Source organism: Arenimonas sp., assembly GCF_041919775.1.
Lineage (GTDB): Bacteria > Pseudomonadota > Gammaproteobacteria > Xanthomonadales > Xanthomonadaceae > Arenimonas.
In genome coordinates, this window is sequence record NZ_JAYRTE010000011.1 from 1 (window position 1) to 44,062 (window position 44,062).

Annotated in this window: 44 protein-coding genes; 23 read left to right on the forward strand and 21 right to left on the reverse strand. The window is 69.8% G+C overall.

The genetic code is table 11. The annotated features are described in order from the left end of the window. Positions 1–65: 65 nt before the first annotated feature. Together ACE3TE_RS07855 and ACE3TE_RS07860 are read right to left on the reverse strand one after the other, a co-directional pair. A complete protein-coding gene (locus ACE3TE_RS07855; RefSeq protein WP_374603803.1) occupies positions 66–485 on the reverse strand; it encodes a CopD family protein in 420 nt (139 codons plus the stop codon). Positions 486–506: 21 nt separating this feature from the next. After that, positions 507–1,304: a M48 family metallopeptidase gene (locus ACE3TE_RS07860; RefSeq protein WP_374603805.1), complete on the reverse strand. Its 798-nt coding sequence runs from the start codon at positions 1,302–1,304 to the stop codon at positions 507–509. A 168-nt stretch (positions 1,305–1,472) separates the two neighbouring features. Between ACE3TE_RS07860 and ACE3TE_RS07865 the strand changes: the two genes are divergently transcribed. Further along, positions 1,473–3,350 (forward strand): DEAD/DEAH box helicase, encoded by a 1,878-nt coding sequence (locus ACE3TE_RS07865; protein ID WP_374603807.1) that lies wholly within the window; start codon positions 1,473–1,475, stop codon positions 3,348–3,350. Between the two features lie 6 nt (positions 3,351–3,356). Here ACE3TE_RS07865 and ACE3TE_RS07870 read toward each other — a convergent pair whose 3' ends face one another. Beyond that, positions 3,357–4,025: a hypothetical protein gene (locus ACE3TE_RS07870; RefSeq protein WP_374603809.1), complete on the reverse strand. Its 669-nt coding sequence runs from the start codon at positions 4,023–4,025 to the stop codon at positions 3,357–3,359. A gap of 81 nt (positions 4,026–4,106) precedes the next feature. Between ACE3TE_RS07870 and ACE3TE_RS07875 the strand changes: the two genes are divergently transcribed. The 5 genes from ACE3TE_RS07875 (at position 4,107) to ACE3TE_RS07895 (ending at position 11,187) form a co-directional block, all read left to right on the forward strand. Beyond that, positions 4,107–5,285 carry an NAD(P)/FAD-dependent oxidoreductase gene (locus ACE3TE_RS07875; protein WP_374603811.1) on the forward strand — a complete coding sequence of 393 codons (1,179 nt, stop codon included), beginning with the start codon at positions 4,107–4,109 and terminating at the stop codon, positions 5,283–5,285. Positions 5,286–5,350: 65 nt separating this feature from the next. Further along, positions 5,351–7,435, forward strand: coding sequence for a VWA domain-containing protein (locus ACE3TE_RS07880; RefSeq protein WP_374603813.1), 2,085 nt, complete (start codon positions 5,351–5,353; stop codon positions 7,433–7,435). Between the two features lie 3 nt (positions 7,436–7,438). Beyond that, entirely contained in the window at positions 7,439–7,966 is a 528-nt protein-coding gene (locus ACE3TE_RS07885) for a hypothetical protein (protein WP_374603815.1), read from the forward strand. After that, complete coding sequence (locus ACE3TE_RS07890) at positions 7,951–9,339, forward strand: hypothetical protein (protein WP_374603816.1); 1,389 nt, start codon at positions 7,951–7,953, stop codon at positions 9,337–9,339. The genes ACE3TE_RS07885 and ACE3TE_RS07890 overlap by 16 nt, the downstream gene beginning before the upstream one ends. Positions 9,340–9,408: 69 nt before the next feature. Further along, positions 9,409–11,187 carry an acyl-CoA dehydrogenase C-terminal domain-containing protein gene (locus tag ACE3TE_RS07895; RefSeq protein ID WP_374603818.1) on the forward strand — a complete coding sequence of 593 codons (1,779 nt, stop codon included), beginning with the start codon at positions 9,409–9,411 and terminating at the stop codon, positions 11,185–11,187. 4 nt (positions 11,188–11,191) lie between these two features. Here the strand turns inward: ACE3TE_RS07895 and ACE3TE_RS07900 are convergent, their stop codons facing one another. Next, positions 11,192–11,764 (reverse strand): DUF1415 domain-containing protein, encoded by a 573-nt coding sequence (locus ACE3TE_RS07900; RefSeq protein ID WP_374603820.1) that lies wholly within the window; start codon positions 11,762–11,764, stop codon positions 11,192–11,194. 4 nt (positions 11,765–11,768) lie between these two features. Then, positions 11,769–13,076 carry an NADH:flavin oxidoreductase/NADH oxidase family protein gene (locus ACE3TE_RS07905; protein WP_374603822.1) on the reverse strand — a complete coding sequence of 436 codons (1,308 nt, stop codon included), beginning with the start codon at positions 13,074–13,076 and terminating at the stop codon, positions 11,769–11,771. Positions 13,077–13,191: 115 nt separating this feature from the next. On the opposite strand from ACE3TE_RS07905, the gene ACE3TE_RS07910 reads away from it, so the two are divergent. After that, on the forward strand, positions 13,192–13,584 hold the full coding sequence (locus tag ACE3TE_RS07910) for an MAPEG family protein (protein WP_374603824.1): 393 nt from the start codon (positions 13,192–13,194) through the stop codon (positions 13,582–13,584). A 16-nt stretch (positions 13,585–13,600) separates the two neighbouring features. On the opposite strand, the gene ACE3TE_RS07915 is transcribed toward ACE3TE_RS07910, so the two are convergent. After that, entirely contained in the window at positions 13,601–14,512 is a 912-nt protein-coding gene (locus ACE3TE_RS07915) for a sensor domain-containing protein (protein ID WP_374603826.1), read from the reverse strand. Then, a complete protein-coding gene (locus ACE3TE_RS07920; RefSeq protein ID WP_374603828.1) occupies positions 14,509–14,874 on the reverse strand; it encodes a PadR family transcriptional regulator in 366 nt (121 codons plus the stop codon). Before ACE3TE_RS07920 ends, ACE3TE_RS07915 begins: the two co-directional genes overlap by 4 nt. A 210-nt stretch (positions 14,875–15,084) precedes the next feature. On the opposite strand from ACE3TE_RS07920, the gene ygiD reads away from it, so the two are divergent. From ygiD to ACE3TE_RS07945, 5 genes are read left to right on the forward strand one after another with little or no spacing between them, the layout of a single operon-like run. Then, on the forward strand, positions 15,085–15,852 hold the full coding sequence (gene ygiD, locus ACE3TE_RS07925; protein WP_374603830.1) for a 4,5-DOPA dioxygenase extradiol: 768 nt from the start codon (positions 15,085–15,087) through the stop codon (positions 15,850–15,852). Continuing rightward, a complete protein-coding gene (locus ACE3TE_RS07930; protein ID WP_374603832.1) occupies positions 15,852–16,721 on the forward strand; it encodes a bile acid:sodium symporter family protein in 870 nt (289 codons plus the stop codon). Before ygiD ends, ACE3TE_RS07930 begins: the two co-directional genes overlap by 1 nt. Beyond that, complete coding sequence (locus ACE3TE_RS07935; protein WP_374603834.1) at positions 16,718–17,311, forward strand: trans-aconitate 2-methyltransferase; 594 nt, start codon at positions 16,718–16,720, stop codon at positions 17,309–17,311. The genes ACE3TE_RS07930 and ACE3TE_RS07935 overlap by 4 nt, the downstream gene beginning before the upstream one ends. After that, on the forward strand, positions 17,311–18,291 hold the full coding sequence (locus ACE3TE_RS07940) for a serine/threonine protein kinase (RefSeq protein ID WP_374603836.1): 981 nt from the start codon (positions 17,311–17,313) through the stop codon (positions 18,289–18,291). Before ACE3TE_RS07935 ends, ACE3TE_RS07940 begins: the two co-directional genes overlap by 1 nt. 46 nt (positions 18,292–18,337) lie before the next feature. After that, a complete protein-coding gene (locus ACE3TE_RS07945) occupies positions 18,338–19,276 on the forward strand; it encodes a peptidylprolyl isomerase (RefSeq protein ID WP_374603838.1) in 939 nt (312 codons plus the stop codon). 6 nt (positions 19,277–19,282) lie between these two features. On the opposite strand, the gene ACE3TE_RS07950 is transcribed toward ACE3TE_RS07945, so the two are convergent. Beyond that, positions 19,283–20,176 (reverse strand): DUF2785 domain-containing protein, encoded by an 894-nt coding sequence (locus ACE3TE_RS07950; protein ID WP_374603840.1) that lies wholly within the window; start codon positions 20,174–20,176, stop codon positions 19,283–19,285. 65 nt (positions 20,177–20,241) lie between these two features. On the opposite strand from ACE3TE_RS07950, the gene ACE3TE_RS07955 reads away from it, so the two are divergent. Both ACE3TE_RS07955 and ACE3TE_RS07960 read left to right on the forward strand, forming a co-directional pair. Continuing rightward, entirely contained in the window at positions 20,242–20,493 is a 252-nt protein-coding gene (locus ACE3TE_RS07955; protein WP_374603842.1) for a GIY-YIG nuclease family protein, read from the forward strand. Then, a complete protein-coding gene (locus ACE3TE_RS07960) occupies positions 20,490–21,416 on the forward strand; it encodes a DMT family transporter (protein WP_374603844.1) in 927 nt (308 codons plus the stop codon). Before ACE3TE_RS07955 ends, ACE3TE_RS07960 begins: the two co-directional genes overlap by 4 nt. On the opposite strand, the gene ACE3TE_RS07965 is transcribed toward ACE3TE_RS07960, so the two are convergent. Further along, complete coding sequence (locus tag ACE3TE_RS07965) at positions 21,413–21,958, reverse strand: YaeQ family protein (RefSeq protein ID WP_374603846.1); 546 nt, start codon at positions 21,956–21,958, stop codon at positions 21,413–21,415. The genes ACE3TE_RS07960 and ACE3TE_RS07965 overlap by 4 nt on opposite strands. A gap of 129 nt (positions 21,959–22,087) precedes the next feature. Here ACE3TE_RS07965 and ACE3TE_RS07970 point away from each other — a divergent pair, with 129 nt between their 5' ends. Beyond that, positions 22,088–22,684, forward strand: coding sequence for a PleD family two-component system response regulator (locus ACE3TE_RS07970; protein ID WP_374603848.1), 597 nt, complete (start codon positions 22,088–22,090; stop codon positions 22,682–22,684). A 6-nt stretch (positions 22,685–22,690) separates the two neighbouring features. Here the strand turns inward: ACE3TE_RS07970 and ACE3TE_RS07975 are convergent, their stop codons facing one another. Continuing rightward, positions 22,691–23,941 carry a putative bifunctional diguanylate cyclase/phosphodiesterase gene (locus tag ACE3TE_RS07975; protein WP_374603850.1) on the reverse strand — a complete coding sequence of 417 codons (1,251 nt, stop codon included), beginning with the start codon at positions 23,939–23,941 and terminating at the stop codon, positions 22,691–22,693. A gap of 16 nt (positions 23,942–23,957) precedes the next feature. After that, entirely contained in the window at positions 23,958–25,172 is a 1,215-nt protein-coding gene (locus ACE3TE_RS07980; RefSeq protein ID WP_374603851.1) for an HD-GYP domain-containing protein, read from the reverse strand. Between the two features lie 68 nt (positions 25,173–25,240). On the opposite strand from ACE3TE_RS07980, the gene ACE3TE_RS07985 reads away from it, so the two are divergent. The 5 genes from ACE3TE_RS07985 to ACE3TE_RS08005 all read left to right on the forward strand — a co-directional run bounded on the left by ACE3TE_RS07985 (position 25,241) and on the right by ACE3TE_RS08005 (position 30,120). Further along, a complete protein-coding gene (locus ACE3TE_RS07985; RefSeq protein WP_374603853.1) occupies positions 25,241–26,755 on the forward strand; it encodes an esterase/lipase family protein in 1,515 nt (504 codons plus the stop codon). A 91-nt stretch (positions 26,756–26,846) separates the two neighbouring features. Further along, complete coding sequence (locus tag ACE3TE_RS07990; RefSeq protein WP_374603855.1) at positions 26,847–27,758, forward strand: aldo/keto reductase; 912 nt, start codon at positions 26,847–26,849, stop codon at positions 27,756–27,758. Between the two features lies 1 nt (position 27,759). After that, on the forward strand, positions 27,760–29,073 hold the full coding sequence (locus ACE3TE_RS07995) for an NTP/NDP exchange transporter (protein WP_374603857.1): 1,314 nt from the start codon (positions 27,760–27,762) through the stop codon (positions 29,071–29,073). A gap of 352 nt (positions 29,074–29,425) precedes the next feature. Further along, positions 29,426–29,902: a YaiI/YqxD family protein gene (locus tag ACE3TE_RS08000; protein WP_374603858.1), complete on the forward strand. Its 477-nt coding sequence runs from the start codon at positions 29,426–29,428 to the stop codon at positions 29,900–29,902. Then, positions 29,899–30,120, forward strand: a complete 222-nt coding sequence (locus ACE3TE_RS08005) for an RNA-binding S4 domain-containing protein (RefSeq protein WP_374603860.1) — start codon at positions 29,899–29,901, stop codon at positions 30,118–30,120. The genes ACE3TE_RS08000 and ACE3TE_RS08005 overlap by 4 nt, the downstream gene beginning before the upstream one ends. Positions 30,121–30,124: 4 nt before the next feature. Here the strand turns inward: ACE3TE_RS08005 and ACE3TE_RS08010 are convergent, their stop codons facing one another. The 6 genes from ACE3TE_RS08010 to ACE3TE_RS08035 form a co-directional block, all read right to left on the reverse strand. Continuing rightward, positions 30,125–31,807: an ABC1 kinase family protein gene (locus ACE3TE_RS08010; protein ID WP_374603862.1), complete on the reverse strand. Its 1,683-nt coding sequence runs from the start codon at positions 31,805–31,807 to the stop codon at positions 30,125–30,127. A gap of 6 nt (positions 31,808–31,813) precedes the next feature. After that, positions 31,814–32,185, reverse strand: coding sequence for a VOC family protein (locus tag ACE3TE_RS08015; protein ID WP_374603863.1), 372 nt, complete (start codon positions 32,183–32,185; stop codon positions 31,814–31,816). Positions 32,186–32,283: 98 nt separating this feature from the next. Then, on the reverse strand, positions 32,284–33,966 hold the full coding sequence (gene hutU / locus ACE3TE_RS08020) for a urocanate hydratase (protein ID WP_374603865.1): 1,683 nt from the start codon (positions 33,964–33,966) through the stop codon (positions 32,284–32,286). A 54-nt stretch (positions 33,967–34,020) separates the two neighbouring features. Beyond that, positions 34,021–34,710 (reverse strand): molybdate ABC transporter permease subunit, encoded by a 690-nt coding sequence (modB, locus tag ACE3TE_RS08025; RefSeq protein ID WP_374603955.1) that lies wholly within the window; start codon positions 34,708–34,710, stop codon positions 34,021–34,023. Continuing rightward, on the reverse strand, positions 34,710–35,471 hold the full coding sequence (gene modA / locus ACE3TE_RS08030; protein WP_374603867.1) for a molybdate ABC transporter substrate-binding protein: 762 nt from the start codon (positions 35,469–35,471) through the stop codon (positions 34,710–34,712). The genes modB and modA overlap by 1 nt, the downstream gene beginning before the upstream one ends. A gap of 33 nt (positions 35,472–35,504) precedes the next feature. Then, positions 35,505–36,773, reverse strand: coding sequence for a formimidoylglutamate deiminase (locus ACE3TE_RS08035; RefSeq protein ID WP_374603869.1), 1,269 nt, complete (start codon positions 36,771–36,773; stop codon positions 35,505–35,507). Positions 36,774–36,821: 48 nt separating this feature from the next. Between ACE3TE_RS08035 and ACE3TE_RS08040 the strand changes: the two genes are divergently transcribed. Beyond that, entirely contained in the window at positions 36,822–37,982 is a 1,161-nt protein-coding gene (locus tag ACE3TE_RS08040; protein WP_374603871.1) for a CaiB/BaiF CoA transferase family protein, read from the forward strand. Further along, entirely contained in the window at positions 37,979–39,211 is a 1,233-nt protein-coding gene (gene hutI / locus ACE3TE_RS08045; protein WP_374603873.1) for an imidazolonepropionase, read from the forward strand. The genes ACE3TE_RS08040 and hutI overlap by 4 nt, the downstream gene beginning before the upstream one ends. Positions 39,212–39,285: 74 nt before the next feature. Here the strand turns inward: hutI and ACE3TE_RS08050 are convergent, their stop codons facing one another. Together ACE3TE_RS08050 and ACE3TE_RS08055 are read right to left on the reverse strand one after the other, a co-directional pair. Next, positions 39,286–39,459 carry a 30S ribosomal protein THX gene (locus ACE3TE_RS08050; RefSeq protein ID WP_188660901.1) on the reverse strand — a complete coding sequence of 58 codons (174 nt, stop codon included), beginning with the start codon at positions 39,457–39,459 and terminating at the stop codon, positions 39,286–39,288. A gap of 80 nt (positions 39,460–39,539) precedes the next feature. Next, the gene (locus ACE3TE_RS08055; protein WP_374603875.1) at positions 39,540–39,986 is read right to left on the reverse strand and encodes a MerC domain-containing protein; all 447 of its coding nucleotides are present in this window, start codon (positions 39,984–39,986) and stop codon (positions 39,540–39,542) included. Between the two features lie 73 nt (positions 39,987–40,059). Here ACE3TE_RS08055 and ACE3TE_RS08060 point away from each other — a divergent pair, with 73 nt between their 5' ends. Further along, on the forward strand, positions 40,060–42,156 hold the full coding sequence (locus ACE3TE_RS08060; protein WP_374603877.1) for a TonB-dependent receptor: 2,097 nt from the start codon (positions 40,060–40,062) through the stop codon (positions 42,154–42,156). An 18-nt stretch (positions 42,157–42,174) separates the two neighbouring features. Here the strand turns inward: ACE3TE_RS08060 and ACE3TE_RS08065 are convergent, their stop codons facing one another. Together ACE3TE_RS08065 and ACE3TE_RS08070 are read right to left on the reverse strand one after the other, a co-directional pair. Then, positions 42,175–43,446 carry a succinylglutamate desuccinylase/aspartoacylase family protein gene (locus ACE3TE_RS08065; protein WP_374603879.1) on the reverse strand — a complete coding sequence of 424 codons (1,272 nt, stop codon included), beginning with the start codon at positions 43,444–43,446 and terminating at the stop codon, positions 42,175–42,177. Beyond that, positions 43,431–43,925, reverse strand: a complete 495-nt coding sequence (locus tag ACE3TE_RS08070; RefSeq protein ID WP_374603881.1) for a transcriptional repressor — start codon at positions 43,923–43,925, stop codon at positions 43,431–43,433. The genes ACE3TE_RS08065 and ACE3TE_RS08070 overlap by 16 nt, the downstream gene beginning before the upstream one ends. Positions 43,926–44,062 lie beyond the last annotated feature (137 nt).

Below are 44,062 nucleotides of genomic sequence, written 5' to 3' on the forward strand. Positions count from 1 at the left end.
CTCTTTACCCAACCACCTTGGTCTGTTTTTTCGCGCGTGAAGGCGCTCCTACAGGAACCACGGCATCAGAAGGGTTTGAAGTAGACGAGCCAGAGGATGGCGATGGCCAGCAGCAGCGGGATCTCGTTGAACCAGCGCAGGGTCGTCGGCGACGGCAGCTTGCCGCCGGCCGCGGCGCGCTTGATCCAGCGGCCGGTGACAATGAAGTGCGCCAGCACCAGCAGCACCACCGTCAGCTTCGCGTGCAGCCACGGGCCGACCATGCCGAAGTGGAACCACAGCGTCAGGCCCAGCACGAACGCGATGCCGAACATCACGTGCCCGAAGCCGTACAGCCGCTTGCCCATCAGCGCCAGCCGCTCGCGCACCGCCGGCTGTTCGCCCACCTCGGCCAGGTTCACCAGGATGCGCGGCAGGTAGAACACCGTCGCCATCCAGGCGATCACGAAAAGCACGTGGAAGAGCTTGGTCCAGAGGTAGGCCATCTTTTTCGGTTCCTCGCCGCGTCAGCGGCAGTTGGGGGCGCGGCCCGCGGCACGGGCCTGCTGGTAGGTCGGCATCAGGCCCGGCGCCGACGCACGCAGGGCCTGCACGCGCGACGCCGGGTCCGGGTGGGTCGACAGCCACGCCGGCGGCCGGTTGCCGCCGGTCGCACGGATCATGTTTTCCCACACGGCCGGCGCACCCTCGGGATTGAAGCCCGCCAGGGCCATGTAACGCTGGCCCAGCACGTCTGCTTCGACCTCGTGCTGGCGCGAGAACGGCAGCAGCACGCCCGCCTGGGCGCCCACGCCCAGCAGGCCCAGGAGCTGCTGGCGCTCGCCGCCGGTCGCGGCGTTCACCGCCTGCATCGCAGCCTCGGCCGCAAACCGCTGCGAGACGCGCTCGGCCGCGTGGCGCGACACCATGTGGCCCATTTCGTGACCGATCACGGCCGCCAGCTGGTCCTGGCTGGTCGCGACCTTGAACAGGCCCGTGTGCACGCCGACCTTGCCGCCGGGCAGCGCGAAAGCATTGGGCGAGTCGTCCTGGATCACGACGACCTCCCAGGCCTGCTGCCGCTCGTGGGTGGGCAACACCCGCACCAGCGCGTCGGCCACGCAGCGCACGTAGCGCGAGGCGGCGGGGTCGTTGGCCAGCCGGCCGCTGGTCTTGATCTGGTCGAAGGCGGTGGCACCCATGCGGTCCATGGCGGCATCGTCGACCAGGATCAGCTGGTTTCGGCCGGTCGGCGTGGTGGCGCAGCCGGCAAGCAGGGCGGACAGCAACAGGACGATCGGCAGGCTCGGGCGGATGGCGCGCATGCTCGTTCTCCGGGGGGTGCGGGAGGCCCATGATTCCGTTTACGCGACTGGGTCGCAATACCGAAGCGGTTCAGGTGCTTGCATGGTGTTTGAGGTACAATCCGCGCGCCTTCTTCGTGTCCGTGGTGTGCCGGAATGCGAAGCACCCCGAATTCCAACGGACCTCCCATGACCGACCCCACGAACGTGGCGCCGACCGCGCCCCTGCTTTTCAGCGATCTCGACCTCGGCGAGCCCCTGCTCAAGGCCCTGGCCGACGTCGGCTACGAGTCGCCCTCGCCCATCCAGGCCGCGACCATTCCCCACCTGCTCGCCGGCAAGGACGTGCTGGGCCAGGCCCAGACCGGCACCGGCAAGACCGCCGCCTTCGCCCTGCCCCTGCTGGCAGGCCTCGACCCGGCCGTGAACTCGCCCCAGGCCCTGGTCCTGTGCCCCACCCGCGAACTGGGCATCCAGGTCGCCGAGGCCTTCCAGAAATACGCCGCCCACCTGCCCGGCTTCAGGGTGCTGCCGATCTACGGCGGCCAGGGCTATGGCCCGCAGCTGCAGGCCCTGCGCCGCGGCGTGCACGTCGTGGTCGGCACCCCCGGCCGCATCATCGACCACCTGGACAAGGGCTCGCTGGATCTTTCGCACCTGCGCACCCTGGTGCTGGACGAAGCCGACGAAATGCTGCGCATGGGCTTCATCGACGACGTCGAGGCCATCCTCAAGAAGATGCCGGCGGTGCGCCAGACCGCGCTGTTCTCGGCGACCATGCCGCACGCCATCCGTCGCATCGCCCAGACCTACCTCAAGGAACCGGTCGAGGTCACGATCGAGGCCAAGACCCGCACCGCCGACAACATCCGCCAGCGCAGCTGGGAAGTCAGCGGCATGCACAAGCTCGACGCGCTCACCCGGATCCTGGAAGCCGAACCCTTCGACGCCATGATCGTCTTCGCCCGCACCAAGCAGGCCACCGACGAACTGGCCGAGAAGCTGCAGGCGCGTGGTTTCTCCGCCGCCGCGATCAACGGCGACGTGGTGCAGGCGCAGCGTGAGCGCACGATCCAGCAGCTCAAGGACGGCAAGATCGACATCCTGGTCGCCACCGACGTGGCGGCGCGTGGCCTCGACGTCGACCGCATCAGCCACGTCGTCAACTACGACGTGCCCTACGACACCGAAAGCTACGTGCACCGCATCGGCCGCACCGGCCGCGCCGGCCGCAGCGGCGAGGCGATCCTGTTCATCGCGCCGCGCGAGCGCAGCATGCTGCGCGCGATCGAACGCGCCACACGCCAGCCGATCACGCCGATGGAGCTGCCGACCGTGGCCGCCGTCAACGACGTGCGCATCGCCAAGTTCAAGCAGCAGATCACCGACACGCTCGCCGCCGGCGAACTGGCCGAGTTCCGCAAGCTGATCGAGGACTACGAGCGCGAGATGAACGTGCCGGCGATCGAGATCGCCACCGCGCTGGCCAAGCTGGCCCGCGGCGACGTGCCGCTGCTGATGCAGCCGCCGAAGTTCGAAGCCAAGAAGCGCGCCTTCGACCGCGATGTGCAGGACGCCACCGACCGCTACGCCAAGCCGGCGCGCTTCGAGCGCGGCGATCGGCCGGAACGCCCGGCCTTCGCCAAGAAGGTGCGCGAGCCGCGTACGCCCGACGAGGGCAAGGCGACCTTCCGCATCGAAGTCGGTTACGACCACGGCGTGAAGCCCGGCAACATCGTCGGTGCCATCGCCAACGAAGCCGGCCTGGACGCCAAGCACATCGGCCGCATCGAGATCTTCGAGGACCACACCCTGCTCGACCTGCCCGACGGCATGCCGCCCGACGTGATGACCCACCTCAAGACCGTCTGGTGCGCCGGCCAGCAGCTGCGCATCACCCGCGACGGCGAGACGCCGGACACCGCCGGCAAGGTGCCGGGCAAGAAGCCGTTCGGCAAGAAGCCCTTTGGCGGCCCGAAGAAGGACTTCGGCGAGCGCAAGTCCTTCGGCCCGAAGAAGTCCTTCGGCCCGAAGAAGCCGCACCGCAAGGGTCCTTCGCAGGACTGACGCCCGTCAGGGCAAGGCCGGCATCGCGCCCAGCGTCTTTTCCAGCAGGGGAAGGTGCGGGCGCAGCAGCGCGGCGTTGTGGCGGGCCGCGGCCATCGCGGCTTCGTCGTCCGGGTCCGGCCCGGTGAACGACGGCAGGGCCGGCAGGCCGGCCATGCCGGCGACGGTGCCCGCATCGGGCACCGGCACCAACTCGGACATCGCCGCCAGCGACTGGCGGCGCACCCAGGCGTATTCCTGACGCGACAGCCCGGTCTGGTTCACACCCCTGGCCTGGGCGGCACGCAGCCGCGACAGCAGGGACGAGGTTTCACCAAACACGGTGCCCAGGTCCTGCAGCGAAGGCTGGCGGGCACCGCTGGCGCGTTCGCTGGCGGCGGCCTGGCCTTCGCGGGCAAGGCGCGCCAGGTCGGGGCCCATCTCGGCGGCCACCACCTTCTGCACGGCGACGAAGGCGGCGACCTGTTCCGGCGTCATGCGCCCGTCGGCGGGGGCGTCGAACGGCGCCTGGTTGCGGATGTCGTCGCCCAGGTCGACGGCGCTGGCCCAGGTCTTGGCGCCTTCGATGCCGGCATGCCACATCGGCCGCAGCACGAACCACCAGGCGGCCACGGCGCCGACCGCGAAGACCAGCATCACCACCAGGCATCCCACCAGGAATTTTTTCGCCGCCATGTCCCGCTCCCCACGGCCCGCGGATGCCGGCCCGGGCCCGAGGATAGTCGCGGGCGTGCGTGAAGGGCTAGAGTCCGCGCCATGGAACACGACGTACTGATCATCGGCGGTGGCGCCGCGGGGCTGATGTGTGCGCTGACCGCCGGCAGGCGCGGGCGCCGCGTGCGCGTCATCGAACACGCCAACCGCTGCGGCAAGAAAATCCTGATGTCCGGCGGCGGCCGCTGCAACTTCACCAATACCGGCACCACGCCGGCCAATTTCCTCTCGGCCAATCCGCATTTCTGCAAGTCGGCACTGGCGCGCTTCCGGCCCGAACACTTCATCGCGATGGTGGACGCGCACGGCATCGCCTGGCACGAGAAGGAGCTGGGCCAGCTGTTCTGCGACGACTCGTCCAAGCAGATCGTCGCGATGCTGCTGGCCGAATGCGCCGACGCCGGCGTGGCCATCGACACCTCCTGCAGCGTTGAAAGCGTGGCCGCCTCGCCGGGCGGAGGCTTCGCGCTGCGCACCAGCCAGGGCGCGATGGCTGCGGATTCGCTGGTGGTGGCCACCGGCGGCCTGTCGATCCCGAAGATGGGCGCCACCGGCTTCGGCTACGAACTGGCGCGGCAGTTCGGCCACGCCGTGCTGCCCACGCGCGCCGGCCTGGTGCCGCTGACGCTCAGCGGCAAGCACCTGGAGCACTACGCCGACCTCGCGGGCGTCTCCGTGCACGTGTCCGCGCGCTGCGGCAAGGCGCGCTTCGACAACGCGATGCTGTGCACCCACCGGGGTCTCAGCGGTCCGGCGATCCTGCAGGTGTCCTCCTACTGGGAACCGGGCAAGGAGCTGCTGCTCGACCTGCTGCCGGAACACGACATCGAAGCCTGGCTGCTCGAGCGCCAGCGCGAACAGCCGGCGGCCGAGCTGCGCACCGTGCTGGCCGATGCCTTCCCGAAACGTTTCGCGCAGCGGCTTTGCGAGGTGTGGTTCACCAGCAAGCCGATGCGCCAGTACAGCCATGCCGAACTGCCGGCGATCGCCCGCCAGCTGGCGCACTGGCCAATCGTCGCCAGCGGCACCGAGGGCTATCGCACCGCCGAAGTCACGCTGGGGGGCGTCGATACGGATGGCGTGTCGTCAAGCAGCATGGAATCAAAGACCGTGCCTGGGCTGTTTTTCGTCGGCGAGGTGCTCGACGTCACCGGCTGGCTGGGCGGCTACAACTTCCAGTGGGCCTGGGCCAGCGGCCATGCCGCGGGAAGCGTCGCCTGAGTGGCGCAATCGCCCCCCTTTTCGCGTTAAGTTGCCAATACACCCGGAAAAACAGGAGCCTCCGCATGCCCCGGACCCCTCGACGCGCCATACTCCCCGCGCTCGCCCTGCTCTGCCTGGCCCCGGGCCTGGCACCGGCACAGGATCCCGCCGGCGAACAGGCCATCATCGTGCTCGATGCCTCCGGCTCGATGTGGGGCCAGATCAAAGGCAAGCCCAAGCTCGAGATCGCGCGCGAGACCCTCGCGACCGTACTCAAGGACACGCCCGACAGCATGGCGCTGGGCCTGATGGCCTACGGCCACCGCGAGAAGGGCAACTGCGAGGACATCGAACTGGTGGTGCCCGTGCGCGCCGGCAGCGGCGCCGACATCGCCGCGGCCGCGGCGAAGATGAAGTTCCTGGGCATGACCCCGCTGTCCGAAGCGGTCGCGCGTGCCGCCAACGAACTGCGTTTCACGGAACAGAAGGCCACGGTGATCCTGATCACCGACGGCCTGGAAACCTGCAAGGCCGACCCCTGTGCGCTGGGCAAGGAACTCGAGGAGTCGGGCGTGGACTTCACCGCCCACGTCGTCGGCTTCGGCCTGAGCGCCGAAGAAGGCAAGCAGGTCGCCTGCCTGGCCGAGAACACCGGCGGCCAGTACCTCGCCGCCAACGATGCCGACGGCCTGGCCGCGGCGCTGACGCAAACCGTGGTCGAGGCGCCGGCCGAACCGCCCGCACCCGAAGCCACGCTGGACGCGCCCGACAGCGCGCCCATTTCTTCGCGTTTCCTGGTTTCCTGGACCGGGCCGGCGCACCAGTACGACGAGGTCCAGGTTTTCGCGCCCGAAGAGCGCGGCGGCCGGGGCAAGGTCATCGACAACCGGCGCGTGCTCTCCGACAAGCGCGCCGACCAGAAGCAGGTTGAACTGGTCGCGCCCGCGAAACCCGGCGAGTACCTGCTTCGCTACTACCACGGTGCGCAGTCGAAGGTGATCGCGACGCGGCCGATCACCATCACCGAGGCCGAGGTGGCGCTGGAAGCCCCCGGCGAGGTCAGCATCGCCAGCACCTTCGAAGTGACCTGGACCGGCCCGGGTGAGCAGTACGACGAAGTGCAGGTCTGGGACCCGCGCGCGCGCGCCGGGCGCGGCGCCGTCGTCGACAACCAGCGCGTGCACAGTGCCGAAGGCTTCGACCAGCGCCAGGTCGCCCTGACCGCGCCGGCCACGCCCGGAGACTACGAGCTGCGCTACTACAACGGCCACAACAGCGCCGTGCTGGCGACGGTGGCGCTCAAGGTCGTCGATGCCGAAGTGGCCCTGCAGGCCCCGCAGGAAGTCGACATGGCGTCGAGCTTCGTCGTCACCTGGACCGGCCCCGGCGCCCAGTACGACGAAGTGCAGGTCTGGGACCCGAAGGCGCGCGCCGGCCGCGGCGCCGTCGTCGACAACCAGCGCGTGCATAGCGACAAGGGCTACGACCAGCGCCAGGTCACCCTGACCGCCCCGGCCGCCCCGGGCGACTATGAACTTCGCTACTGGAACGGCGACAACAACAAGGCGCTCGCCACGCTCGCGCTGCGGGTGCTGGAAACCGAAGTGGCGCTCGATGCCCCGGCCTCGGTGCCCATGGCCTCGGACTTCACCGTCACCTGGACCGGCCCCGGCGCCCAGTACGACGAAGTACAGGTCTGGGACCCGCGCGCCCGTGCCGGCCGCGGCAAGTCGATCGACAACCAGCGCGTGCAGAGCGACAAGGGCTACGACCAGCGCCAGGTCACCCTGACCGCGCCGGGCGTCCCCGGTGCCTACACGCTGCGTTACTGGAACGGCGACAACTCGTCGATGCTGCACGAGCAGCCGCTGGAGGTGACCGCGGTGAAGGTCGGCTTCGACGCGCCCGCCAGCGGCCCGGCCGGCCAGCAGGTGACGATCACCTGGACCGGCCCCGGCGCCCGCTTCGACGAAGTGCAGGTCTGGGACCCCGCCGCCCGCGCCGGCCGCGGCAAGTCCCTGGCCAACAAGCGGGTCCAGTCGGACAAGGGCTACGACCAGCGCCAGGTCACCCTGAAGCTGCCCGAGACCCCAGGCAACTACGAGCTGCGCTACTGGAACGGCGACAACAGCGCCGTGTTGCACAGCCAGCCGCTGAAGGTGCAATAGGCCATGGACAACGCCAGGAAGATGCTTCGCCAGCCAGGACCGATCACCCGGGGACTGCTCGCCGGCCTGCTTGGCCTGGGGCTGGTCGCCTGCCGCGGAGAACCTGAGCTGCCCTACCCTGATTTCCTGTCGCCCCAAGGTCGCCAGGTACTGATCGATGCGCACGCAAGACTGGTCACCTGCCAGGGTGACCAAGTCACGATCGCCTTTGCAGAGATGATCAACCTGGCCAACCCGGTGAGCTATTCGGCGGGCATGGTGGGCCAGTCCGTGGGTCAGGGAAGCCCCGACCTTCCCATGGAAAACACATTGGCTGGCGTCATCGCGTTTGAGAAGGTGTGCTGCGAGGAGATCGAGCGGAGCATCAACGACTTCTCGATCGGTGTTCTGATCCCGGCACGGGGAACTGGCGCCTTTTCCGCTGAAGAAGACCGTTTCTGGCGCAACCTCAGCAGCTTCGTCGCCTCAGGTGAAAGAGAGTGCCGGCTTCCACAGGAAGCCGGTCCAGACTACGGATGGCCTTCAGGCTGACCGGACTTCCGGCTGCCGGGCTGTTGCTGGCAGTCGTGGCGGTGGCTTTCGCCGGGGGAGCCGCGACGAGCTTCCTCTACGACGACTACCGGGTCATCACCGGCGATCCCAGGGCGCAGGATTGGCAGGCCTGGTGGGCCGATGTCCCCGGCGGCATCCGACCCCTGCTGAAGCTGTCGTTTCTGCTCAACTGGCGCTCGGGCCTGGGTGCGCCGGGCTACTTCGCCGTCAACCTGGCGCTGCACGCGGCCAACGCCGTTCTGCTTTGGCGCATCGCCCTGCACTTGCTGCCTCGCATCGCGCCGGGCCACGCGCGGCTCACGACGCCTGCCGCCTGGCTGGCTGCGATCCTGTTCGCGATGCATCCCGTCCAGGCCGAGGCGGTGACCTACTTCAGCGGACGATCGTCACCGCTGATGGCGGTTTTCCTGCTCTCCTCGCTCCTGCTGTGGCTGCGCTGGCCCGGTCGCCCGGCATGCGACGCGGCGGCGCTGGCGCTCTTCGTGCTTGCGCTGGCTTCGCGCGAGACGGCGGTGGTGCTTCCAGCGGCGATGCTGGTCGTCCTGTGGCTGTCGTCGGAACGCCCACCCAAGGCAACCAGGCTACCGATGGCCATGGCGGCCGTCGTCGCGTTGGCTGGCGCGTACGCGCTTGGCGCGCACCCTGGCTATCGCGCTTTTTTTGCCGGCGCATTCGCCCACGGCGACGCACTGGGCAACCTTCCCGACGGGGCGCGTGGACTGCATTACCTGGTCCTGCGCTGCCTGGGACTGCAGGCGGGCTCGATCGACCCCGTGCTTCCGGCGGGCGCCCCGTTCTGGCTGCCTGCGCTGCTCGCGGCCACCTGCGCCCTACTTGCATCCGGGCTCCGGCTGCGTCGTCGATACGCATGGCTGGTGTTTGGTCTTGCCTGGTTCTTCATCCACCTGGCACCCACCTATTCGCTCGTCCCTCGGGCCGAGCCAGCCAACGACCGGCACCTCTATCTGGCGATCTGGGGACCGATGCTGTCGCTGGCCTTCGGCCTTTGCTGGCTGGCCAGCCAGGACGGCATGCGTCGTGCGCTGGCGGGTGCCGCGGTCCTGGTCCTTGTGGTCGGCAGTGCCTTCGGCCTGCACGAACGCAACGCGATCCTGGCGAACGAACGGGCCGTCTGGCGGGAAGTGGTGCGATTGGCACCTGGCCACGCGCGGGGTTGGCACAACCTCGGCGTCGCCCGGCACCGACAGGGTCAATGGGTCCCGGCACGGGATGCCTACTGCCGCGCCCTGCACCTTCAACCCAATGAGAGGAGCCTGGCAGCGCTTTACGGGCTGGCTCGTTTGGGCATTCCCGGCTGCGGGACACTGACCAACACTGCCCCGAGTGCCTGAGTTGGTGCATACTGGGGCATCACATACGCACCGGTATGGTGTGCCTGAAGCCCGACCCGAGAGCCCGTCATGTCCCAGTACACCGCCCCCCTGCGCGACATGCAGTTCGTCCTGTTCGACCTGTTCCAGGCCGAAACCGAGCTTGCCGCCCTGCCCCGCCACGCCGGCCTGGACCGCGAAACCATCGAGGCGGTGCTGGAGGAAGGCGCGAAATTCGCCAGCCAGGTCATCCAGCCGCTGAACCAGGTCGGCGACCGCGAGGGCTGCACTTTCCACGGCGACGGCGTGGTCACCGCGCCGCCGGGCTTCAAGGCCGCCTACGCCCAGTTCGTGGACGCCGGCTGGCCCTCGCTGGGCTGCGACCCGGATTTCGGCGGCCAGGGGTTGCCGACGCTGGTGAACAACCGCCTGTACGAAATGTGGAACTCGGCCAACCAGGCCTGGCTGATGTACGCCGGCCTGTCCCACAGCGCCTACGAATGCCTGATGGCCTTCGGCACCGACGAGCAGAAGCAGGTTTACCTGACGAAGATCGTATCCGGCGAATGGACCGGCACCATGTGCCTGACCGAGCCGCACTGCGGCACCGACCTGGGCCTGCTCAAGACCAAGGCCGAGCCGAACGAGGACGGCAGCCACGCGCTGACCGGCACCAAGATCTTCATCAGCGCCGGCGAACACGACCTGGCCGAAAACATCCTGCACCTGGTGCTGGCCCGCCTGCCGGACGCGCCCGCCGGCACCAAGGGCATTTCGCTGTTCCTGGTGCCCAAGTTCCTGCCCGATGCGAACGGCGCCGTCGGCCCGCGCAATGCCATCAAGGCCGGCTCGATCGAACACAAGATGGGCATCCACGGCAACGCCACCTGCGTGATGAACCTCGACGGCGCCACCGGCTGGCTGATCGGCGAGGCCAACAAGGGCCTGGCGGCGATGTTCGTTATGATGAACTCGGCGCGCCTGGGCGTGGGCATGCAGTCGCTGGGCCAGGCCGAGGTCGCCTACCAGAACGCCGCCGCGTACGCGAAGGACCGCCTGCAGGGCCGCGCCGCCGCCGGTCCGGCCACGCCGGACAAGCCGGCCGATTCGATCCTGGTGCACCCGGACGTGCGCCGCATGCTGCTCACCGCGCGCGCCTACAACGAAGGCGGCCGCGCCCTGGCCACCTGGACCGCGCTGCTGCTCGACCGCGAACACGACCATCCGGATGCGGCCGTGCGCGAAGAGGCCAGCGAACTGATGGCCCTGCTCACCCCGGTGGTGAAGGCCTTCCTGACCGACAACGGCTGGGAAACCGCGACCCTGTGCCAGCAGGTGCTGGGCGGCCACGGCTACATCAGCGAATGGGGCATGGACCAGTACGTGCGCGACGCGCGCATCAACATGATCTACGAAGGCACCAACGGCATCCAGGCGCTGGACCTGCTGGGCCGCAAGGTGCTGATGGACGGCGGCGCGAAGTTCGGTCGTTTCGCCGCACTGGTGCAGGCCTTCATCGAGGAAAACGCCGGCCGCCCCGAACTGGCCGAATTCACGACGCCGCTGGCGAAGCTGCTGGCCGACACGGCGGCGCTGACCCGCGAAATCGGCGGCAAGGCCAAGGCCGACCCGAACGAAGTCGGCGCGGCGGCGGTGCCCTACCTGCGCATCACCGGCCACCTGTGTTTCGCCTGGCTGTGGGCGCGCATGGCGGCGCTGGCGGTCGGCAAGGACGACCCCTTCCATTCGGCGAAGATCGCCACGGCGCGCTTTTATTTCGCCTGGCTGCTGCCCGAGGTCGAGCAGCGTTTCCGCGAAGCCCGCGCCGGCGCGCCCAGCCTGATGGCGATGCCGGACGACGCGTTCTGATCCGCTATTTGCGCCAGAGCGCCTTCCAGCCGTCGGGACCCAGCCTGCGCAGGGTCCCGATGTTGGTTTCGTAGATCCGGTCGGCCTCGGGGAACGCGGCCACCGCCTTGTCGACGCTGTCCTCGCGCAGCAGGTGCAGGGTCGGGAACGGCGAGCGGTTGCTGAAGTTCGCCATGTCGTCGGGCTCGCTGTCGGCGAACTGGTAGTCGGGATGGAAGCTGGCCACCTGCAGCACGCCCTCGAGCTCGAGCTCCTCGACGGCGGCGTCGGCCAGGTCGAGGAAATCGTTGTAGTCCAGGAAGTCGCGCAGCACGTAAGGGTGCACCAGCAGCGTGGTCTCGATGTCGCCCGGGTCGGCCGAGGCCAGCAGCTGCAGTTCGTGCAGCAGGTCCTGCAGCAGGCCTTCCTCGTCGGTGGCTTGGCTGACGACGTAGCGGATCTGCCGCTTCACGTGCACCGCTTTCGCGAAGGGACACAGGTTCAGGCCGATGACGGCCTTCTCCAGCCAGTCGCGGGTGGCATCGACGACGGCTTCGTCGGTCAGGGGCTCGTCGCCATGCATCGGATCGTGGGTCATTTTGCTACTCCCGGCGCCGCAGCGCGGCGGCCTTGCTCAGGTCATTCCACCAGTAACGCATGAAAGAGCGCAGCATGCCCCGGCCGGTGTCGATCGGGCGACCCGCGGCCAGCCGGTCCATCTGCTGGTAATACCAGCCCTGGGCCCCGAGCACGTTGACCATCTTGGCCAGCAGCCAGGGGCTGGCCGGGGACAGCCGGCCGCGGGCGCGCAGGTGCAGGCGGTGTTCGAACGCCGGCAACACGTCGATCTCGCCGGCCAGCAGCCGGCGCGCCACGTCCGGGTGCGTGCAGAAGGGCCGGCCGATGCCGATCACGTCGGTATCGCCGCTGGCCAGCGCGGCTTCCATGCCGGCGCGGCTGCGGAAGCCGCCGGTCACCATCAGCGGCATCGTCGCCACGCGGCGGATGGCGGCGGCGTAGTCGAGGAAATAGGCTTCGCGCACCCGGGTGCTGGGCCGCACCTGCACCGCGTCGTCGTCGCGGCCGGCGATGCCGAGCAGGCGCGGCTGTTCGTAGTTGCCGCCGGAGATTTCCAGCAGGTCCACGCCTTCGCCGTTGAGCAGATCCACCACGCCCAGGCAGTCGGCGTGGCTGAAGCCTCCCTTGCGGAAGTCGTCGGAGTTGAGTTTCACCGACACCGGGAAATCGGCGCCGACGGCCCGGCGCACTGCGCGCACGGTTTCGACGAGGAAGCGCGCACGGTTCTCCAGCGATCCGCCCCAGGCGTCGGTGCGCCGGTTGGTGACCGGCGACAGGAAGCTGCTGAGCAGGTAGCCGTGCGCGCCGTGCACCTGCACGCCGGTGAAGCCGCAGTCGCGCGCGATCACCGCGACGTCGGCGAAGCGCTGCACCAGCCCGAGGATCTCCTCTTCGCGCAATGCGCGCGGTCGTGCGTAGTTGCCCATCAGGTCCAGCTGCACGTCCGAAGGCCCGACCGGTTCGCGCGTCACGTAGCGCGGCGACTGCCGGCCCGCATGCGACACCTGCATCCACAGCGCATTGCCTGCGCGGGTTCCCGCCTTCGCCCAGCTGCGCAGGCGCTCACGCGCGTCGGCGGAAACACTCGGTGCGAAGCCGGGATCGATGGCGACGTTGCCGGGCCGTTCGAGTACCCGGTGGTCGATCATCACGTTGCCGGTGACCAGCAGGCCGGCGCCGCCGTCGCTCCAGGCGCCGTAGAGGTGATCGAGGCGCCCGGTGGCCCGCAGCCGGCTGTCCCCCAAGCCTTCGGTCATCGCCGCCTTGCACAGGCGGTTGCCGAGAACCGCACCGCAGGGAAGTCGCAGCGGCTGGGCCAGGGGATCGGACATCGGTGGCTCCGGGGGCGATGACGGGCGACCACGATACTGCAAGCACCGATACCCGGCCGTGATGCCCATTCGTCGCCCGAACGGCTAGGCTGGCGCAAACCCCAAGGAGCCTGCCATGCACCCCCTGATCGCCCTGGTCACCCTGCTCACCGTGCTGCTGCTGATGGCCATGATGGGGCTCGTCGGGCGTGCCCGCGGCCGCCATGGCGTCAAGGCGCCGTCCACCACCGGACCGGAAGGTTTCGAACGCACGTTCCGGGTGCAGATGAATACCCAGGAGTCGGCGCTGATGTTCCTGCCCGCGCTGTGGACGGCCGCGGCTTTCAGCCTGCCCTGGCTGGCCGCCTGCTTCGGCGGCGTCTGGCTGCTGGCCCGCGTCGCGTATGCCGTGACCTACCTCGACCCGGCCCGCAGCCGCGCCATTCCCTTCGTGCTGGCCAGCCTCGCGCTTCTGGCGCTGGTCGTGCAGGGCCTGTGGGGCGTGGCCTGGACGCTGCTGCTGCGCTGACCACGCCCCGGTCCGCTTAGTACTGGGCGGTCTTCACCAGCAGGTTCTTGGCCACCGTGCCGTGGATCCGGCCGACCAGCCGGACCAGGTGCAGCGTGACGAAGAAGAGGAGCGTGCCCAGCAGCATCAGGATCGCCGCCCCGGCCGGGCCGTCGATGATGAAACCCTGCACCTGCAGGTTGTCCATGCCCGGCAGGCCCAGCAGCTTGAGCAGCGCGAGCAGGCCGCCCCCGGCCAGGGTCACCGACAGGACGATGCCGGTGAAGGCCACCGTGGAGTAGCCGATGCCCAGCGGCAGCATCAGCAGCTGGTAAAGCATCGTGCTCCAGGTGCGCGGGTCGGTGAACATCGCGCCGATGCGTTCAAGCCACGGCTGCCCGCGGCCCTGGTAGAGCGGCCGGCGCGGCATGCGCTCGCCCAGCAGCACCTCGACGATGCGGCCCTCGACCAGCGACAGCACCCGCACCAGCCCGACGAACAGGATCACCACCGGGATGCCGATGATCATCAGCGCAAGGCTCGCCGAGAAGCTGAAGCCCATCACCACCGCGGTGAAATAGACGATGCCCGTGGCGAGGGACAGCAGCATGTAGAACAGCGCGGTCCAGGCCCGGGGATCGGTGGCGACGCCGAAGAACCGGCCGGCCAGGCTGGTGCGCGGCGGCGCCGGCGGCGTGCGCAAGGCGCGGGTGACCTGGACCTCGGTGTCGCGATAGATGTCGGCCACTTCCTCGGGGGCACCATAGCTGCCGGCGACGCTGGCGATCAGGTCGGCTTCCGCCATGCCGGGATTGGCGGCCATTTCCGAGCGCAGGTATTCCTCCGCGTCGTAGAGGGCGTCCTGGACGAGCGCCGGGTCGGCGCCGCGCAGGGCCGCGCGCAGCTGGTCGAGGTAGTCGGGGATGGTCTTCGGGGCGGCGGCGGTCATCGCAGGTTTCCTTCCAGCACGGAATCGACGGAGTCGCGGGTGGTACGCCAGCTGCCGGTCCATTCCGACAGCGCCTGGCGGCCAAGCGTGGTGATGCGGTAGTAGCGGCGCGGGGGGCCGCTGATCGAGGGTTCGACGTGGCTCTCGGCCAGGCCGGCGGCGCTGAGGTTGCGCAGCACCGGGTACAGGGCGCTCTGTTTGCCGCCCAGCAGCGGGTCGCCGGTCTGCTCCAGGCGTTTGGCGATCTGGTAGCCGTACAGCGGCTCGTCCGAGCGCGCCAGGACCGCCAGCAGGACCAGGGAAACGGTCCCGGCGCTGAGCTCTTTCTGGAACTTCTTCAGGTGCGGCTCGGTGTCCTGCATGATCCTGTCCCGGCCTGAGCAATACAGGCCTGTTGTGGATAGTGTTGAGTGAATACTAGCTGCCCGTGGCTCGGCCGGCAGTGCCGCAAGTCATGGCCCGGGTGCCGGCGGCCGGCCCGTCCGTCTTGCATCCCTCGCGGCCTTGGTTAATGTGGACGCCAACGCCCCCTGCCGGAGAGTCACTCGATGAGCCCGTCCATGCCTGGCCCGATGCCCGCCCTCTTCGTCGGGCACGGATCACCCATGAACGCCATCGAGGACAACGCCTGGCGACGAAGCTGGCAGGCCCTGGGCAAGCGCCTTCCCCGCCCCAAGGCCATCCTGGCCATCTCGGCGCACTGGGAAACCGAAGGGGTTTATGTCGGCAGCGCCGAAAAGCCCGACACCATCCACGATTTCCGCGGTTTCCCGAAGGCCCTGTTCGACGTGCGCTACCCCGCGCCGGGCAGCCCGGACCTGGCCCATCGCGTGGCCGAACTGGTTGAACAGCCGCGGGTGCATATGGATTCCCACCGCGGCCTCGACCACGGCGTCTGGAGCGTGCTGCAGCCCATGTTCCCGGGGGCCGACATCCCGGTGGTGCCGCTGAGCCTGGCGACGCTGCAGCCCGGCGCCTGGCACTACGACCTGGCGCGACAGCTCGGGCCGCTGCGCGACGAGGGCGTGCTGGTGGTGGGCACCGGCAACATCGTTCACAACCTGCGCTACTGGCGGCAGGGCCAGACCGAGCCGCTCGACTGGGCCCAGCGCTTCGACGAAGACATCGCCGAACGCATCGCCGAAGGCCACCACGAAGGCATGCTGGGTTACGAAACCCTGGGCCCCGACGCCCTGATGGCCATTCCCTCGCCCGAACACTACCTGCCGCTGCTGTACGTGCTGGCCCTGCAGCGCGACGAGGATCCGGTCGAGTTCTTCAACGAGGACGTCGCCGGCCCGATTTCCATGCGCTCGGTCATCATCGGCAAGCTGGACTGATGTCCGACAACCCGGTCCTGATGCTGTTCCTGCCGCTGGCGCTGGCCGTGGTGATGGCCGGGCTGGGCCTGCACCTGACCCTGGCCGATTTCCGTCGCGTGCTGGCGATGCCGCGCGCGGTCGCGGTGGCGCTGGCGGTGCAGGTATTGCTGCTGCCGCCGGTCGCGTTCGGCCTGGCGAAACTGTTCGGCCTGCCGGGCGAACTCGCCCTGGGCCTGGTGCTGCTGGCCGCCTCGCCCGGCGGCGTCACCGCCAATCTCTTCAGTCATCTGGCGCGCGGCGACGTCGCGCTCAACATCAGCCTCACCGCGATCAACAGCGTGCTCGCGCTGCTTACCCTGCCGGTGTGGACCGCGCTGGCCCTGTCGGTGTTCCTGGGCACCGAAGGCAGCGTGCCGCCGCCGACCCGCAAGATCATCGAAGTCGCCGTGCTGGTGGTTGCCCCGGTGGCGCTGGGCATGGCGCTGCGCGCCTGGCGGCCGGCGCTGGCGGCGGCGGCTGAGAAACCGGTGCGCCTGCTGTCCTCGCTGCTGCTGGGCGCGCTGATCGTGATGGCCTTCGTGTCCGAGTGGGACATCGTGCGCCTGTACGCACCGGTGGTCGGCCTGGCCTGCGTGCTGTTCAACCTGGCCAGCCTGCTGTCGGGCTATTTCGTGGCCCGCGGCGTGCGCCTGGCCGAACCCCAGGCGATCGCCATCGCCTTCGAGATCGGCATCCACAACGGCACCCTGGCCATCTTCATCGCCATCGAGGTACTGGGCCGCGACGCCGCCAGCATCGCGCCGGCGATCTATGCGCTCAGCATGTACCTGACCGGCGCGCTGTTCGCGGCCTGGCTGCTGCACCGGGGCAAGGCGCGGCCGGCATGAAGAAGGTCTACGACCGCGACTACTTCGAAAACTGGTACCGCCGGCGCGACCTCGGCGGCGCCGCCGCGCTGGGCCGCAAGGTGGCCCTGGCCGTGGCCACCGCCGAATACCACCTGGGTCGCCCGATCAAGTCGGTGCTCGACGTCGGCTGCGGCGAGGGCGCCTGGCGGGCGCCGCTGCTCAAACTGCGGCCCGGACTGAACTACCTGGGCCTGGACAGCAGCGACTACGCCATCGACCGCTACGGCGCCAGCCGCAACCTGCACTGGATGCCCTTCGGCGACCTGGCGGCCGTGGGTTTTTCGCGCCCGGTCGACCTGCTGGTGTGTTCGGACGTCATGCACTACCTGGCCGAAGACGAACTGCTTCGCGGGCTGAAGGAGTTCGCGCGCCTGTGCCACGGCGTGGCCTTCCTGGAAGTCTTCGCAGAGGGCGATGAGATCGTCGGCGACCTGAAGGAACTGCACCGTCGCCCTGCCGCCTGGTACCGCAAGGCCTTCGGAAAGGCCGGTTTCACGCCCATCGGGTCGCACCTGTACCTGTCGGCGCCGCTGGCGTCGCGCGCCACCGCGCTGGAGCTGCCGCGCTAGTGGGCGGCGAGACGCCGTTCGCCGACCTCGACCCCGACCGCATCCTCGACGCCGTCGAGTCGCTCGGCCTGCACAGCGACGGCCGCGTGCTGGCGCTCAACAGCTACGAGAACCGCGTCTATCGCATCGGCATGGAACAGGGCCCGGCGCGCGTGGCCAAGTTCTACCGGCCCGGCCGCTGGACCGACGAAGCCATCGCCGAAGAGCACGCCTTTTCCGCCGAGCTCAAGGCCGCGGACCTGTCCGTGGTGGCGCCCCTGCAAATCCACGGCCACACCCTGCACCACTTCGAAGGCCATCGTTTCGCGCTGTTTGAAATGCGCGGCGGCCATGCCCCCGAGCTTGGCAACCGCGACGTGCTGACCCACCTTGGCCGCGTGCTCGGCCGCCTGCATGCGGTCGGCGCCGCGGCGCCGTTCCGGCACCGCGGCGTCATCGGCATCGAAAGCCACGGCGAAGACCCGGTGCACTACCTGCTGGAGAACCGCTGGCTGCCGCCCGACCTGGAAGACAATTTCGAGCGCCTCGCCGAAGCCCTGTTCGACGCCATGGACGCCTGCTACGAACGCGCCGGCGAGACCACCACGCTGCGCCTGCACGGCGACTGCCACCCGGGCAACATCCTGTGGCGCGACGACCAGGCGCATTTCGTCGACCTCGACGACTGCCTGTCGGGTCCGGCGGTGCAGGACCTGTGGATGCTGGCCGGTCACCGCGAGGACAGCCGCGCGCCCTGGCGCTGGCTGCTTGAAGGCTACGAAACCTTCCGCGCCTTCGACCGCCGCGAACTGCATCTGGTCGAAGCCCTGCGCACGCTGCGCCTGCTGCACCACAACGCCTGGATCGCGCGTCGCTGGCATGACCCCGCGTTCCCCGTCGCCTTCCCCTGGTTCGAGGCGCCGCGGCACTGGGAGTCGGTGATCACCCAGATGCAGGAACAGCTGGCCGCGCTGCACGAGGCGCCGCCCGACCCCGACTGAGCCGGCTTGCGATACGCTGGCCGGCATCGACAAACGAGGACACGCAATGCGACCGACCCTGCCCCTCACCCTGCTGGCCCTGTCCCTGGCGGCCTGTACCCATGCCCCGCAGCGAAGCGACGGCCCGGCAGCCAGCGTGCCCACCACGCAGGAAGTGATCGACGCGTCCACGCCCGCCGACTGGCGCCCGCTCGACCCCGAGAACACCGTCTATCTGCAGCTGCCGTCGGGCATGGTGGTGATGGAACTGGCGCCGGCGTTCGCGCCCGAACACGTGGCCAACATCCGGACGCTGGTGAAGGGCCGCTACTTCGACGGGCTGTCGGTCAACCGCTCGCAGGACAACTTCGTGGTGCAGTGGGGCGACCCCGCCGGCGACGAACTGGCGCTGCGCCGCCCGCTCGGCGAGGCCAAGGCCAGCCTGCCGGCCGAGTTCAGCCGTGACGCCGACGGCCTGTCTTTCCGCGCCCTGCCCGACCCCGACGGCTGGGCGCCGGAAGCGGGCTTCGTGGACGGCTTCGCCGCGGCGCGCGACCCGAAGGCCGGCAAGGCCTGGCTGGCGCACTGCTACGGCACCATCGGCGCCGGCCGCGCGATGGCGCCCGACTCCAGCAACGGCAGCGAACTCTACGTCGTCACCGGGCAGTCGCCGCGACAGCTCGACCTCAACATCACCACCGTCGGCCGCGTCGTGGTCGGCATGGAACGCCTGAGCGTGCTGCCGCGCGGCACGGGCCCGCTGGGCTTCTACACCGAAGCCGCGCAGCGCGTGCCGATCCTCGCGGCCCGCATGGCATCGGAAATGCCGCCGGAGCAGCGCGCGCGCCTCGAGGTGATGCGCACCGACACCGCCACCTGGGACGCCTACGTCGAATCGCGCCGCAACCGCAGCGACGAGTGGTACGTGCACCCGGCCGGCCACGTCGACGTCTGCAACCTGTCGGTGCCGGTGCGCCCGGCCACGGCGGAGCGCGGCGCCGACTGAGGCCGCTTACTGGCTGGCGCGAAGTGCCGCCTGCACGGCGGGAACGTAGGCCGACAGCCTTTCGTCGCTGCTGGCGCCGGCATGCAGCACGAACAGGAAGGCGCGCAGGTTGTGCCGGCGCGCCAGGGCGGCCTCGTCCTGCCAGGCCTCGCCCCAGGACGCCATCGGCGCCGGCGAGGCCAGCGCCTCCAGCCAGCTTGCCCAGCCCGCTTCATCGAAGGTCTCGGCCGCGAGGGCCAGCAGCACCGGCCGCGCCAGGCGCTCGGACTCGGTGTGCACGTAGGGCGGCGCAGCCACCGGGGCGACCTGGGCCGCCACGGCATCGAGCAGTCGGCGGCGGGAGCCGGCGTCCAGCGCCGGGTTCAGCACCAGCTGCATCACGAAGTCGGCGCCGTGCGCGACGCCATGGCGCCAGCCCTGGCCATCGGTGAAACCGCGGTAGTCGCGCACGCCTGCCAGGTAGCCTGTCGCGGCGGCGACCAGGGCGTCGCGCCCGCCGCCATCAAGCCAGGGCGCCACGCGGTCGGTGCGCGCAATTTCCGCCAGCATCAACGCGGCGAAGGGCGCGTGGAATCCGTGTGGATCCGGATAGTCCGGCGCCAGGACAGCCAGCAGGTCACGCATCAGGCCGGCGCGGACCGGCGGGGAAATGGCCTCGGCCCGCAGCCAGCCGGCCAGGGTGGTGTAAGCGAGGCCATCGCGAACCGTCGGATCCGGATGGGCCAGGCAGGCCGCCAGGGCGGGAACCAGCTTGTCCCGGTCGCCGGGGGCGGCATCGGCCTTTCCGGCCGCATCCACGGACCGGGCGAACGCCACGGTGCCGGGACAGCGCGGAGCCGGATCGGCCGCCAGGACCTGCACCGGCACCACCAATAAAAACGCCGCCAGCAAACTGCGCATCGCGTCCCCTTCCGACCTGACCCGGGCCGCGCGTTTTTCGCCGGCCGCATGGGAGAATGCCGCCCATGCCCTGGTTCGTCTACCTGATCGAATGCCTCGACGGCAGCGTGTACACCGGCGTGGCCGTCGACGTCGAGCGCCGCTATGCCGAACACGCCGCCTGCAAGGGTGCGCGGTACACGAAATCGCATCCGCCGCGCCGGCTGCTGGCACGCTTCGAGCACCCCGACCGCTCCAGCGCGCTGAAGGCCGAACACGCCATCAAGAAACTCTCCGCCCTCCAGAAACGCACGCTCGCCGAAGGCCCGCACCGATGACGCCCACCACCAAGGCCTACTGGCAGATGCACTTTTGCGTGCTGCTCTGGGGATTCACCGCGATCCTGGGCAAGGTGATCACGCTGCCGGCGATGGCCCTGGTGGTGTGGCGCATGGCGATCGTCGCGTTCGCGCTGTTGCTGGTGCCGCGGGTCTGGCGCGGGCTGCGGGCGCTGCCGCCAAGGCTGTGGCTGATCTATTCGGGCATCGGCACCCTGGTCGCACTGCACTGGCTCACCTTCTACGGCGCGATCAAGCTGGCCAATGCCTCGGTGGCGGTCACCTGCATCGCGCTGGCGACGGTGTTCGTGCCGATGGTCGAACCCTGGATCACCGGCCGCAAATTCGAACCACGCGAATTGCTGCTCGGCGTCGCGGTCGTGCCCGGCGTGGCGCTGGTGGTGGGCGGCGTACCGGACGGCATGCGCGTGGGCATCGTGGTCGGCACGATCTCGGCGATCCTGGTGGCGCTGTTCGGTTCGCTCAACAAGCGCTACGTCGAACGCGCCGATCCCCTGACCGTCACCGGCCTTGAGCTCGGCGCCGGCGGCCTGGTGCTGGCGCTGCTGACGCCGCTGCTGCCCTGGTTCGGCTCGCCGCTGGTTATTCCCGCCGGCATGGACATCGTCTGGCTGCTGGTGCTGGCGCTGGCCTGCACGCTGCTGCCGTTCGCGCTGTCGCTGGTGGCGCTGCGGCACCTGAGCGCATTCTCGGCGCAGCTGGCGGTCAACCTGGAGCCGATCTACGCCATCGTCCTGGCGATCGTGCTGCTGGGCGAACAGCACGAACTGGGCGGCATGTTCTACGCCGGCGTGGTGGTGATCCTCGCCGGCGTGTTCGTGCACCCGCTGCTGTCGCGACACCCGATGCCCAAGCCCGAACCGGCGAACCTGGGCACGGCCGAAGGCAAGGTGCTCGACTAGCTGCGTCCGCGCCGGATCCGCGGCGCCAGCTCCAGCGTGCCGGCCTCGTCGATCCACTGCAGCACGCCGTCCTGCACCACCACCTGCACGTCCATGCCGCGCACCAGGCGCTGGCCCAGGGCTTTGGCTTCGTCGGGGGAAACGTCTACGACGACCAGGTTGCCGAAGCGCGCCAGCGCGGCTTCGTTCTTTTCCCACCACAGGTCGGCGCCGCGGCCGCCGTAGGTCAGCACCACCGCCTCGCCGGCGCGGCCACAGGCCTTGCGCACGCGGGATTCGTCGGGCTGGCCGAGGTCGATCCACTGCTCGATGACGCCGGTGAGGTCCTTGCGCCACAGGTCCGGTTCGTCGTCGGTGCTCAGGCCCCGGCCGAACGCCAGTCGTTCGTCGGCGAACAGCGCGAACGCCAGCAGGCGCAGCATCAGGCGTTCGTCGGTTTCCGACGGGTGCTGGGCCAGCACCAGGTCGTGGCTGGCGTAATAGTGCCGGTCCATGTCGCTGATCTGCAGCCTGGCCTTGTGCACGGTGGACTTGGGCGCCATCGCGGGCTCCGGGAAGGTCTGGGCCCGGCAGACTGGGCCATGCCGGCCGGGCTGTCCAGTCGCCGCGCATTGCCAGCCGGGCGCGTGGCATGGACACTGTGCGCCGGGGAAAAACGAGGGGAGCGCGGCGTGGACGTTTACGACAGGATCAAGCGACTGTTCGGCTGGGGCAAGGCGCCCGCGCCGGAGCCGCGCAGCGACACCGCCGCGGGCCCGCAGGCCGCGGAGGAAAAACCCGCGCCTTCCGGACCCGAGCGCCGCGGCAAGGCCCGCACCAATGCCCGGCCGGGAACGCGCATGCTGGTGATCGACGACTCCGCGACGATCGTCGCGCTGCTCTCGCGCATGCTCCGCCAGAACGACTACACCGTGCTCGAAGCCAGCGACGCCGAACAGGGCCTCGAGATCGCCCGCACCGAAAGCCCGGAGCTGGTGTTCCTGGACATCGTGCTGCCGGGCATGGACGGCTTCGCCGCGCTGCGCCAGCTTCGCCGCGACCCGGCGACCCGGGACATCCCGGTGATCATGATCAGCGGCAACGAGCAGGCCACCGAGCAGTTCTACGTGCACCGCATCGGCGCCGACGACTTCATGAAGAAGCCGTTCTCGCGGGCGGAGGTCTTCGCGCGCATCGAACGCCTGCTCGACGCCAACCGGGTGCCCAAGCGCCTGCCGGCGGCCACGCGCGCCGCCGCCGGCACCGGCGACGACCCCGAAACGACCTGAGCGGGCTCAGCGCGGCCCGGCCGCCGCGAGCATCGCCATGAAATCGGCCGGCGGCATCGGCTTGCCGATCGCCCAGCCCTGGGCCAGGTTGCAGTTGAGGTCGCCCAGGGCTTCGAGCGTGGCCTCGTCCTCGACGCCTTCGGCGACCACCCGCATGCCCATCTGGTGCGCGAAGCCGATCATGGCCTTGACGATCTGCAGCGACCGCAGGTCGCCCAGCATGCCGGTCACGAAGGACTGGTCGATCTTCATCTCGGTGGCCGGGAATTCCTTGAGGTAGGACACCGAGGCATTGCCGACGCCGAAGTCGTCGATGGACACGCGCATGCCGGCCGCGTTGAGCTGGCGCAGCTGGTTCGCACCGCGCCGCACGTCCGCGACGATCGCGGTTTCGGTGACCTCGAGCACCAGGTCGCGGGGCGCGACGTCCCACAGTTTCAGCGCCCCGAGCAGCTGCTCGACCAGGCCGCGCTCGGCAAAAGCCGTGGCGGAGAGGTTTAGCGCGATCGGGAAATCCAGCCCCTGCTTGCGCGATTCGGCCACCAGCTGCAGGCAGGCGTTGATCGACCAGCGGGTGAAGTGGGCGATCATCCCGGAGCCTTCGGCGACGGGAATGAAGATGCCCGGGCTGATGAAACCCTTCGTGGGGTGTTCCCAGCGCGCAAGGGCCTCGGCGCCGACCACACGGCGCCGGCGAACGTCCAGGATCGGCTGCAGCCACATCGACAGCTGGCCTTCGTTGATGGCCACCAGCAGGTCGGCGGGATCCACGCCGGAAGGCGTGATGCGCGACTTGCAGACCATCATGCGGTCGGGTTCGTGGCGTGCCTGCAGCATGGCCTGTTCAGCCTGGCGGCACAGCAGCTCGGGTTCGTCGCCATGTTCCGGGCACATCGCCACGCCGACCGACACCATCGCCAGCACCGGCTGGCCGGCGGCTTCGAAAGGCTGCTCGAACTGGCGCTGCACGCGGGCCGCCGCAAGCATCGCGTGCTGGCTGTCCTTGAGCCCGGCCAGCAGCAGGCCGTAGTCACCGGAACCAAGTTCGACCAGTTCGTCGCCCGGTCGCAGGATCGCGCGCAGGCGTTCGGCCGACTGCCGCAGCAGCTCGTCGACCACGCGGTGGCCGGCATGGATGCGCAGCCGGCGCAGCCCCTGCATGCCGACGCACAGCACGCCCAGGGACTCGCCCTCGGCCAGGGCCGCGTGCACCTTCGGCGCCAGCACCTCGGCCATGGCGGTATTGCGCGTGATCATGGCCGGGACGGGACCATCAGAGGAACAGGTCTTCGGGCCGCAGCCCGTAGGCGCCCGGCTCCAGGGCCTGGGCAATCTTGATGCCGCCGTCGGGCAGGTCGACCCCGTACTGCATCAGGTCGACGTCACGGTAGGGTTCATAGGCCTTTTTGTCGCGGTCGAGCAGCAGCATCAGGCGGGGCCGGAGCCGGCGCACCTGGTTCTGCGCCATCACCACGCCGACCTCCCCGGTGTTGAGCTCCACCAGCGAGCCGGTGGGATAGACGCCCAGGCACTGCAGGAACTGTTCGACCACCTCGGCCTGGAACATGCGGTCGCGGGCCCGGTAAAGCGCCTGCAGCGCACCGTGCCGGGACTCGCCGTTGCGGTGCGGGCGGTCGCTGCGCAGGGCGTCGTAGGTGTCGACGACGCCGCCCATGCGCCCGGCCAGCGGGATGCGGTCGCCGGCGAGGCCTTCCGGGTAGCCGGAGCCGTCATGGCGCTCGTGGTGCGCATAGACCAGTTCGCGGGCCCACTTGCCGGTGACACCGGCCTGGTCGAGCACTTCCATGCTGCGGTGCACATGGCCGCGCATCTGCTTCATGGCCTCGGTGTCGAGCTTGCCATCGTGGTGGACGACGTCGCCGGGCAGGCTGGCCATGCCGGCGTCGAGCAGGAAGCCGCCCGTGGCCAGTTCGACCAGCACTTCGCGCGGCAGTGCCAGGTGCCGGCCGAACGCGGCGGCCAGGGCGCTGCAGTTGACCGCGTGGCTGTAGGCGTAATCGTCGCGCTTCATCAGCGCCATCAGCCAGAACAGCGCGTCCGAATTGCGCAGCAGGCTCTCGACCATCGGCTCGACGGCTTCCTTGACCACGCCCGGCTCCAGCCGGCGGCCACTGCGGACGTCGTCGGCGATGCGTTCGGCCAGGGCGCGCAGGTTGGCGTGGACCTCGCGGGCGCGCGGGATCTCTTCCTTGAGTTCGACGGTGTTGTGGTATTCGGGGCCGCGGGGCGGGAAGACGTTGCGCGGCGCCGAGGAGACGCGCAGCGAAGGCCGGGCGTTGATCAGGCTCTTCTGGACGTCGATGAACACGCTGGTGCAGTAGGCCGAGAGCAGCTCGATGTCTTCGTCGGACTTGATCTCGAAACCCTGGAAGGGAAAGGGCGTACCTACCCAGTCCCGGTCCAGGCGACTGACGTACATCCCTTTTTCGAGCAGACCGACAAGCATCTGCCGCTCTTCGAGCACCATCTTCGGGCATCCCCCTGTTTCAGGGAGCTAAGTTAGCATGGGTCCCCCCCCTGCGAGGCCCTCCCCCCATGGCCCGGCCCCTGCTGGTATTCGTGCATGGCTGGTCGGTGACCAGCACCGCCACGTACGGCGAACTGCCGGCGCGCCTGAAGCGCGAGGCCTCACGCCGCGGCGGTCCGGGCCTGGACGTGGCCCATGTCTACCTGGGCCAATACGTCAGCTTCCGTGACGAAGTGCGGCTGGGCGACATCGCCAGGGCCTTCGAGCATGCGATCCGGGGCGTACTGGCCGGCGCCGGCCGCGACCGCCGCTTCGCCTGCATCACCCACAGCACCGGCGGCCCGGTCCTGCGCGAATGGCTGGACCAGTTCTATGTGAAGAGCGGCCGCCTGGCCGATTGCCCGCTTTCGCACCTGGTGATGCTGGCCCCGGCCAACTTTGGCTCGGCGCTGGCCCAGCTGGGCAAGGGCCGGCTGGCCGGCATCCGCGCCTGGTTCAACGGCATCGAGCCGGGCCAGGGCGTGCTGGACTGGCTGGAACTGGCCAGCCCGGAGTCGCTGGCACTCAACCTGCGCTGGATCCACGACTACCCGAAGCTGAACCTGCAGCGCGGGCCGCGGCCGGTGTTCCCGTTCGTGCTCAGCGGCGACGCCATCGACCGCAAGCTCTACGACCACGTCAACGCCTACACCGGCGAAACCGGCGGCGATGGCGTGGTCCGCCTCGCCGCGGCCAACCTCAATGCCCGGCACGTGGTGCTCGAACAGCCCCTGCCCCTCCCGGGCGAAGCGCTGCCGAGCGCCCGCAAACGTTTGCGGACACTGGCGCTGACGGCGGACAGGCGCTCTGCGCCCCTGCCTTTCCGGATCCTTCCCGGGCTGTCGCACAGCGGCACGGACATGGGAATCATGGCCAGCGTGCGTGACGATCACCGCCCCCACCCGACCGTCGATGCCGTGCTGCGCTGCCTGGCGGTGGCCGACGAGGCCGGCTACCGGGACCTGGGCGCGGCCTTCGCCGAAGAGAACCGCCTTCACCAGCAGCCGGATCGCCGGCTGGAGATCGAGAAGATCCCGGTGCTGCCCGACCGCCGCTACATCCACGATCCGCATGCGATGGTCATCTTCCGGCTGATGGACGACAGCGGCGTCCGGCTCGGCGACATGGACCTGCTGCTGACCGCCGGACCGGCCGCCAGCCCCAACCAGCTGCCCGAAGGTTTCCTCACCGACCGCCAGGCCAACCGGCGGATGCCCGGCCACCTGGCGTTTTTCCTGAACCACGCCGCCCTCGCCGGCTCGCCGCCGGTCACCGACGGCCGCGGCCGGGTGGTGCTGCCCGCGCGTCTTCCCCGGCCGCCCTACGGCCTGAGGCTGGAGCCACGCCGCGGCGAAAAACTGGTCGAACACTGGGCTGCCGAAACGGACGCCGGCCGGGAGGGCCTGCTGGACCTGGTCGAACCCAACCAGACCACGATCATCGACATCGTGGTGCGCCGGGTGGTGCGCGAGGGCGTGTTCCGGCTCAGTCGCAGCCTCGCGCCGCGGGACTTTCGCGACGACCCGCCCGGCGGCGCCCTGTGAGCCCCTGACCACCGGCAGGGGCCGCTGAACGGAAAGTTCACGTAGCCTGCGACACGATCGCCTGTCCCGAGCAACCACCGAGGTCCGTGCCATGGCCAGCCGCCGCGAATTCCTGTCTGCCGCCGTCGTCGCCGCCGGCGCCCTTGCCCTTCGACCCGCCTTCGCGATGTCGCCGCCGGTGGCCGCGGGCATGCAGCTGCGCGCGATCCCGTCCACCGGCGAGAAGATCCCGGTGATCGGCATGGGCACCTCCGGAAGTTTCGAAGTGGATGCCGCCGGGCGCGAGCCCCTGAAGGAAGTGTTGCGACGATTCGTCGCCGGCGGCGCCAGCGTCATCGACACCTCGCCCAACTACAGCAATGCCGAGGACGTGCTGGGCGACCTGATGGTCGAACTGGGCCTGCGCGACCAGGTCTTCCTGGCGACCAAGCTCGCCGCCGACAACCGCGCGGCAGGCGAGGCGCAGTTCGCCGACTCCCTGCGCCGCCTGCGCACCGACAAGGTGGAGCTGCTGGCCGTGCACAACCTGCGCGACTGGAAGACCCAGCTGGCGCTGGCGCGCGAACTCAAGGCCCAGGGCAAGGTGAAGTACGTCGGGCTCACCCACTTCATGGATTCGTCGCACGACACCCTGGCCGACATCGTCGCGGCGGAGAAACCCGACTTCGTGCAGATCAACTACGCCGTCGGTGCGCCGAACGCGGAAAAGCGCGTGCTGCCGGTCGCCGCCGACAGCGGCGTGGCGGTGATGGTCAACCGCGCCTTCGACGACGGCAAACTGTTCTCGCGCGTGGCCGGCAAATCGCTGCCGGGCTGGGCGGCCGAGGCCGGCGTCAGCTCCTGGGCGCAGATGTTCCTGAAGTTCGCGCTCAGCCACCCGGCGGTGACGGTGGTGATCCCGGCCACCGGCAAGCCCGACCGCCAGTCCGACAACCTGCGCGCCGGCAGCGGCCCGACGCTGGATGCGAAGCAACGCGCGGAACTCGTGGCGATGTTCGCCTGACATGGGCGACGCGCCGGGCGGAACCAGGCTACTGCTTGCCCGGCTCTTCGGCATCGAGCCCGACGAGGTGCCGGCCGTCGTCGCCGGCATGGCGATGTTCCTGCTGCTGTTCGCCGGTTATTTCGTGCTGCGGCCGGTGCGCGAGACGATGGGCATCGCCGGCGGCGTGCGCAACCTGCAGTGGTTGTTCACCGGTACCTTCATCGTCACGCTGCTGGCGATTCCGCTGTTCGGCCTGGTCGCCAGCAAGGTCAGGCGCCGGCGCATCCTGGCCTGGACCTACGGTTTTTTCGCGCTGAACCTGCTGGGCTTCGCGGCCGCCATCCACGCGGCGCCGGAGAATCCCTGGCTGGCGCGGGCGTTCTACATCTGGCTTTCGGTGTTCAACCTGCTGGCGATTTCGGTGGCCTGGAGCGTGCTCGCCGACCTGTTCCCGGCGACGCAGGCCAAACGCGTGTTCGCGCTGATGGCCGCGGGGGCCAGCGCCGGCGGCCTGCTGGGTCCGCTGCTGGGCCTGCTGCTGGTCGGCGCGCTGGGCCACGGCGGATTGATGGCACTGGCCACCGTGTTCCTGCTCGGCTCGGCCGGCGCGGCGCTGTGGCTGCAGGGCTGGCGCGACCGGCATCCGCTGGACGAGACCGAAGTGCTGGCGCGGCGCGCGCCGCTGGGCGGCAATCCTTTCCAGGGCATCGGCACCGTGCTGGGTTCGCCCTACCTGCTGGGCATCGCCACCTTCGTGGTGCTGCTGGCGACGGTCACGACCTTCCTCTACTTTGAACAGGCGCGCCTGGTCGAACTGCATTTCCCCGACCCGACCGACCAGACCCGCGTCTTCAGCCTGCTCGATACCGTGGTGCAAACCATCGCCATCCTGACCCAGCTCTTCCTCACCGGCCGGATCGTGCGCCGCCTCGGCCTGGTGGTGCTGCTGACGACGGTGCCGGTGGTGATGGTCGGCGGTTTCCTGTGGCTGGCGATGGCGCCGACCTTCGCGGTGCTGGCCATCGTCATGGTGACCCGGCGCGCCGGCGAGTACGCGCTGGCCCGACCCGGGCGGGAGATGCTGTTTACCGTCGTCGCGCCTTCGGCCAAGTACAAGGCCAAGAACGTCATCGACACCGCGGTCTACCGCGGCGCCGACGCGGTCAGCGGCTGGGTGAAGGCCGGCATCGACGCCTTCGCGTCCAGCCCGGCGGTGGTCGCCGTGGCGGGGGCAGGCGTGGCCCTGGCCTGGGCGTTCACCGGGGCCGGGCTGGCCCGTGCCCAGGGGCGTCGGGAATCGGCCGGAATCCGGACTGACAGCAATCCTGACTAGGTGAGTGTTTCTTTCCTCACCTTGTCCGCATTTGCTCATTCCCGGCAGCCACTGCCTGCCGCTTCAATGACCTGCCGGCACCCTGTTAGTCCTGCTTAGCAGCGACCGCTTCGACTACCGGTACCGCCGCCTTGCGCGCCCGGCGCCAGGATGGTCCATTTGCCTGCGTCCGGACGGATTCTTCTCCTCGTCGAACCGTCCGGAGCCCAATTTGCAGTCAACCGCCCCCTGGCGTTGACCTCCTTTGGCAGGGCGATCGGCTGTTTTCGGGACAGCCGGCCCTGCCTTCTTTTTGCCTGCGACCCTGGCCGACGCGTTACCCTGTCGCCCTTCCCGCCTGCCTGACCGATCGATGCACATCTGGGTCGACGCCGACGCCTGCCCCAACGTCATCAAGGACATCCTGTTCCGCGCCGCCGAGCGCACCCGGGTGCCGGTGACGCTGGTGGCCAACAGCTGGATCCGCACGCCGCCCTCGCGCTACATCAGCTCGATGCAGGTATCGGGCGGCTACGACGTCGCCGACAGCGAAATCGTCGAGCGCTGCGCCCCCGGTGAGCTGGTGATCACTGCCGACATCCCTCTGGCGGCGCGCGTGCTGGAAAAGGGCGCCCTGGCGCTTAATCCGCGCGGCGAGCTGTACACCGCCGACACCATTGCCCAGCGCCTGTCCATGCGCAATTTCATGGACGAGCTGCGCGGCTCGGGCGTGGACACCGGCGGCCCGGCGGGATTCCATGCCCGCGACCGCCAGGCCTTCGGTAACGCCCTCGACCGCTGGCTGGCCAGCCAGCCGCGGCCACCCTCCCCCGCCACGGACACGGCATGAACATCATCCATTTCAACCTGGACCGCGATTTCGTCGCGCTCAACGACCTGCTGCGCCTGGCCGGACTGTGCGGCAGCGGCGGCATGGGCAAGGCCATCGTCGCCAGCGGCGAAGTGCTGGTGGACGGCGCGGTCGAGCTGCGCAAGACGGCCAAGATCCGCGCCGGCCAGGTCGTGCGATGGGGCGATTCGGAGATCCGCGTCCACGACGCGGGCTGAGGGCTCAGCGGCCGCCGCCGCTGCGCCAGATCGTCCAGACCAGCCAGACGCCGCCCAGGGCGGCGCCGAGGAAACCCAGCAGCCCGAACAGCGGCAGGCCCAGCAGGGTCGGCCCGCCTTCGACGGTCATCACGATCGACGAGCCGATGATCAGCGCGGCGACCACGATGCCCACCGTCAGCCGGTTGGCCGAATGCGCGACCTGGTCGCCGAAGGCCTTCAGCCTTTCCACGTCCAGGTTGAGGTTGAAGCGGCCCTGGCGCAGCGCCCGCAGCGCCTGCCGAAGCTGCCCCGGCAGCGAGGCCAGCAGGCCCACGGTGTCGCCGGCGGCGCGCCGGCCGCGCCGGGCGATAGCCTTCGGGGAATAACGCGCGCGCATGGCGCGGCGCAGGTAGGGTTCGGCCTCGCCGGCCATGTCGAAGTCGGGGTCGAGCCGGCGACCCACGCCTTCCAGGGTGACCAGCACCTTCACCATCATCGCCAGGTCGGCCGGCAGCACGACGGCGTGCTCGCGCAGCAGCGCGGTGATCTCGGCGAGCATGGTGCCCAGCCGAAGCTCGCCCAGCGGCACGCCGTGGTAGTGGTCGATGAAGGCGTCGACTTCTTCCTGCAGCGCGGCTTCGTCCACCGGTTCGTCGGCGGCCCAGTCCAGCAGCACCTCGGCGACCTGGCCGGCATCGCGGCGCACCAGCCCGTCGAAGAGGTCGAGCACCTGGTGGCGGCGGGTTTCGGACAGCCGGCCGACCATGCCGAAGTCGAGCAGCGCCAGCTTGTCGCCCGGCAGGCGGATGACATTGCCAGGATGCGGATCGGCGTGGAAAAAACCGTCCTCGAACATCATGCGCATGCCGGCGCGCGCACCGACCCGGGCAAGTTCCTGCAGGTTGGCGCCGGCTTCGCGCAGGGCCCCGGTGTCGCCGAGCGGGATGCCGTCGATGTACTGCTGCACGTTCATGCGCTCGCAGGTGTGCTCCCAGTAAACCCGCGGCACCACCAGCGCCGGCTCGTCGGCCAGGCTGGCGGCGATGCGTTCGGCGTGGCGGCACTCAGCGGCCAGGTCGAGTTCGCGCGACAGCGAGGCCTGCAGCTGGCGCACCAGCGCCTGCGGCTGGTAGCGGCGCAGGTCGGGCGACTCCGACTCGAGGATGCGGGCCAGCCGCTGCAGCAGGCGCATGTCGGCTTCGACCAGGGGCCGGATGCCGGGTCGGCGCACTTTCACCGCGACCTCGCTGCCGTCGGCCAGCCGCGCCCGGTACACCTGGGCGATGGACGCGGCGGCGATCGGCACTTCGTCGAAACCTGGGAAAACCGAAGCGACGGGGCCGCCAAGGTCTTCTTCGATCTGTTCGCGCACGGCTCCGAAGTCGGCCGCAGGCACCTGGTTCTGCAGCTTCTCGAACTCGGCGATCCATTCCGGCGCAAACAGGTCGACGCGCGTGGCCAGCAGCTGGCCCAGCTTGACAAAACTCGGACCCATTTCCTCGAACGCGCGGCGCACGCGCTCGGGCGGCGACAGCGTCGCCAGTTCGGCGGTGGCTTCCGAATGCAGCAGGTGGCCGGCGCGTTCCAGCGCCCCGGCCAGGCCGATGCGCCGCACCAGGTCGCCGAACCCGTAGCGCACCGCCACCGAGGCCACCTCGTTCAGGCGCCCCAGGTCACGCGCGGCGCTGAGGGTTTCCCAGAGCACTACCGGTCAGCCGCCCATGCAGAAGAAGTTGAGTTTGTTGCCGTCCGGGTCGCGGAAGTAGGCGGCGTAGAAACCCTTGAAGCGTTCGCCCGGCGCCCCTTCGTCGGTACCCCCGAGCTCCAGCGCCCTGGCGTGCATCGCATCCACCTGGGCGGGAGTGCGAACCACCAGCGCCACCATCGTGCCGTTGCCCCGGCAGGCTTCCTTTCCGTCGTAGGGCGTAATCACGCCCAGGCTGGGCGACTGCATGTCCGTGCCCCAGGCGACGAACCTTTCACCTTCCATGATGCGCTTGGCGCCGATGTCGGCGAGCAGCGCGTCGTAATAGGCGCAGGCACGCGCCATGTCGTTGGTGCCGAGGGTGACGTAGCCGATCATTCGCTGCTCTCCTATGGGTTTGCCCGATCATCCGGCACGGCATTCCGACGCACCAGTGCGGAATCCGCCGGGCCGGCGGATTCCACCCGACTTCCCGCTCAGTCGGCGGTATCGAGCATCGGCAGGTTCAGACCCTGCTCGCGCGCGCAGGCCTTGGCGATCTCGTAGCCGGCGTCGGCGTGGCGCATGACGCCGGTGCCGGGGTCGTTCCAGAGCACGCGGGCGAGACGCTTGTCGGCGGCTTCGCTGCCGTCGGCGACGATCACCACGCCGCTGTGCTGGCTGTAGCCCATGCCAACGCCGCCGCCGTGGTGGAGCGACACCCAGGTGGCGCCGCCGGCGACGTTGAGCATGGCGTTGAGCAGCGGCCAGTCGGACACGGCGTCGCTGCCGTCCATCATGGCTTCGGTTTCGCGGTTCGGCGAAGCGACGCTGCCGCTGTCCAGATGGTCGCGGCCGATCACGATCGGCGCGCTCACTTCCCCGTTGCGCACCATTTCATTGAAGGCCAGGGCCAGGCGGTGGCGGTCGCCCAGGCCGACCCAGCAGATGCGCGCCGGCAGGCCCTGGAAGCTGATGCGCTCGCGCGCCATGTCCAGCCAGCGGTGCAGGTGCGGATTGTCGGGAATCAGCTCCTTCACCTTGGCGTCGGTCTTGTAGATGTCCTCCGGGTCGCCGCTGAGCGCGACCCAGCGGAACGGCCCGACGCCGCGGCAGAACAGCGGCCGCACGTAGGCCGGCACGAAACCCGGGAAGTCGAAGGCATCCTTGCAGCCGACGTCGAAGGCCATCTGCCGGATGTTGTTGCCGTAGTCGAAGGTGGGCACGCCCATGTCCTCGAAGTTCAGCATCGCCTCAACGTGCGTGCGCATCGAGTGCTTGGCGGCATCGATGACCTTCTGCGGGTTGTTCTTTTGTTCGGAGAACCATTCTTCCAGCGACCAGCCGGCCGGCAGGTAACCGTGCAGGGGATCGTGCGCGGAGGTCTGGTCGGTGACCGCATCCGGACGCACGCCGCGGCGCACCAGTTCGGGCAGGATTTCGGCGGCATTGCCCAGCAGCGCGATGGAAATCGCCTTGCCTTCGGACGTGTACTTCTCGATGCGCGCCAGCGCGTCGTCAAGGCCCTTCGCCTGTTCGTCCACGTATTTCGTGCGCAGGCGCATGTCGATGCGCGACTGCTGGCATTCGATGTTCAGCGAACAGGCGCCGGCCAGCGACGCCGCCAGCGGCTGCGCGCCGCCCATGCCACCCAGGCCGGCGGTGAGGATCCAGCGGCCGGTGAGGTCGCCGCCGTAGTGCTGGCGGCCCATCTCGACGAAGGTTTCGTAGGTGCCCTGCACGATGCCCTGCGAGCCGATGTAGATCCAGCTGCCGGCGGTCATCTGGCCGTACATCATCAGGCCCTTGGCATCGAGCTCTTGGAAGTGTTCCCAGGTGGCCCAGTGCGGCACCAGGTTGGAGTTGGCGATCAGCACGCGCGGCGCGTCGGCGTGGCTTGGGAACACGCCCACCGGCTTGCCCGACTGCACCAGCAGGGTCTGGTCGTCCTCGAGATTGCGCAGGCTTTCGAGGATGGCGTCGTAGCTGGCCCAGTCGCGCGCGGCGCGGCCGATGCCGCCATAGACCACGAGTTCGGCGGGGTTTTCCGCCACCTCGGGGTCGAGGTTGTTCTGGATCATCCGGTAGGCGGCTTCGGTCAGCCAGGACTTGCAGCTGAGCTGGCTGCCGCGCGGCGCGGCGATCTTTCGCGAAGGGTCTTTGCGGTTGGCGGCAGGCATCGTCGGCTCCCAGGACAATGCCCTGATTATAGGCCTGCGCGCCGGTGCGCCTGCCTACTCGCTGGCGCGACGCACCCGCGAACGCCGCGCCAGCCATTCCGAGGCCAGCAGTGCGCCCAGGGCCAGCAGCAGCGACACGATCGCCAGCCGGGTGATGCCGGCCTCGCCGCCGGGCTGCTGCAGCAGCTGGTGCATCGCCAGCGACAGCGTGCGCGTCTGCCCGGGGATGCTGGAAACGAAGGTGATGGTGGCGCCGAATTCACCCAGCGCCTTGGCGAAGGCCAGCGCGGCGCCTGCGGCCAGGCCGGGCATGGCCAGCGGCAGGTCAACCTGCGCGAAGGTGGCCCAGCGGCGCGCACCGAGGCTGGCGGCCATCTCTTCGTACTCGCGCGGGATCGCCTCGAACGACAGCCGGATCGCCCGCACGAACAGCGGGAAGGCCATCACCGCCGCTGCCAGCACCGCGCCGGTCCAGCGGAACGCCAGCTCCACGCCAAGCGCCTCGGCCAGCCAGTGGCCGATCACGCCCTGGTTGCCGAAAGCGACCAGCAGCACGTAACCGGTGAGCACCGGCGGCAGCAGCAGCGGCAGGTGCACCAGCGCATCGAACAGCGCCTTGCCGGGAAACCGGAACCGCGCCAGCACCCAGGCCGCCGCGACTGCCGGCACCAGCGACACCGCCACGGCCAGCAGCGCGACCCGCAGGCTGAGCAGGACGACTTCGATTTCCGCCGGCTGCAGCATCACGGCGCGTCGAATCCGCGGCTGCGCAACATGTCACGCACGTCTTCGCCCTGCAGGAAAGCCAGGAACCCGGCGCTGCGCGCGGCCGGTGCCAAGCTGGCCCGGGCCACCGGATAACGCACGGGCGCGTGCGAACCGGCGGGAAGCGGGACCAGCACGCGCACCCGCGGTTCGACCCGGGCGTCGGTGGCGTAGACGATGCCCAGCGGCGCCTCCCCGCGGGCGACGAAGGCCAGCGCGCCGCGCACGCTGTCCGTTTCCGCCAGCCGGCCGTCCAGCGCGGTCCACAGCCCGAGGGCCTGCAGCGACTGCCGGGCATAACGACCCGCCGGCACGCTGACGGTATCGGCGAGCACCAGGCGTCCCCGCGGCCCCAGCGCCGCCAGCAGCTCCGGCGCCGCCAGCGCCAGCGGACCCGTCCGCTCACGCGGCGCCACCAGCACCAGGCGGTTGCGCGCCAGGTCGAAGCGGCTCCCGGCATCGACCAGGCCGCGCTGCTGCAGGTAATCCATCCAGGCGACATCGGCCGCGACGATGATGTCCGCGGGCGCGCCCCGTTCAAGCTGGCGCGCCAGCGTCGCGGTGCCCGCATAGGACAGCCGGACGCGCTGGCCGCTGCGCGCCTCCCAGGCGCCACCCGCTTCGTCCAGGCTTTCCTGGAGACTGGCGGCCGCGAACACCAGCAGCCCCTCGTCCGCAGGCGGGGATGCCAGGCACAGGACCGGCAGCACCAGCGCAAGCAACAGCCACCCGGTTTTCATGGTCCGTTGGCCGGCTGCCCGGATCGGCACGGATCAGTCCGCCAGCAGGCGTTCGAGCGTCGCCCGGTAGCGGGCGGCGATGGCCTCGTGGTTCCGATGCCGTCCCGCGGCGACGACTTGTTCGCCGGCCACATGCGTCTCGCGCACCAGCGGGCGGTTGCCGGCAAAGACGTAGCGGTCAAGCACGTCGCCGGCGCGGGCACCCGCCAGCGCTGGCTGGGCGCCGTCCAGCAGCACATGGTCCGCGGCGGCGGCGCCGCCCTGCCCACAGGCACGCAGGCCGCCGGCCAGGGCCTGCGTGTACAGCAGCGTGCCCGTGCTCGGCTGGCCGCGCGAAACCGCGATGTTGCGGCGGCGCGTGGCCAGCCGCTGGCCGTACTCCAGCCAGCGCAGTTCCTCGACCGGCGACACCGACACATGCGAGTCCGAGCCCACGCCCCAGTGGCCGCCTTCGGAAAGGAAATCGCGAAGCGGGAACAGGCCGTCGCCGAGGTTGGCTTCGGTGGTCGGGCAGATCGCGACGGTGGCGCCGCTGGCGACGATGCCCTGCACTTCCGCCGGCACCAGGTGGGTGGCGTGCACCAGGGTCCAGTCGGGACCGACCGGGGCCTTGTCGAGCAGCCACTGCACCGGGCGTGCGCCGCGAAGCGATTCACACTCCTGCACTTCGCCGATCTGTTCGGCGATGTGGATGTGCACGGGCAGCGACTGACCCTGCACCGCCGCCAGCAGCTCCGTCATCGCATCGGCCGGGACCGCGCGCAGGCTGTGCAGTGCGACGCCGACTTCGAGCGTGGGCCCGCGCTGCGCACGCAGCGACTGCAGAAGCGCCAGGTAGGCGTCGAGCGAATGGCCGAAGCGCCGCTGGCGTTCGCCCAGCGGCCGGCCATCGAAGCCACCGCTCATGTACAGCACCGGCAGCAGCGTCAGGCGGATGCCGGTGTCCTGCGCCGCGGCCACCAGCGACTTCGACATCGCCGCCGGGTCGTCATAGGGGCGGCCATCGGGCTGGTGGTGCAGGTAGTGGAACTCGCAGACGGTGGTGAAGCCGGCCTCCAGCATCTCCGCGTAAAGCTGGCAGGCCACCGCGTACTGGCTGTCCGGATCGAGCCTGGCCGCGAAGTGGTACATCAGTTCGCGCCAGGTCCAGAAGCTGTCCTCCGGCCGGCTCTGCCGTTCGGCCAGCCCGGCCATCGCGCGCTGGAACGCGTGCGAATGCAGGTTGGGCAGGCCGGGGATCCGCCAGTGGCCGTCGGGGCTCGCGACGGGAACGACGGCAGTGGCGTCAACGGGCGTGGTCATGGCCGAAGTTTCGCATGCACCCGGCGCAGGCGCATACAATGCAACGCCATGGGCGCCCTCTCCGGCATCACCGTGCTCGAACTCTCCCGCGTGCTGGCCGGCCCCTGGTGCGGCATGACGCTGGCCGACCTCGGCGCCGACGTCATCAAGCTCGAATCCTTCGACGGCGACGACACCCGCGGCCTGGGCCCGCCTTTCCTGGACGGGATGTCCGCCTACTTCGCCTGCTGCAACCGCAACAAACGATCGCTGGCCATCGACCTGCGTTCGCAGGCGGCGCGGCCCCTGCTCGAAGCGCTGGTGCGCAAGGCCGACGTGCTGGTGGAAAACTTCCGCACCGGCGGCGCCGAATCCCTGGGCCTGGGCTACGAAACCCTGGCCACGATCAACCCGCGCCTGGTGTACTGCTCGATCTCGGGTTACGGCCGTGACGGCCCCGGCGCGATGCGGCCAGGCTACGACTATGTCGTGCAGGCCGAAGCCGGGCTGATGTCGATCACCGGACCGGCGGGTGGCGAGGCCAGCAAGGTCGGCGTGGCCGTGGCCGACCTGGCCACCGGCCAGAACGCCGCCACGGCAATCCTGGCGGCGCTGCTGCAGCGGCATCACGATGGCAGGGGCCAGCGCATCGACGTGTCGCTGTTCGACACCCAGCTGTCGCTGCTCGCCAACGTCGCCGCCAACGCCCTGTTCACCGGCGCGGATGCACCGCGTTTCGGCAATGCCCATCCCAGCATCGTTCCCTACCAGGCCTTCGCGGCCAGCGACCAGTCCTTCGTGCTGGCGGTGGCCAGTGAAAAACTGTGGGCGCAGCTTTGCCACACGCTCGGGCGACCGGGCTGGCTGTCGGATCCGCGCTGGTGCACCAACGCCGCGCGCGTGGACAACCGCGAGTCGCTCTGCGAGGCGCTGGCGGAGCTGTTCATCGGCCAGGACGCGGCGCACTGGCTGGCCTTGTTCGAACGCGCGGGCATTCCGGCGGCGCCGATCAACAGCGTCCGCCAGGCGCTGGATCATCCCGTCGCGCTGGCCCGCGGCATGCGCTACGAACTCGGAGGTATCCCGATGCTTGGCAGCCCGATCCGATTGTCCGGCTCACCGGCGAGGCGCGAACTGCCGCCGCCGGCGCTGGGGGAACACAGCGACATGATCGCGCGCGATGCCGGCTTCGATCCGCAGGCGCTGCGTGCCGCCGGAGCGATCCGATGATCGGCCGCCTCGCCCCGCCCTGGGACCGGCTGCTGGTGAACGCGCGGCTTGCGACCCTGCGCGACGACCTGGGCGCCTACGGCGTCATCGAAGATGCGGCGCTGGCCTGGAAGGACGGCCTGATCGCCTTCGCGGGCCCGGCCAGCGAACTGCCCGGCGAAGCGGCCGCGCTCGCCGCGCGGGTCGAGTCCGCCGGGAATCGCTGGATCACGCCGGGACTGGTGGACTGCCACACCCACCAGGTGTTCGCCGGCGACCGCGCCCAGGAATTCGAGCGCCGCCTGCAGGGCGCCAGCTACGAACAGATCGCCCGCGAAGGCGGCGGCATCCTGTCCAGCGTGCGCGCCACCCGCGCCGCCGACGAGGACGCGCTGCTGGCGGCCTCGCTGCCGCGCGCGCGGGCGCTGCTTGCCGACGGGGTGACCACGGTCGAGATCAAGTCGGGCTATGGCCTGGATTTCGACAACGAACGCAAGATGCTGCGCGTCGCGCGCCGAGTCGGCGAAGAACTGGGCATCACCGTGCGCACCAGTTACCTGGCGGCGCATGCCTTGCCCGCGGAGTTTTCCGGCCGCGCCGACGATTACATCGCGGCGGTGGTGGAATGGCTGCCGCGCCTGCACGAGGAAGGCCTGGTCGACGCGGTGGACGCATTCTGCGAAGGCATCGGCTTCAGCCCGGCGCAGACCCGGCGCGTCTTCGACGCCGCGCGGGCACTGGAACTGCCGGTGAAACTGCACGCCGACCAGCTAAGCGACCTTGGCGGCGCGGCGCTGGCGGCCGAGTTCGGCGGCCTGTCGGCGGACCATATCGAGTGGACCAGCGACGAGGCCGTGCGTGCGATGGCCAGGTCCGGCACGGTCGCGGTGCTGCTGCCCGGCGCCTTCCACGTGCTGCGCGAAACGAAGCTGCCCCCGCTCGACGCCCTGCGCGCGCACGCCGTACCGATGGCCGTGGCCACCGACCTCAATCCCGGCACCGCCCCGCTGCAGTCGCTGCGCCTGGCGATGAGCCTGGCCTGCACGCATTTCCGGCTGACGCCGGAGGAAAGCCTGCGCGGCGCCACCGTGCACGCGGCCCGCGCCCTGGGCCTTCACGACCGCGGCCGCCTCGTGGCCGGCCAGCGCGCCGACTTCGTGCAGTGGCGCATCGGCCACCCGGCCGAACTGGCCTACTGGCTCGGCGGCGACCTCGTGCACGCCGTCCACGTCGCCGGCCGCCGCCTGTAAAAAATGGGGGCACGAAAAAACCCCGCCGGGGCGGGGTTTTCAGCGATGGGGCCGGGGCCCCACGTGACGCCTGCTTACTTGGCGGCAGCCTTCTTGGCCGCGGCCTTCTTCGCCGGCGCCTTGGCCGGGGCCTTCACCGAAGCGGCGGCCTTGCCGGCGGTCGGCTTGCTGACGGTCTGCGCGCGGGCATTGCCGTGGCTACCGGCGAAACGCTTGCCCTTGGCGGTCTTCTTGTCGCCCCTACCCATGGTGTTTCCTTGAAAGTGTGTGTACGTGGGGCGCGTAGCCTAACACCGCGCGGCGCAGGCACCAAGGCGCGGCGCGCGGATCAGTGGCTGTGGCCGTAGGACAGGCGCAGGTTGGCCAGGTGGGCGACCGCGATCAGCAGGCCGCCCACCGCCATCGCGGCGGCGTGCGGCAGCACCGAATCGTGCAGCGGCGGGTACAGCAGGGCCAGCCAGACCAGGGCCAGCCCGGGCGCGACCAGCAGCCAGGCGTGGTAGGCCCGATGCCCGCGATAGCCCAGGTAAAGACTGACCACCGCCAGCACCGTCGCCAGGCTGGTGAAGGCCCATTCGATGCCGTGCCAGGCAACCAGTCCGAGGCCAAGCGCCGGCAGCAGCGCCAGCGCCACCGGTACCAGCATGCAATGCAGGGCGCAGACGAAGGCGCCGAAGGCGCCGAGGCGGTCGGCCCAGGCGGGCAGATGCAGGCGGCGGCGTACCCGCGGCGCGGGACGGGCTTCCGGGATGACGTTCGGGGGGGTTGCGGCCATGGGGGAATGGTATAACATTTCCGACTGCAACAGTATAACATTCCGTAACTCGCTCCCCGGAGACCGACGCCGCATGTCCCGCTTCCCACGTGTCGCACCGCTTGCCCTGGCCCTGGCCGTTGCCTTTCCTGCCCTGGCCCAGGACACCACGCCGGATCCGGACCACGCCCACGACACGCCCAGGACCCTGGACGTGGTCGAAGTCACCGCCTCGCCGCTGCGCCAGGGCATCGAAGACCTGGCGCGCCCGGTCGACGTGCTCACCGGCGAAGAGCTCGACGCCCGCAAGGCCGGCACCCTGGGTGAAACCCTCGAGCGCCAGGCCGGCGTGCAGTCGGCCAGCTTCGGCGCCGGCGTCGGCCGCCCGGTGATCCGCGGCTTGGAAGGCGCGCGCGTGCAGGTGCTCGCCAACGGCGGCAGCGCGCTCGACGTCTCGACCGTCAGCGCCGACCACGCCATCGGCATCGAACCCTTCCTCGCCGACCAGATCGAGGTGCTCAAGGGCCCGGCCAGCCTGCTCTACGGCAGCGGCGCGATCGGCGGCGCGGTGAACGTGGTGGACGGCCGCGTGCCGACCGCGCAGGTCGGCCGCACCGTGGCCGGCCGTGCGGAACTGCGCCATTCCAGCGTCGACGACGGCCTCGTGGGCATGGCCCGGGTGGACGCCGACGCAGGCGCGCTGACCCTGCACGCCGACCTGTTCCGCCGCGATGCCGGCGACGTCCGCATCCCCGGCTACGCCTTTTCACCGGCGCTGATCGCCGAAGAAATCGAGGAAGGCGAAGACCCGGAGCACTTCGCCCGAGGCCGCCTGCCCAACAGCGCGCTGACCACCGAAGGCGGCGCGCTGGGCGCCAGCTGGTTCGGCGAACGCGCCTGGTTCGGCGCCGCGGCCAGCACCTACCGAAGTGAATACGGCATCCCGCCGGGTGCGCATGCGCACGAAGAGGAAGAACACGACGAAGATCACGGCGAGGACCACGACGCGCACGAGGGAGAAGAAGAGGAAATCGTGCGCCTGGACCTGCGCCAGGACCGCTTCGAAGCCCGCGGCGGCATCCGCGACGTCGGCGCCTTCGCCGAACTGAACTGGCGCCTGCAGCGCAGCCTCTACGAGCACACCGAGCTCGAGGGCGACGAGGTCGGCACGGTGTTCAACAACGAGGGCACCGAGGGTCGCTTCGAGGCGGTGCAGCGGGAGATCAACGGCTGGCGCGGCGCCTTCGGCCTGCAGTTCAGCCACCGCGACTTCGAGGCCATCGGCGACGAAGCCTTCGTGCCACCGTCGATCACGCGCGACCTCGGCGTGTTCGCGCTGCAGGAAAAGGATTTCGGCCGGTTCAAGCTGGAACTCGGCGCCCGCCATGAACGCGTCAGCGTGTCGCCGCGCAACGGCGCCGACGCCGACCGCAATGCCACCAGCCTCGCCGCCGGCGGCCTGTGGCGTTTCTCCGACGCCGCCCACCTGAGCCTGAACCTCAATCGCGCGGAAAGGGCGCCTTCGGCTGAAGAACTGTTCTCGGACGGGCCGCACATCGCCACCCAGTCCTACGAACTGGGCGACGCCGCACTGGATACCGAAGTCGCGCTGGGCGCGGAGCTGGGCCTGCACCTGCACCACGGCCGCTTCGACGGAAAGCTGGCGGTGTACCGCACGGCTTTCGACGACTTCATCTATCTCGCCGACACCGGCCTGGAGGAAGACGGGCTGCCGCTGCGCCTCTGGACCCAGGCGGACGCCACCTTCACCGGCTGGGAAGCGGAGCTGGGCATCGAACTGGCCGACAACGCGTCCGGCGTCTGGGGCCTGCGCCTGTTCGCCGACGCGGTGGACGCGAGGCTCGACAACGGCGACCGCCTGCCGCGCATCGCACCGGGCCGCGTCGGCGCAGACCTCGAATGGAGCCAGGGCGGCTGGCGCGCGCGCCTGGGCGGCGTGCGCGTGCAGCGCCAGGCGGACGTCGCGCAGTTCGAATCGGCGACCGACGGCTACACCCTTGTCGACGCCGGCCTCGCCTATCACTGGGACGGCGAGCTGGCGGGCTGGGAAGTGTTCTTCGAGGGTCGCAACCTCGGTGACGAGGAAGCCCGGTCGCACACGTCCTACCTCAAGGACTTTGCGCCCCTGCCCGGTCGCAACCTGATGACCGGCGTGCGCGTCAGCTTCTGACGAAGCCGGCCGGCGGAGCTATTCGTAGTCTTCGCCGGCCGCGGGATCGGGCGCGTCCCGGCGCTCCTCGGGGTCGGGATCGTCTTCGACGACCTCGCTCGGTTCCGCCGCTTCCTGCACCGCCTGCTGTTCGCTGGTTTCCGTACCCAGGTGGAAGGCGGCGTATCCCGGCAGCACGGACTGGTTGAGCGCCATGCCGATCACCCGGCCGGCCACCGGCGCCAGGATGTAGCGTTCAACGTTGGCGACCGGGTCGATCACCCGGCCCAGGCGCTGGCCGGCCTGCACGCGCTGGCCCAGCGTGACCTCGCTGATCAGCAGCCCGCCGGAATTGGCGCGCACCCAGCGCGAGTCGAGGAAGATCGGCGCCGGGTCGGGACGCCGGGCGACGACCTCGGGATCAAGCGGCGCACCCGCGCCTTCGGCCGCGGCCGGATCCTCGCGCATGCCGGTCTGCACCATCAGGCGCTCGATCGCGGCGACGGCCTGGGCGATTTCCTCGGGCTCGAGCCGCGCCGGCGCACCGGCTTCGAAGGTCACCGCCGGCACGCCGACCGCGGTCGCGGCGACGCGCAGCATGCCCTTGTTGCCGGGGCTGTGCAGCACCACGGTGTTGCCGAAATGGCGGCTGAACTCGAGCACGTCGGGCCGGGTCAGGTCGGCGCGCACCTGCGGCAGGTTGCTGCGCTCGAAGGAGCCGGTGTGGAAGTCCACCAGCATGTCGCAGTGGCTGACGATGTCCTGGAAAAAGGCATTGGCGATGCGCGAGGCGATCGACCCGCTGCGCGAGCCAGGGAAAAACCGGTTCAGGTCGCGGCGATCCGGCAGGTAGCGGGTGCCGCGCGAATACCCATGCACGTTGACGATGGGCACGCCGATCACCGTACCCGACAGCCGCGTCGGGTCGATGCCGTGGGCCAGGCGGCGCACGATCTCGACGCCGTTGATCTCGTCGCCGTGCACGCCCGCCACCAGGCACAGCACCGGCCCCGAGAGCGCGCCGCGGGTCACCACCACCGGGCTGGGGATCTCGGCCGCGCTGATGCCGCCGCCCGGGCGCCATTCGAGCTGCATGCGCGTGCCCGGCACGACGAGGCGGTCCAGGATCGCCAGCGGCGTCACCAGGTCGGCCGGCGGCGCCAGGAAGTCTTCCGGCATTGCCAGGCCAACCGGCGGCGGCGGGCCCTGTTCACCGCCCGGGGGATCGACCGGGAAATCCTGCGCGCAGGTCGCGGCCGACGCCAGCAGCAGGACCAGGCCGGCGGCGGCAGGCTTCAGGCCGCGGCGCATCGGGCGCACAGGCCGTGCACTTCCAGCGTCTGGGCGCGGGGGGTGAACCCCAGCGCGCGCGCCTGTTCGTCGAGCAGGCCGCAGATGCGTTCGTCTTCCAGTTCGATCGACGCCTGGCAGCTGTCGCAGATCAGGAAGGGCACCGAATGCCGCAGGTTCGGATGGTGGCAGCTGACGAAGGCATTCACCGAGGCCAGGCGATGGATGAAGCCCTGCTCGAGCAGGAAGTCCAGCGCGCGGTACACCGTCGGCGGCGCGCTGGACCCGTTTTCTTCCTTCATCGCGTCCAGCAGGTCGTAGGCCTTGACCGGCTTGCCGGCGTCGGCAATGAGGCCCAGCACCTGGGCCCGCAGCGGCGTCAGGCGCAGGCTTCGGTCGACGCAGGCCTGCTCGACCGCGCGCACGTAGGCGCCGGCGTCGTGCACGTGGTGGTCCGGATCGGTGCAATCGTGGACGGCGTGTTTGTCTTTGCTTGCCATGGGCTTAGGTTGGGGCCTGCCCACGCCGAAATCAACGGCCGGAGCCTTGTAGGAGCGCCTTCAGGCGCGAATCATTTAGTTTACGGTGGGAAAATAAAAAGATTATCCGCCGATGTGCCGGCAACACGGGGGGTTAT

What these genes read in the sequence shown, in the direction of transcription:
- ACE3TE_RS08050 (WP_188660901.1), bottom strand. Translation starts at nt 39,459, where the DNA reads ATGGGTAGGGGCGACAAGAAGACCGCCAAGGGCAAGCGTTTCGCCGGT.
- ACE3TE_RS07980 (WP_374603851.1), bottom strand. Translation starts at nt 25,172, where the DNA reads ATGGTGCTCGAAGAGCGGCAGATGCTTGTCGGTCTGCTCGAAAAAGGG.
- ACE3TE_RS07960 (WP_374603844.1), top strand. Translation starts at nt 20,490, where the DNA reads ATGACGCCCACCACCAAGGCCTACTGGCAGATGCACTTTTGCGTGCTG.
- ACE3TE_RS07915 (WP_374603826.1), bottom strand. Translation starts at nt 14,512, where the DNA reads ATGACCGCCGCCGCCCCGAAGACCATCCCCGACTACCTCGACCAGCTG.
- ACE3TE_RS08055 (WP_374603875.1), bottom strand. Translation starts at nt 39,986, where the DNA reads ATGGCCGCAACCCCCCCGAACGTCATCCCGGAAGCCCGTCCCGCGCCG.
- ACE3TE_RS08070 (WP_374603881.1), bottom strand. Translation starts at nt 43,925, where the DNA reads ATGGCAAGCAAAGACAAACACGCCGTCCACGATTGCACCGATCCGGAC.
- ACE3TE_RS07865 (WP_374603807.1), top strand. Translation starts at nt 1,473, where the DNA reads ATGACCGACCCCACGAACGTGGCGCCGACCGCGCCCCTGCTTTTCAGC.
- hutU (WP_374603865.1), bottom strand. Translation starts at nt 33,966, where the DNA reads ATGCCTGCCGCCAACCGCAAAGACCCTTCGCGAAAGATCGCCGCGCCG.
- ACE3TE_RS07855 (WP_374603803.1), bottom strand. Translation starts at nt 485, where the DNA reads ATGGCCTACCTCTGGACCAAGCTCTTCCACGTGCTTTTCGTGATCGCC.
- ACE3TE_RS07910 (WP_374603824.1), top strand. Translation starts at nt 13,192, where the DNA reads ATGCACCCCCTGATCGCCCTGGTCACCCTGCTCACCGTGCTGCTGCTG.
- ACE3TE_RS07885 (WP_374603815.1), top strand. Translation starts at nt 7,439, where the DNA reads ATGGACAACGCCAGGAAGATGCTTCGCCAGCCAGGACCGATCACCCGG.
- ACE3TE_RS08035 (WP_374603869.1), bottom strand. Translation starts at nt 36,773, where the DNA reads ATGACCACGCCCGTTGACGCCACTGCCGTCGTTCCCGTCGCGAGCCCC.
- ACE3TE_RS07945 (WP_374603838.1), top strand. Translation starts at nt 18,338, where the DNA reads ATGCGACCGACCCTGCCCCTCACCCTGCTGGCCCTGTCCCTGGCGGCC.
- ACE3TE_RS07920 (WP_374603828.1), bottom strand. Translation starts at nt 14,874, where the DNA reads ATGCAGGACACCGAGCCGCACCTGAAGAAGTTCCAGAAAGAGCTCAGC.
- ACE3TE_RS07905 (WP_374603822.1), bottom strand. Translation starts at nt 13,076, where the DNA reads ATGTCCGATCCCCTGGCCCAGCCGCTGCGACTTCCCTGCGGTGCGGTT.
- ACE3TE_RS08005 (WP_374603860.1), top strand. Translation starts at nt 29,899, where the DNA reads ATGAACATCATCCATTTCAACCTGGACCGCGATTTCGTCGCGCTCAAC.
- modA (WP_374603867.1), bottom strand. Translation starts at nt 35,471, where the DNA reads ATGAAAACCGGGTGGCTGTTGCTTGCGCTGGTGCTGCCGGTCCTGTGC.
- ACE3TE_RS07890 (WP_374603816.1), top strand. Translation starts at nt 7,951, where the DNA reads ATGGCCTTCAGGCTGACCGGACTTCCGGCTGCCGGGCTGTTGCTGGCA.
- ACE3TE_RS07895 (WP_374603818.1), top strand. Translation starts at nt 9,409, where the DNA reads ATGTCCCAGTACACCGCCCCCCTGCGCGACATGCAGTTCGTCCTGTTC.
- ACE3TE_RS08060 (WP_374603877.1), top strand. Translation starts at nt 40,060, where the DNA reads ATGTCCCGCTTCCCACGTGTCGCACCGCTTGCCCTGGCCCTGGCCGTT.
- ACE3TE_RS07975 (WP_374603850.1), bottom strand. Translation starts at nt 23,941, where the DNA reads ATGATCACGCGCAATACCGCCATGGCCGAGGTGCTGGCGCCGAAGGTG.
- ACE3TE_RS07880 (WP_374603813.1), top strand. Translation starts at nt 5,351, where the DNA reads ATGCCCCGGACCCCTCGACGCGCCATACTCCCCGCGCTCGCCCTGCTC.
- ACE3TE_RS07930 (WP_374603832.1), top strand. Translation starts at nt 15,852, where the DNA reads ATGTCCGACAACCCGGTCCTGATGCTGTTCCTGCCGCTGGCGCTGGCC.
- ACE3TE_RS08015 (WP_374603863.1), bottom strand. Translation starts at nt 32,185, where the DNA reads ATGATCGGCTACGTCACCCTCGGCACCAACGACATGGCGCGTGCCTGC.
- ACE3TE_RS07900 (WP_374603820.1), bottom strand. Translation starts at nt 11,764, where the DNA reads ATGACCCACGATCCGATGCATGGCGACGAGCCCCTGACCGACGAAGCC.
- ACE3TE_RS07985 (WP_374603853.1), top strand. Translation starts at nt 25,241, where the DNA reads ATGGCCCGGCCCCTGCTGGTATTCGTGCATGGCTGGTCGGTGACCAGC.
- hutI (WP_374603873.1), top strand. Translation starts at nt 37,979, where the DNA reads ATGATCGGCCGCCTCGCCCCGCCCTGGGACCGGCTGCTGGTGAACGCG.
- ACE3TE_RS07875 (WP_374603811.1), top strand. Translation starts at nt 4,107, where the DNA reads ATGGAACACGACGTACTGATCATCGGCGGTGGCGCCGCGGGGCTGATG.
- ygiD (WP_374603830.1), top strand. Translation starts at nt 15,085, where the DNA reads ATGCCCGCCCTCTTCGTCGGGCACGGATCACCCATGAACGCCATCGAG.
- ACE3TE_RS08065 (WP_374603879.1), bottom strand. Translation starts at nt 43,446, where the DNA reads ATGCGCCGCGGCCTGAAGCCTGCCGCCGCCGGCCTGGTCCTGCTGCTG.
- ACE3TE_RS07955 (WP_374603842.1), top strand. Translation starts at nt 20,242, where the DNA reads ATGCCCTGGTTCGTCTACCTGATCGAATGCCTCGACGGCAGCGTGTAC.
- ACE3TE_RS07965 (WP_374603846.1), bottom strand. Translation starts at nt 21,958, where the DNA reads ATGGCGCCCAAGTCCACCGTGCACAAGGCCAGGCTGCAGATCAGCGAC.
- ACE3TE_RS08000 (WP_374603858.1), top strand. Translation starts at nt 29,426, where the DNA reads ATGCACATCTGGGTCGACGCCGACGCCTGCCCCAACGTCATCAAGGAC.
- ACE3TE_RS07995 (WP_374603857.1), top strand. Translation starts at nt 27,760, where the DNA reads ATGGGCGACGCGCCGGGCGGAACCAGGCTACTGCTTGCCCGGCTCTTC.
- modB (WP_374603955.1), bottom strand. Translation starts at nt 34,710, where the DNA reads ATGCTGCAGCCGGCGGAAATCGAAGTCGTCCTGCTCAGCCTGCGGGTC.
- ACE3TE_RS07870 (WP_374603809.1), bottom strand. Translation starts at nt 4,025, where the DNA reads ATGGCGGCGAAAAAATTCCTGGTGGGATGCCTGGTGGTGATGCTGGTC.
- ACE3TE_RS07935 (WP_374603834.1), top strand. Translation starts at nt 16,718, where the DNA reads ATGAAGAAGGTCTACGACCGCGACTACTTCGAAAACTGGTACCGCCGG.
- ACE3TE_RS07860 (WP_374603805.1), bottom strand. Translation starts at nt 1,304, where the DNA reads ATGCGCGCCATCCGCCCGAGCCTGCCGATCGTCCTGTTGCTGTCCGCC.
- ACE3TE_RS08040 (WP_374603871.1), top strand. Translation starts at nt 36,822, where the DNA reads ATGGGCGCCCTCTCCGGCATCACCGTGCTCGAACTCTCCCGCGTGCTG.
- ACE3TE_RS07950 (WP_374603840.1), bottom strand. Translation starts at nt 20,176, where the DNA reads ATGCGCAGTTTGCTGGCGGCGTTTTTATTGGTGGTGCCGGTGCAGGTC.
- ACE3TE_RS07990 (WP_374603855.1), top strand. Translation starts at nt 26,847, where the DNA reads ATGGCCAGCCGCCGCGAATTCCTGTCTGCCGCCGTCGTCGCCGCCGGC.